Here is a 42905-nt window from a genome sequence, read left to right as displayed (position 1 = left end):
CTGCAATTCCTGTTCGTGCTGTCGGGGTGCGCGGCGCTGATCTACCAGTCCATCTGGACGCATTACCTCGGCCTGACGCTGGGCCATGCGGCCTATGCCCAGACCCTCGTGCTGATGATGTTCATGGGCGGCATGGCGCTGGGCGCCTGGGGCGTCAGCCGCATCACTGCGACGCTGCGCCGGCCCATCGCGCTCTATGCCGGCGCGGAAGCCCTGATCGGCGTTTTCGGCCTGGTCTTCCACACCATCTTCGTCGCCTACAGCGCCTACAGCCAGGACCGCGTGCTGCCCGCCCTGTCCAGCGCCGGCGCGGCCACGGCCTGGCAATGGCTGAGCGCGGCCGCGCTGATCGCGCCGCAGACGGTGCTGCTGGGGGCCACCTTCCCGCTGCTGGCCGTCGGTGTGCTGCGCCTGCCCGGCAGCCAGCAGGGGCAGACTCTGGGCGGCCTGTATTTCACCAACGGCATCGGTGCTGCCGCCGGTGCTCTCATCGCCACCTTCTGGCTGCTGCCCGCCGTCGGCATGCCGGGCGCGTTGCAGGCCGCGGCCTGGCTCAACCTCGCCGTGGCCGCAGCGAGCCTGGTCCTGAGCAAGGCCTGCCGCGAAGGCGGCGCCGTCATCGTGGCTGAAGCTGCTGACGACGCGAAACCGGCGGGCGCAGGCCGTCTGCTGCCCGCCCTGCTGGTCGCCACCTTCCTGTCCAGCGCCGCCTCCTTCGCCTACGAGCTGGGCTGGGTGCGCATGCTCAACCAGGCGCTGGGCAGCAGCCTGCACAGCTTCGAGCTGATGCTGGCCGCCTTCATTGCCGGCCTCGCGCTGGGCGGCCTGTGGGTCAGGCGCGTGGGCGACCGCATCGCCGACCTGGTGCGCTACGCCGGCTTCGTGCAGGTGGCGATGGGCCTGTGCGCGATCGCGTCCGTGGGCCTGCTGGGCAGCGCCTACAACTGGGTACCCTGGCTGCTGCAGGCACTGGCGCGCAGCGGTGCCGGCTACACCCTCTACAACGTGGCCACGGCCGGCATTGCCATCCTCATCATGGTGCCGGCGGCCTTCTTCGCCGGCATGACGCTGCCGCTGTTCACGGCCGCATTGCTGCGCCGCGGCGCCGGCGAGCGTGCCATCGGCCAGGTCTACGCGGCCAACACGCTGGGTGCCATCCTGGGCGTGCTGGTGGCGGCGCACTGGCTGATGCCGGCCCTGGGCGTCGGGTTGATGCTGCTGGTGGCCGCCAGCGCGGATTTCGTCATCGGCCTGTTCCTGCTGCGCGGGCTCAGCCCCGGCCGCTGGACCTTCGCCAACGTCGGCGCCGCGGCCCTCGGCGCCGTCGCGCTGGTCAGCATGCTGCTGTGGGGTCTGCCGGATCCCCTGCTGCAATCCGCCGGCGTCTTCCGCTACGGCAACACCGACACCCGCGGGCGCGAGCTGCTGTTCTACCGGGACGGCGCCACCGCCAGCATCTCGGTCGTGCGCAAGGACCAGCTCTCCATCATCTCGACGAACGGCAAGCCGGATGCGGGCTGGACCGACATCGGCCAGCCGCCCGCTGCCGACGAGATCACCATGCTGATGCTGGGCGCGCTGGCGCTGTCGGCCCATCCCCAGCCCCAGGACATCGCCGTCATCGGCTGGGGCTCCGGGCTCAGCACGCACACGCTGCTGGGCTCGGCTGCGCCGCGTCGCGTCGACAGCATCGAGATCGAACCTGCCATGTGGGAAGGCGCCAAGGCGCTGGGCACGCGCAATGTGCGCGCCTATGCCGATCCCCGCTCGCACGTCCACTTCGAGGATGCGCGGGAATTCTTCGCCCGTGGCCAGCAGCGCTATGACCTCGTCGTCTCCGAGCCCTCCAACCCCTGGGTCAGCGGCGTGGCCAGCCTGTTCACGCAGGAGTTCTACCGCCGCGTGAAGAGCAGCCTCAAACCCGATGGCATGCTGGTGCAGTGGGTCCACGGCTATGAGATTTCCGACGCCCTGCTGGCGGAGATGGTCGCCGCGCTGATCAGCGAATTCCCCGGCAGCGAGCTCTATTTCGTCGACTCCACCGACCTGCTCATCGTCGCCCCGCTGGGCAAGCTGGGGCCGCTCAGCGACCTGCCCTGGCGCTCCAAGATGCTGTCGGCGGAACTCAAGCGCGTGGGCCTGCGCTCGCCGGCGGACCTGCAGGCGCGCCGCGTGGGCGGGCCGGCCGTGCTGCGCAGCTATGTGCGCCTGCAGTCGGCGCGCGCTCATTCGGACTACTTCCCGACCATCTCGCTGAACGCGCCGCAGCAGCGTTTCCAGGGCGCCCAGGCCACCTTGCTGCTGCGCCTGGCCACCGCGGGCCTGCCGGTGCTGCAGGTGCTGGACTGCCACGCGGCGCTGCCCGCCGCGGCCCGCCTCGGCCCTGCCGTCAACCATCCCATCCTGGAGGCGCGCGAGCATGCCGTCGCCGCCTTGCAGCGCTTCGAGGGCAGCAACCCCGGCCCCGACCACAGCGGCGACGGGCTGACGCGCCTCGTCGACGCCTTGCAGGCCCAGCGCAAGGGCGCCACGCCCTTCGACGAGGACAGTCTGCTGATCTATGTCGCCAACCTGGCCTACGCGGTGCTCGGCCATGTCGATGGCGCCGACCAGCAGGCACTGTGGGATGTCGCAGCCTGGCGGCGCGCGCGACCCGAGCTGTCGCCGCGGATGGTCCAGCTGCTGGGCTTGTATGAGTCGGTGGCGCGCCAGGATTGGAAGCTCGTGCAGGACAGCGCCCGGCAGTTGCTGACCAAGCCGCCCGGCCCCATGCCAAGCGCCCTCAATGAACAGGTGCTGGTGCTGGGCATGCTCGCAGGCCTGGCCCAGGGCCAGGCCGATGCGGTGGGCAGCTGGGAAGCGCAGTGGGGCGCACAGATCCCGCCGTCCGCGCTCGCGGACGCGCGGCAATTCCTCAAGGCCTGGGAGAGTGGCGGCGAGCGCGCCTGTGCTGCCACTCCAGCGAGGACTCAGCCATGACGACGAGGTATTCGGGCCAATGCCTTTGCGGCCAGGTGCAGCTGGCGGCGCGCGGCGAACCGCTGCGCGTCGGCATCTGCCATTGCATGGACTGTCGCAAGGAAAGCGGCTCGGCCTTCACCTTCTACGCCGTGTGGCCGGCCGAGCGCTTCGAGCACAGCGGCGACACGGCCGAGTTCCACGGCCAGCGCTTCTGCCCCCACTGTGGGGCGCGGCTGTTCTCGCTGGACGCCCAGGAGGCCGAGATCAAGCTCGGCGCCCTGTCGCAGGCACCCACGGCGCTGACGCCGAGCTATGAACTCTGGGTCAAGCGCCGCGAGGCCTGGCTTCAGCCGGTGCCGGGTGCCGAGCAGTTCGACGAAAACCGGCGCTGAAGGCGGCGCTCAGCTGCCCTGGGTCCAGCCGCCACCCAGCGTCTTGATCAGCTGGGCCGTCGCCGCCCACTGCGCGCCGCGCAACTGCGCCAGGGCACGCTCGGTCGCCAGCGGCGTGCGCTCGGCTTCGGTCACGTCGAGGTAGCTGACGGCGCCCTTGTCGTAGCGGCTCCTGGCCACGGTCAGTGCCTGGCCGCTGGAGGCCAGCGTGCGGTTCTGGGCCTCCACCACCACCGCGCGGCCCTGCAGTTCGGCCAGTGCGTCGTCGACCTCGCGCAGGGCCTGCAGCATGCGGCCGCGGAAGCCCGCCAGCGACTCGTCGACCTGGGCCTTGGCGCCCGCCAGGTTGGCCTTGTTGCGGCCGCCCTCGAAGATCGGCAGCGAGATGCTGGGGCCGATGTTGTACAGCCGCGCCGGCGCAGAGATCAGGTCGCCCAGCTCCTTGCTCTGGTAGCCGAAGCTGCCGGTCAGGCGGATCGCGGGATAGAACGCGGCCTCGGCGATGCCGACCTGAGCCGTCGCGGCGTGCAACTGGGCCAGGCTCTGGGCCAGGTCCGGGCGGCGCTGCAGCAGCTCGGACGGCAGGCCGGCGCGGATCTGCGGTGGTGCAGCCATCGGTGAAGCCTGCAGCTTCAGCTCGGCGGCCGCCTGGCCGGTCAGCGCGGCGATCTGGTTCGCCACCAGGGCCTGGCGGCGCGGCAGGTCGGCCACGTCGGCGTCGGCTGAGGCCAGTTCGGCGCGCACGCGCTCCAGGTCCTGCGTCGTCGAGGAGCCTGCGTCGAAGCGAGTCTGCGCAACCTTGAAGGCATTGGCGCGGCTGTCGCGCAGGCGTTGCAGGGCCGTGGCTTCATCGGCCAGCGCGCGCCATTGCCAGTAGGCGGCTGCAACGTCGGCCGTCAGCGCTACGCGGGCGGCGGCGGCGTCGAGGGTGGAGGCATCCAGCTGCGCCTGGGAGGCTTCGGCCTGGCGCTTGACGCGGCCCCAAAGGTCGATCTCCCAACCGATGGAAGCCTGCACGCCGGTCTGCGTGCCGTCGAAGGTGATGGCCTGGCCGCCCAGCACCGGCGTCGTGACCGACTTGGCGGACGTGCGCAGGTTGGTGACGCTGCCGCCGACATCGACGCGGGGCAGCTCGTCCGCCTTCGTCGCGCCAAACACAGCGCGTGCACGCTCGACACGCGCCGCCGCGGCGGCCAGCGTCGGGCTGGCTTGCAGGGCTTGAGCTTCCAAAGCGTTGAGCTGGGCGTCGCCGAACATCAGCCACCAGTCGCGCTGCAGCTCGGCGCCGGCCACGGGGCTGGCGGCGCGGTAGGCGGCCGGTGCGTTGGCGGCGGGCGCCTGGTAGTTGGGACCGAGCGTCGTGCAGGCAGCGAGCGCTGCGGTGGCGACGAGGGTGAAAACAGTCTTGAGTTGGATCATGTCGATCTCCCGATTCAATGTGCGGCCTCGGCGGCGCCGGCGCCACCGAGCACCTTCTTGCTCATCCAGACGATGAGGACGCAGCTGATGAGGGCGATACCCAGGATCAGGAAGGCGTCGTTGTAGGCCATGACGAAGCTGTCGCGGCGCACCACGTTGTCCAGGGCCTTCATGGCCATGTCCTGCGCGGCGGCGGCGTCGAAACCCTTGCTGGCGAAGTTCTGGGCCAGCGTGTCCAGGCGCGCCTGGGTGGCCGGGTCGTAGAGGCTGACGGCCTCGCCGACGCGGGCGCTGTGCAGATGCTCGCGGTTGGTTAGCAGCGTGGCCAGCGTGGCGATGCCGACCGAGCCGCCGAGGTTGCGCATCATGTTGAACATGCCCGAGGCGCTCGGCAGCAGGTTCGGCGGCACGCCGTTCACCGCGAAGTTGGTCAGCGTGATCATGATCAGCGGCTGGCCCAGGGCGCGGACGATCTGCGCGAACAGCAGCTCAGGCCCGGCCGTGTCAGCGCTCATGTGGGTGTTCATGAAGCACGACGTGGCGAACAGCGCCAGGCCCACGCTCATCATCACGCGGTTGTCCAGCTTGGTGGACAGCTTGGCCGCGAAGGGCATGATGAAGAGCTGGGGCAGGCCCATCCACATGATGACGATGCCGATCTGCATCGGCGTGTAGCTGGCGATCTGGCCCAGGTACAGCGGCAGGATGAAGGCCGAACCGTAAAGGCCCATGCCGGTGGCGAAGGCGATGACGCCGGCGATCAGGAAGCTGGGGCGGCCGAGGATGTGCAGGTCGATGAAGGTGTTCTTGCGCGTCAAGCCACGCCAGGCCCAGCCGTAGATGCCCCCCACCGCCAGCACGGCGGCCGTGATGATGAAGGGGCTCTGGAACCAGTCCTTGGCGTTGCCCTCTTCCAGCATCGCGGTCAGCGAGCCCAGGCCCACGGCCATGAAGACGACGCCCCACCAGTCCACTTCACGCAGCAGCTTGAGATTCATCGGCTCCTTGTCCAGGCCGATGCTGACGCCGAGCATCAGCAGAATGCCGGGGGCCCAGTTGATGTAGAAGATGCTGGGCCAGCCGTAGAGCTCGGTCAGATAGCCGCCGACCGTGGGGCCCAGCGTGGGCGCGAGCGTCGCCGTCATGCCGAACAGCGCCAGGCCGATGGGGCGCTTGTTCAGCGGCAGCTTGCGCGTGACCAGCGTCATCGCCATCGGGATCATGACGCCGCCCGTGAACCCCTGGGCCGCGCGGAAGGCGATCATGGACTCCAGGCTCCAGGCCATCCCGCACAGCGTGCTGAAGATCAGGAACAGCGCGACGTTGACGACGAGGTAGCGGCGCGTGGAGAACACCATCGACAGGAAGCCTGCCAACGGAATGACGACGATCTCGGCGACCAGGTAGGCGCTGGAGATCCAGGAGCCCTCCTCCTGCGTGGCCGACAGCGCGCCCAGGATGTCGCGCAGCGAGGAGTTGGTGATGGCGATGTCCAGCACCGCCATGAAGGCACCCAGCAGGCTGGCCAGCACGGCCAGCCAGGTGCGGCCGCTGACCTTCTGGTCCGGCGGCGGGGGGAGGTAGTTTTCGTTGCCCATGGCAGGCTTACTCGGAAATCTCGACTTCCACCTGCACGGACAGCCCCGGCACGATGCGCGACGCGGCATCGCCCAGGCCCTTCAGGCTCTCAGGCTCGAACACGACCTTGACCGGCACGCGCTGGACGATCTTGGTGAAGTTGCCGGTCGCGTTGTCCGGCGGCAGCAGTGCGAAGCTGGCACCCGAGGCGGGGGCGAAGCTGTCCACATGGGCCAGCAGGTCCTTGCCGGGAAAGGCGTCGACCTTGACATGCACCTTCTGGCCCGGCTTCATCTTGGCGAGCTGGGTCTCCTTGAAGTTGGCGACGATCCAGGTCTCGGGCTCGACGATGGCCGCGAGTTGCTGGCCGGGCTGCACACGCTGGCCGACCTCGACCGTGCGCTTGCCGATGCGGCCATCGCTGGAGGCCTTCAGTTCGACGTAGCCGAGCTGGTTCTGGGCGTCCTTGAGCTGGGCCTGCGTCGCGCTCTTCTGCGCGTTGGCGGACTGGCGCGCGCTTTCTGCGGCGACGACGGCTTCCTTGGCGGCCGAGGCGCCGGCCTTGCGGGCGGCCAGGTCGGCGCGGGCCACGTCACGGGCGGCGAGCGCCGCGTCCAGCTCCTGCTTGGAGGTGGCGCGCAACTCGGCGCCGAACAAGGCCTGGCTGCGCTTGGCGTCCAGCTCGGTGCGGGCCAGCACGGTCTCGGCCTGCGTGACCTGGGAGCCGGTCACGGCGGCCTGGGCCTTGGCCTGGGCGATCTGCGCCGCGCTGGTGGCGATGGCCGCGTCGGACTGGGCAATCTGAGCCTTCAGGCGCTCGATCTGCACGGCCGCGTCGGCCGGGTCCAGGCGCAGCAGCACGTCGCCGGCCTTGACGACGGCGTTGTCCTGCATGCGCATCTCGGTGACGACACCGGCGACGCGCGTCGCGACCGGGTGGATGCGGCCGGCGATGAAGGCGTTGTCCGTCTCCACCAGATGCTGGCTGCGCCACCACATGCGGCCACCCAGGCCGATGCCGCCGATCAGCAGGATCGCGCCGACGATGAGCAGCGGCACGGGCGGGCCACTCTTGGCGGGCTTCGGCGGAACGGCGGCGTTGTTCTCTTGCGGTGCGTTCATGACAGGGTTTCCTTGTTATGGGTGCTTGGGGTTGTTCTTGGGCTGAGGCGGCCCATGCCGCCCGACTGAAAGCGCTGCAGGGCAGCCACGACCTGGCCTTCGTCGCTCATGACGAAGGGGCCGTGACGCACCAGGGGTTCGAGCAGGGGCCGGCCGCAGAAGCAGGCCAGCCGCAGGGCCTCATCGGCCACGATGCGCTCGGCACCACCGACGGGCAGGCTGAGGGCGCGGCCGGTGGACAGCGGCAGCTCCTGCGTGCGGCCGCTGCCCTGGATGACGAGGGCAAAGCCCTGCTCGCCCTCGGGCAGCAGGAAATCGAAGCTGGCGCCGGCATCGATGTCGACCAGCACCAGGGAGGTCGACCAGGGCAGTGCGAGGCCGGTGTCGGCACCAAAGACCTGCTGGGCACGCCAGCCTTCGCCCACGCGGCGCGGCATCTGCTCGGGCGACAGCCGCATGACGGTGGGCGCGCGCAGCTTCTGCTCGGCCGGCAGGTTGACGAAGATCTGCAGGCCATGGGCCTCGCGGCCGGCCTCGATGGGGAACTCGTCGTGCATGACGCCCCGGCCCGCCAGCGTCCAGTGCAGGCCGCCGGGCAGGATTTCATGCTCGCCGCCCAGCGAGTCGCGGCTGACCATGCCGGTGGCCGAGTCGTCGAAGAGATAGGTCACCGCCGAGAAGCCGGCATGGGGGTGCGGCGCGAAGGTCGGCTCGCTCATGCGGAAGTGGTCGACCATGATGAAAGGGTCGAGCAGCGCCATAGGTTCGCGCCAGCCCTCGGCTTGGAAGCCGGCGCCAATGCGGTGCCTTTGGGGCTGGAGAAGACGGGCGGTTGACATGATGGCCGCGACTGTAGAGAGTTCCATTTCCGGCGAATAGCCACAAAACTCAAACTCACCGTTCCGGAAACGAAACGAAATAAAACGAGATATTCACGCCATGAAGATCGATGACCTGCTGTTGCTGGCCCAGGTACACAAGGCCGGATCGCTGTCCGAGGCGGCCCGCCAGCTTGACCTCCCCAAGGCGACGCTGAGCCGGCGCCTGACGGCGCTGGAGACCTCGGTGGGCGCCCGCCTCTTCGTGCCCGGCGCCAGCCGGCTGACGCTGACCGAGCTGGGTGAGCAGCTCGCCGAGCGCGCCGCGCGCCATGACGAGGACATCGCCGAGACGCGCGAATGGCTGGCTTCGCGCGACGCGTCGCCCCAGGGGCGGCTGCGCGTGTCGGTGCCGGCGGAGTTCGCGATGCTGGTGCTGGCCGAGAGCTTTGCGCGCTTCGTGCGCCGCTACCCCAAGGTGGAGCTGGAGGTGGACACCACGCCGCGCCGCGTCGATCTCTTCAACGAACCCTATGACGTGGCCGTGCGCATGGGCCCGGTGGACGAGCCCGACCTCATCGCCCGCGAGTTCATGCTGCTGGAGCGCGGCCTGTACGCCAGCCCCGTCTATCTGCAAGCCCGGCCCGCGCCGGTGGCCGCGGCCGATCTGGCGGGCCATGACTTCGTCGTGCTGACCCAGGCTCGCGCGGTCGGCAAGCGCCGGCTGCAGAACGGCGCGCAGAGCTTCGACGTCGACCTGCGCGGCCCGCTGGAGGCCAACTCCATCGGCCTGGTGCTGGCGCTGACGCGCGCCGGCGGCGGCATCGGCAGCTTTCCCTACGGCATGGTGGCGGCCGACGTCGAGGCCGGCACCCTGGTGCCCGTGCTGCCCGAATGGAGCTACGAGCCCATGCCGGTGACGCTGCTGACCGCCAGCCGCCGGCTGATGCCCGCCAAGACCCGCGCCTTCATCGACCACCTGTTCGAGACCAAGCCGGAGTGGGCCAAGGAGCAGATGCTCAACCCCGTCGAACGCCAGCTCCGCCGCTGACGGGCGGCGCGGCGCAGCGCCGCGGCCGGGTCAGCCCGCTTCCGGCTTCAGCTGCCCGGGCGTGATGTCCAGGATGCGGCGCAAGGAATGGCTGAGGTGGGCCTGGTCGGTATAGCCCAGCTCTGCCGCCACGTCCGCCGGGCGCAGCCCCTGCTGCAGCAGCGTCGCGGCGGCATCGGCACGGATGATCTGCTGCAGCTTCTTCGGGCTCAAGCCCGTCACATGGGCGCTGTGGCGCTGCAGGCTGCGGTCGTCCACGCCCCGCCAGCCGGCCTGCCCGGCGCGCAGCACGAGGCGGTCCACCTCGATCAGGCCGCGGCTCGCCAGCGCCATCACGAAGCGCTCGGCGTTGTCGAACGTCGGCAGCTCCAGCTGCTCGCCATCGATGAGGCAACCCCGCTGGCCCGCCAGCTCATGCACATGGCCCAGGTTGGTCATGCTGGCGCCGGGCCGGCGCGGCATATAGACCTCGGGCCGGAAAGCGATGTTGAAGTAGCGCTCGCCCGCCTCGCCCGGTAGTTGCACGACGCGGTCGGTCTGGCCGGTCTGCAACACCATCAGGCCGTTGCGTCCCTGGCGGAACACCAGGTCCCAGGTGCCATCCGGCCGCGCCACCTCCACCGCCGCGGCGGTGTATTCGACCTGCTCGATGCGAGCGATGAAGCGCGCGGCCGACGGGGAGTCGGCCTCGCGCGTCTCGCGGCGAATGTCGGCGGGCATCCGCCCATGCTAATCGTCAACCTAGGCGAGCAAAGAAGCTGCGGATGTCATCGATCAACAGTCCCGGCGCGTCTGCCGCCGCAAAGTGGCCGCCTTCCGGCATCTCGGTCCATTGCACGATGTTCGTGTGCGAGCGCTCGGCGAAGGCTCGCACGGAGCGGAAGTCGTTCGGGAAGGACGCCACCGCCGTCGGTGCCTTGCTGGGCAGCTCCCGGTAGCCGGCGCCGGTCTGGGCGTTCTCGTAATAGAACTCCGCTGCCTGCCCGCCGGTGGCCGTGAACCAGTACAGCGACACATGCGTCAGGAAGCGCTCGCGGTCCATGCTGCCGGCAGCCTCGCCCTCGAAGCCGAAGAAGAGCTCGGCATTCCAGGCCAGTTGCGCGACCGGCGAATCGACGAGGCCGAAGCCCAGCGTGGCCGGGCGCTTGGACTGGATCTCGGCATAGCCGTTGTACTTCTGGAAGCGCTGCAGGTTGCCCATGCCTTCCATCTCGAAGGGCGACAGCTTTTCCATCTCACCCGGCGCGCCGCTCGGGAAGGCAAAGATCTGCTGCAGGTGCACGCCCACCAGGCCTTGCGGGTTCAGGATGCCCAGTTCGCGGGTCACCAGGGCGCCGGCGTCGCCGCCCTGGGCGCCGTAGCGCTCATAGCCGAGGCGCTTCATCAACACGTCCCAGGCCGCAGCGGTGCGGGCGGCATCCCAGCCGGGGCCGGCCAGCGGCGACGAGAAGGCAAAGCCCGGCAGCGACGGGATCACGAGATGGAAGGCCTGCGCGGGATCGAGGCCATGGGCGCGCGGATCGCTCAGCGGGCCGATGACGTCGAGGAACTCCGCCACTGTGCTGGGCCAGCCGTGGGTGAGCAGCAGGGGCAGCGCATGCGGCTCGGGCGAGCGCACATGCAGGAAATGAATCGTCTGGCCGTCGATGTCGGTCGTGAACTGCGGATGGCGGTTCAGCTCGGCCTCGGCCTGGCGCCAGTCGTAGCCATTCAGCCATTGATGGGCCAGTTCGCGGACAAAGGCGACCGGCTGGCCGCGGCTCCAGTCCTGCGCCGCGGCCTGCGGCCAACGCGTCTGACGCAGGCGCTGCTTGAGGTCGTCGATGGCGGCTTGCGGGATGTCGATGCGGAAGGGGCGGATGGCGGGGTTCATGGTGGGCTCCAGGTGGGGTGGTTGATGGAGCCAGTTTCCGCAGCAGCGGGTTTTGGGTCTTGTAAAAACCCGCCACGAAAAGCCCTCCGCCCTAGCCCGCCAGCAAGGCCCGCAACCCGTCCTCGTCCAGTACCGCCACGCCCAGCGCCTGAGCCTTCTCCAGCTTGCTGCCGGCGTCCTCGCCGGCGATGACGTAGTTCGTCTTCTTGGACACCGAGCCGCTGACCTTGCCGCCGGCCTCCTCGATGAGCGCCTGAGCCTCGTCGCGGCTCAGCACGGGGAATTTTCCGGTCAACACCAGCGTCTTGCCCAGCAGCGGCCGCGGCCGGTCGTCGGCCTGGCCTTCGCTCTCCTTGGGCGCCACACCGRCCGCCAGCAGTTGCTCGACCACCTCGCGGTTGTGCGGCTGGGCGAAGAAGGTGTGGATGCTCGCCGCGACGATGGGGCCGACGTCGGGCACTTCCAGCAACTGCTCGACGCTGGCGTTCATCAGCTTGTCCAGCGTGCCGAAGTGGCGCGCCAGGTCCTTGGCCGTCGTCTCGCCGACCTGGCGGATGCCAAGGGAAAACAGGAAGCGCGCCAGCGTCGGCGTCTTGCTCTTCTCCAGCGCATCGACGATGTTCTGCGCGCTCTTCTCGGCCATGCGGTCCAGGGCCGCGAGCTTGGCGACGCCGAGCTTGTAGAGGCCGGGCAGGCTCAGCACGATGCCGGCGTCGACGAGTTGCTCGACCAGCTTGTCGCCCAGGCCCTCGATGTCCATGGCACGGCGGCCGGCGAAATGCAGCATGGCCTGCTTGCGCTGGGCCGGGCAGAAGACGCCACCGGTGCAGCGGTAGTCCATGCCACCGCGCTCACGCACGGCTTCGCTCTTGCACACCGGGCATTCGCGCGGCAGGCGGAAGTTGGGCACATAGCTGGCCCGCTCGCCGGGCACGCGGCCGACGACTTCGGGGATCACGTCACCGGCGCGGCGGACGATGACCTTGTCGCCCACGCGCACGCCCTTGCGGCGCATCTCGAAGACGTTGTGCAGCGTCGCGTTGGACACCGTCGTGCCGCCGACGAAGACCGGGTCCAGCCGCGCCACCGGGGTCAGCTTGCCGGTGCGGCCCACCTGCACGTCGATGGCCAGCAGCGTCGTCACCTGCTCCTGGGCCGGGTATTTGTGGGCCACGGCCCAGCGCGGCTCGCGGGTCTTGAAGCCGAGCTTCTGCTGCAGTTCGCGCGAGTTGACCTTGTAGACGATGCCGTCGATGTCGAAGGGCAGCGCGTCGCGCTTGGCCGCCATGGCCTGGTGGAACTGCACCAGGCCCTGCGGACCCTGCACCACGGCGCGGTCGGCATTGACCGGCAGGCCAAGGTCCGCGAGCGCATCCAGCATGCCGGCGTGCGTGCCGGGAATGTCCCAGCCCTGCACTTCACCCAGGCCGTAGGCGTAGAAGGACATCGGCCGCTGGCGCACCAGGGCCGGGTCCAGCTGGCGGATGGCGCCCGCCGCGGTGTTGCGCGGGTTGACAAAAGTCTTGTCGCCACGCTCGCGCTGGCGCTCGTTGAGCTTCTCGAAGTCGTCGCGGCGCATATAGACCTCGCCACGCACCTCCAGCACCGCGGGCGCATCGCCCTTGAGGCGCAGCGGGATCTGGCCAATCGTGCGCACGTTCTGCGTCACGTCCTCGCCCGTCTCGCCATCACCGCGCGTGGCAGCCTGCACCAGCACGCCGTGCTCATAGCGCAGGCTCATGGCCAGGCCGTCGAACTTCAGCTCGGCGGCATATTCGACCGGTGGGTCGGCCTCGGTCAGGCCCAGCTCGCGGCGCACGCGGGCATCGAAGGCGATGGCGCCGCCCTCGGTCGTATCGGTCTCGGTCGTGATCGACAGCATGGGCACGACGTGGCGCACCGGCGTGAGGCCGGCCAGCACGGCGCCGATGACGCGCTGGGTCGGCGAATCCGGCGTCAGCAACTCGGGGTGGGCGGCCTCGAGGGCCTGCAATTCCTGGAAAAGCTTGTCGTACTCGGCATCCGGCAGGGCCGGCTGGTCGAGCACGTAGTAGAGGTGGGCGTGATGGTTGAGCTGGGTGCGCAACTCGGCGGCGCGCTGGGTGGGCGTGGCGGTCATGGGGGCATTTTGTCGCGGCCAGACAATCCGCCGCATGAGTTCACGCGTCGACCTCCTGCATGCCGGCCCCGCCGTGGGCTTTGACGAGCCCTTCGAGATGCTCGCCGCCTGCCACGAGCGCGTGCGGCGCAGCCTGGACCTGCTCCAGCGCCTGCAGGCGCATGTGCAGCAGCATGGCGTGGACGAGCAGGCTCGCGATGCCGCCGCCGACGTGCTGCGCTACTTCGACCGCGCCGGCCCCGCCCACCATGAGGACGAGGAGCGCCATGTACTGCCACGGCTGCGTGCGGCGGGTCTGGCCGAGATGGCCGACCGGCTGCATGCCGATCATGTCGAGATGACGTCGCTCTGGGCGCGGCTGCGGGAACCGCTGGCTGCCTGGACGGCAGGAAAAGGCGCCGACCTAGATGCCGCCCTGTTGCAGCGTTATGTCAATCTCTACGAGGCCCATCTGGCCGTCGAGGACGCCCAGGCCTTCACCACCGCCCGAGCTGGCGTCAGCGACGCCGATCTCATCCGCATGGGAGAGGAGATGGCCGCGCGCAGGCGTTGAAAGCGCGATTCAACGCTGTCATCATGGTTCGACCGGCCGCAGGGAGCGGGCGCAGGAGGATGGTGGCGATTGCCATGGCCATCGGCGCGGGCGTGGCCTGGCGCATGACGCGCTCGGTGACGCTGCCGCCGAGCCGCGCGCGCTCGGCCGCCGAGCAGATTGCCGGTGGCGACCTGACCACCGACGTCGACAGCCAGGCCCGCGACGAACTGGGCGACCTGCTGCGCGGCCTGGCGCGCATGCGCGACGCGCTGCACGAGTCCCTGAGCACGGTGAGGTTGAGCGCTGACGCCATCGCCCAGGCCAGCGACGAGGTCTCGGCTGGCAGCCTGGACCTGTCCTCGCGCACCGAGGAGGCCACCGCCAACCTGGAGCAGACGGCCGCGGCCATGCAGCAGATCACCGAGAGCGCCCAGTCCAATGCCAGGGCGGCCGGCGAGGCCAACCACCTGGCCGGTGGCGCGTCGGGCGTGGCGGAGCGTGGTGGCTCGGCGGTGGGCGATGTCATCCGCACCATGCAGGGCATCCAGCAGTCCTCAACCAAGATCGCCGACATCATCGGGGTCATCGACGGCATCGCCTTCCAGACCAACATCCTGGCCTTGAATGCCGCTGTCGAGGCGGCGCGGGCCGGCGAGCAGGGCCGCGGCTTCGCGGTCGTGGCTGCCGAGGTGCGCACGCTGGCCCAGCGCAGCGCGCAGGCGGCGCGCGAGATCAAGACGCTGATCTCCAGCTCGGTCGAGCAGGTCGAGGCCGGTTCGCGCCAGGTGACCCAGGCGGGCGAAACCATCCAGGACGTCGTGCAGGCCGTCGGCCGGGTCACGCAGATGATTGGCCAGATCAGCAGCGGCGTGCAGAACCAGACCCACAGCCTGGGCGAGGTGAACACGGCCGTGGGTCAACTGGACTCGATGACACAGCAGAACGCCGCCCTGGTCGAGGAGTCGGCCGCCGCGTCGGAAGCCCTCAAGCGCCAGGCCGCGACGCTGGCCGAGGTCGTGGCGCGTTTCAGGCTGCGGCGCGCCTGAGCGAGTGGGATCGCCGTTTGCAGGCGGCCTTTCTGATCGCTGCGAAGGTGACGCGGCGCCACCTTCGCAGCGGGCGTGCTCAGCGCGTCAAATACTGGTGACCATCGCGAGCAAACCGATATGCTGGCCCTCTGCGGCCGGTGCGGCGCACCCTGGCTCTGAGGTAGGGCGATGAAGGCCAAGCTTCCCGCGAACGAGTTGCAACGGCTCGATGCCTTGCATCAATGTCAAGTGCTCGACACGCCACCGGAAGGGGCGTTCGACGACATTACCGCGCTGGCTGCAAAGCTGCTGAACGCGCCCATCTCGCTGGTGTCCCTGGTTGACGAGACCCGGCAGTGGTTCAAGTCCCGGCATGGCCTGGAGGTCCCGCACACGCCGAGGGAAATCTCCTTCTGTTCGCACGCGATCCTGGAGGCGGGCTTTTTCGAGATCCCAGATGCCCTCGACGACCCGCGGTTCGTCGACAACCCGCTGGTCACCGGGCAGCCCCACATCCGCTTTTACGCAGGCACGACGCTGCTGACGGCGGATGGCCGAGCGCTGGGAACCTTGAACGTCATCGATACGGTGCCGCGCAAGCTGTCGGAGAGCGAGAGACAGACGCTGACGGTCCTGGGGCGTCAGGTCACGGCTCAACTGGAACTCCGCCGCAAGGCTTTGGAGCTGCGGCAGGAGGTGGCGGAGCGCCAACGCGCCCGTGCGGCCGCCGAAGAAGCCAACCAGGCGAAGAGTCAATTTCTCGCCCGCATGAGCCACGAAATGCGGACGCCTCTCAATGCGATCCTCGGCTTTGCCCAGTTGATGCAGATCGAGAACGCTGCCCGGCCCGATCCGTCCACGGTCAACCGGGCTGGCCAGATCCTGCGGGCGGGCGAGTTGCTGCTGGAGCTGGTCAACGAGACCCTGGACCTCGCACGCATCGAGGCGAGTGCCATCGATCTGCATCCAGAAGATCAGCCACTGGGCCCACTGGTCCGAGCCTGCATCGAATTGCTGAGCGAAGCCGCGCAGCAGTCGCAGATTGAACTGCACAACGCCGTCGAGCTGGACGGTGGCCCTTGCCTGAGAGTCGACGGCAGGCGGTTGAAGCAGATCCTGATCAACCTCCTGTCCAACGCCATCAAGTACAACTCACCCGGCGGCTGCGTCAGCGTCACGGCCACGGCCCACAGGGGCCGGGTGTGCATCGCCGTGAAGGATTCCGGCCCCGGCATCGAAGAGGCCAAGTTGGCTCAGCTCTTCCAGCCTTTCAACCGGCTCGGCGCCGAGCGCACCGCTGTCGTCGGCACGGGTCTCGGTTTGGCCATTGCCAAGCGACTCGCCGAGTTGATGGGCGGAGACCTGGGTGTGCAAAGCGTTGTCGGCAGCGGCACGACATTCACCCTTGCGCTGCCGCTCGACGACGCAGGCGACCGTACCGACTGAGAAAGCGGTGCCTCGTGGCGAAGCTCGCACGCCCGTGACCAAGCCTCTCACAGGAAACGGTTGCAAAGCTACACGAACGATATGCTCGCCCGACCAGTGACGAAGCTATTTCTCCTGGTAACGACTTTTGTTCTAGGGATGAATCCGAAGAATAAGTAGTTTTCCTACGCACTTTGTTGAGTCGACTGTCTAGAGTCGCACCACTTTCCCGAAGCAGGAAAGGCGGCCATGGCTTGTTGTCGATTGGCCGAACCCAGCCGCCCCATGACGAGGGCGGCGGTCGATCAACACCGGAGACAAGACATGCCCCTGCTGCCGCACCCGAGCCGCCGGCTCATCCATGCCCTGACGCTGACCGCCAGCGCCGCCCTGGCCAGCTTCGCGCCCCCTGCCCTGGCGCTGAACCCGAACTCCACCTCGGTGCAGATGTTCGAATGGAGCTGGAACGACATCGCCACCGAATGCACCCAATGGCTGGGGCCCAAGGGCTTCGGCGGCGTGCAGATCTCGCCGCCGGGCGCGTCCAAGAACGCCAACGGCTGGTGGGGTGTCTACCAGCCGGTCAACTACACCAACCTGACCAGCCGCATGGGCACGCCGTCCCAGCTGCAGGCCATGATCAACACCTGCCACATGGCCGGTGTGCGCGTCTATGCCGACATCGTCGTCAACCAGATGGCTGACGGCAGCGGCACGGCCACCGACGGCTCGACCTGGAATGCCGCGACGCTGGCCTACCCCTTCTTCAGCGCCAGCGACTTCCACGCCAACTGCAACATCAACGACGCTGACTACAACACGCCGTCGGGCCGCTGGAATGTGCAGAACTGCCGCCTCGGCGGCTTGCCCGACCTGGCCACCGAGAGCAGCTATGTGCAGGGCCAGATCGTCAACTACCTGAAGGCCCTGCTGGCCCTGGGCGTGGACGGTTTCCGCATCGACGCCTCCAAGCACATGCCGGCCGGCGCCTGGACGTCCATCATGAACGCCGTCAAGGCCGCCTACCCGACGACGCTGAAGGGCGAGCCGATCTGGGTCACGCAGGAAATCATCAACGACGGTGAGGTGGACCGGCCGAGCTACTTCCCGGTCGGCACGCTCAACGAGTTCCAGTTCACGTCGGCGATGCGCGACGTCTTCCGCAACAACAACGGCCTCAACCTCGCCAGCATCCCCAGCGTGATGGGCACCTGGGGCAACTGGGGCGGCAGCTGGGGCTTCATCCAGCCGCAGAACGCCACCATCTTTGTCACCAACTGGGACACCGAGCGCAATGGCGGTTCACTGAACATCAACAACAACGGCGGCGCCGATGCCGGCGGCCAGCGCTACACCCTGGCCCATGTCTTCATGCTGGCGCAAGGGTATGGCGAGGCCCAGCTCTACTCGGGCTTCAAGTTCACCGACACCGGCGCCGACCGCCCGAGCGCCAGCCCCTACAGCGGCGGCACGCCGCAGATCAACGTGGTGTGGGACTTCGCCCACCGCTGGACGCCGCTGGCCAATATGGTGGCCTTTCGCAATGCGTCCATCGGCCAGGCCCAGCAGAACTGGATCGTCGGCAACAACGGCAACCAGGTCGCCTTCAGCCGCGGCAATGTCGGCTTCGTGGCACTGAACAACAGCGGCAGCGCCTGGACGCGCAGCTTCGCCACGGGTCTACCCGCCGGCACCTACTGCAACGTCATCAACGGCACCAAGAACGCCGCCGGCACGGGCTGCACGGCCGACTCGGTGACGGTGGACGCCAGCGGCAATGCCAACATCACCGTGCCGGCCAACAGCGGCAGCCCCACGCCGGCCGTGGCCATCTACACGGGCCAGAAGACCAGCGGTGGCGGTGGCGGCACTTGCTCAGTGACCTTCACCATCGCCAACGCGAACACCGTCAGCGGCCAGAACCTGCGCGTCGTCGGCAACGTGACCGGTCTCGGCGCCTGGGCGCCGGGCTCGGGCTTTGCGCTGACCATCCAGGGCTCGGGCGCCAATGTGCCGTGGACGGGCACGGTCAGCCTGCCCGCCGGCACGGCGATTCAGTACAAATACGTGAAGTGGAACGGCTCGTCAGCCGTCTGGGAAAGCAACCAGGCCACCGGCAGCGGCAACCGCGAGTTCACGAGCTGTGCCAGCGGTTCGCAGGCGCGCAGTGACGGCAACTTCAAGTTCTGACGCGCCGAACAGGGCTGCGGCTCATGCATTCAGCCGCAGCCCCACCTCGCTGGCCAAGGTGTCGAAGACCGTCTTGATGAGCCGGTTGCTGGCTATTTCTCGGTGGGTGTTGAGCCACAGCGGCAAGCGCGGCAGAGGCAGGCCAGGCAGCACGGGCCGCAGCTCGGGGTTTGCAGCGAGCAGATAGCTCGCCGCGAAGCCTATGCCCGCACCTGCCTTGAGTGCGCCCAGATAGGCCGCCTTGTCATCGGTGCGCAGCGCGAATTCACGCTGCCCGAGCGGGACGCCGACCTGCTTGAACCACTGCGTCATGGTGTCCAGCTTGTCGTTGCCCAGCAGGCGGTGCCGCGCCAGATCCTCGACGGCCAGCGGTTCGCCGTGCTGTTCCAGATAGCCCTGGCTGGCACAGGCCACGATGCGGAACTCGCCCAGCTTGCGGCTGACGATGTCCAGTTGCTTGGGCGGGCTGATCCAGAAACCGATGTCGGCGTCCCGGCTCAAGAGGTCGGGCAAGGTGTCGCTGGCGAGCAGTTCGATCTCCAGGCCCGGGTAGGCCTGCAGCAGCCCCGTCAGCAAATCCGGCAGCAGCGTCGTGGCGATCATCTGCGTGGCGTAGACCCGCACCGTGCCGGTCAACGCCTCGCCGCGACTGGCCAGGCCCAGGCAGAGCTGGTGGGCGGCCTCCTCCATGGCCTGGGCATGGACGAGGATCTGCTGAGCCGCGGCGGTGGGATGCAGGCCGCGGCTGCTGCGCTCGAACAACTGCGCGCCGAGCTGAGATTCCAACTCGATCAGATGGCGGCTCAGCGTCGGCTGTTGCAGTGACTGCTGGCGGGCCGCCGCAGCCAGGCTGCCGGCGCGGTAGATGGCTAGAAAGCTGCGCAGCAGGACCCAGTCGAATTCCTGGGGATCCAGCCGCGCTATGCGCATTTGCATAGGCAGGTATCCGTGATGGCGGGTGGCGGCTTGTACGGTAAGCCAATAGCCTCCCGGCTCCAAATCCTGCCCGCTGGCCGTGTCCATGTCCGCCTCGAATCCGGCTCAGCCGAGCCTTGTTGCTGCCCGCTTGCAGCAGCGCCCGCTGTTGCGCCTCTTGCTCGCCGTCTTCGTCATCGGCCTGCCTTTTGTGCTGATCGCCAAGACCCTGGCGCTGGCCTTGCCCGATCCAGGCCTGCGTGGTCTGGGCAACGTGTTGCGGGGCCTGCTGATGGTGGCGCTGTACGCCGGCTATGTGCGCTGGATCGAGCAACGGCGCGTGAGCGAGGTGGCAGGGCCGGCGGCGTTCAAGGAATTTGCGCTCGGCGCGGGCCTGGCCATGGCGCTGATCGTCGCCCACGTCGCCCTGCTGGCCGCGGCGGGCCACTATGTCGTGACGGGATGGTCGGACTGGCGGACCGCCGTCACCGGCGTGCTGCCGGCCATGCTGGTCGTGGCCGTCTGCGAGGAAATCCTGCTGCGTGGGCTGCTTTTCAGGCTGTTGGAGCAAGCCTGGGGCAGCTGGGTGGCGCTGGCTGTCTCGTCGCTGATCTTCGGACTGATGCACTTTTTCAATCCGAACGCCACGCTCGCCACTTCGGTGGCGCTGGCTTTGGGGCTGGGGCTGATGTTTGCCGCGGCCTACATGCTGACGCGCCGGCTCTGGCTGGCCATCGGCCTGCATTTCGGCTGGAACTATGCCCAGGCCGGCCTCTTCGACGTGCCCATGTCAGGCATCGAGGCCAAAGCCGTGATGCACGCCCATATCACCGGGCCTGACTGGCTCAGCGGCGGAAGCTTCGGGGCCGAAGCAGCCCTTCCAAGCCTGGCGCTTTGCCTGCTCATCAGCGCCTGGATGCTGCGCCGAGCCTGGCAGCTTGGCCAGTTCCGCCGCTGAACCACTAGCCCCCAACCCGAGTCTGTCCATGCCGTTGATCGCCTTCTGGGCCCGCCTTCTTTTGCTGGCCGCTTTCTGTCACGTCGCCCAGGCGGCCGATTCCGTCCAGGGCTATGTACTGGCCAGCCTGCCGGGTGCCGAACCCGCGGACACGCTGGTGCTCGAGTCTGTAAACGACAAGGCCAAGTACCGTCTCGCCAAGCTGGCCAGCCGCGGTGGCCACACCCTGGGCATGGCGTTGCCGGCGGGTGACTACAGGCTGCACAAATGGCGCGATGGCTTCATGCCGCCCTACCCGACGATCACCGTCATGGCGGGCCGGCTGACCGACATGGGCAGCCTGGTGCCAGTGCCCGTTGGCAACAACGACATGGTCCTGCTGCCGCTGCACAACGCCGAGACGGCGCGCAATGCACAAGCCGCCGCCGCGGAACTGCAGTCGCTGCAGTCCAGGGACCCCCTGCCCTGGCGCGTCGAGCGCGTGCCGGCCCCCTCGCAAGTCGTGCTCGACCCGGGCCAACGTTTCGGCCTCATTCCCTATCTGCTGAAGTACTACGAAGCCCGCACCAACGCGGCCCCGATCGGCAAGCGGCTGCGCGAGGCGGTGTCCGTGGACGAGTTCGCTGCCCTGGCCAAGCTCGCCACGCCGCCGCTGACCCAGAAGCTCGTCATGGATGCGCAGGGGCGCAGCTATTTCGGCGCCGCCCTCGGCCAGATCCGGGTGCGCGACGCCAACGGCACCTGGAGCGCGCTGGACACCGGCAGCCTGCACACCATCACCGCTGTCGCGGCGTCGGCAGGCCAGCTGCTGGCCGGCTTCGAGAACGGCATGGTGCGCAGCAGTTCGGACGGCGGCGCCACCTGGAAGGCGGCTGCCGCGTTGGATCCAAGTGTTGCCGTGGTCGATATCTCGCGCCTGGGCGATCAATGGCTGACCACGACCGCCCGGGGCATCGTGCTGCGCAGCGGCCTGCGCAGCGTGGATCAGATGGTTGTTCATGCGGCCCGTGCCGCAGACCTGAGCGACCTCGCCAAGCTTCGCGAGTTCCCGGTGGAGACCGAGCCCCTGGTCCGCCCGGGCGCCGCGTCATTCGGGAACTACTTCTACGTCAACGCTTACCCCAAGCTGTGGCGCCTGGACCTCGCTACGCAGCAGTGGCAGTCCGTCGGGCCCGACACCGATGTGTCGGGGTTTCAGGTCGCGCCAGGCAACGGCACCCTGGCCGCCTACCGCATCAGGGGCGCCTTCTCCAAGCTCTATGTGTCCACCGACCATGGCGGCAGCTGGCGCAAGGCCGACAACCCGCCCTACGTCATCATGGACATTAGATTCACCGACGCCGACAACGGCCAGGCCGTGCGCTGGAACACGGGAGCCTTCTCGGGCGTGATCGAACTGCTGCAATACGACCGCACGAAGGACAGCTGGACCAAGGCGGTCGACGCGCCGGTGGGCTGCGTGGCGGCGCTTCCCGATGCCTCACACCGGGCCAGGTTCTGCGTCGCGCGCGGCGGCAACATCCTGAGCCTTGCCGACGGCAAATGGACGGCCGAATTCGCGGTGGATTGACTAGTTTCTGGCGGCCGGCGCCACGGCCGTGATCATGACCTGGTCGACGCGGTAGCTGTCCACGTCGACGACCTCGAAGCGCCAGCCTTCCCATTCGACGACATCGGTGCGTCGCGGGATGCGGCGCAGCATGACCATCAGGAAGCCGGCCAGCGTGTCGTAGGTGCCGGCATGCGGCCAGCCCTCGATGCCGAGCGAACGCTCAACATCGGGGATGGGCGTGATGCCGTCGGCCAGGAAGGAGCCATCCTCGCGGCGCACGATCTGCTCTTCATCGTGCGGCGCCACGAGGCTGCCCATCACCGTGTTCATGACGTCGTTCAGCGTGATGACGCCCACCACGCGGCTGTACTCGTTGACGACGACGGCGAAGTCCTCGTGGGCCTCGCGGAAATGCGTCAGCATCTCGGACAGCGTCAGCCGGTCCGGCACGATGAGCACCTTCTTGACGAGCACACCGCCATCCTCGCGCAGCGACAGCTGCTCGTCGCGCAGCACGCGCTGGAACAAATCGGTCGCGTCCACATAGCCGACGACCTGGTCGACATCGCCGTCGCAGACCAGATAGGTCGAGTGCGGTGTGTCGGCGATGCGGTTGCGGATCAGCACGTCGTCATCGTCTCTTGAGAAGAAGACGATGCGCTCGCGCTCCGTCATCACGGTCTCGACGGTGCGCGTGTCCAGCTCGAACACGTTGGCGATGACCTGCTGCTCCTCGTCCGCGACGACACCGGCCTGGTAGCCGGCCTCGGTCAGCGCCAGGATGTCGCGGTAGCTGATGGTCTCGTCGCGCTTGGCCGGCAGGCCGAGCAGGCGGATCAAGCCTTCGGTGATGCCGCTGAACAACCAGGCCAGCGGTTTCAGCACGCGGCACAGCGTCAGCATGGGCCCGACCAGGGCCATGGCGACGCGCTCGGGCTCGTTCATCGACAGGCGCTTGGGCACCAGGTCGGCCATGACGATGAAGAGCGAAGTGATGCTGATGAAGGAGGCCGCAAAGCCCAGCGTCGCGGCGAGCTCGGGCGCGACGACGAGACGCAGCGCGCTCTCGAAATGAGGCGTGAAGGCGCCCTCGCCCACGATGCCGGCCAGGATGGCCACGGTGTTGACGCCGATCTGCACGACGGTGAAATAGTCGCCTGGGTGCTCCTGCACGGCCAACACCTTGGCAGCGCGGGCATCGCCTGAATCGGCACGCTGCTRCAGATTGAGCCGGCGCGAGGCCGCCAGCGACAGCTCGGCCATCGAGAAGAAGGCGCTGGCGGCGATGAGGAGGGCAATCAGCAGCAGGCTGGTGGTCAAACGCCGATACCGAGATCTGGACAGATGGGCAGTTTATGCCGCGGTTTCGGCCGCCCGGCTGCACTTCTCCATGAAGGCCGTCGCGTCGGCCACCGGCACCGGGCGCGCATAGCCAAAGCCCTGCATGACATCGCATTGCCAGCCGCGCAGGCAGGCTTCCTGGCTGGCATCCTCGACGCCCTCGGCCACAACCGTCAGTCCCAAGCTGTGCGACAACTGGATCATGGCCTGCACGATGGCCGCCCCGCCCTCGTGATGGCCGAGATCGCGCACGAAGGCGCGGTCGATCTTCAGGCGGTTGATGGGAAAGCGCTTCAGGTAAGCCAGGCTGGAATAGCCCGTGCCGAAGTCGTCGATGGCCAGATGCAGGCCGAGTGCCCGCAACTCGGCCATCTTGGCGATGGTGGACTCGGCGTCGTCCATCATGGCACCCTCGGTGATCTCCAGCTCGATGAAGCGTGGGTTCATGCCGGTGCTGTCCAGCGCCTCGTGCACCGTGGCCATGAACTCAGGATGCTGGAACTGCCGCGGCGAGATGTTGACGGCCACGATGGGTCTGCCCAAGCCGCTGTCATGCCAGGCCTTGGCCTGGCGGCAGGCCTGCAGCAGCACCCAGCGCCCGATGGGCACGATGAGGCCGGATTCCTCGGCCAGCGGGATGAAGCGGTCCGGCGGGATCAGGCCATCGGGGCTGCGCCAGCGCAGCAGGGCCTCGAAGCCAGAGAGCTTGCGCGTGCGCAGATCGCACTGCGCCTGGTAGAAGAGTTCGAGCTCGCCACGCTCCAGGGCCTGCGACAGGCGGGCCTCCAGCTGCAGCCGGTCCTGCTGGTTGTCCAGCAGGCCTTGGGTGAAGACCACCGCACTGTTGCCGGGCTGGCCCTGCGCCTGCCGCATGGCGAGCTGGATGGCCTTGGCGATGTCGGCCGTCTGCGCACCGTCACGCGGGTATTCGGCGGCGCCTATGCTCAGCGTCACGGCGAGCTGCTGGCGCTGCACTTCAAACACGGGCTGCATCACCTCCAGCAACTGGTCCAGCAGGCCGCGCAAGGCGGCGTCGCCACCCAGGACAGGCACGATGGCGCCAAAGGACAGGCCGTCCATGCGGTAGAGGCGGCCGCCTGCGGCCTCGATGACAGCCTTCAGCCGTGCTGCCACCTGGCACAGCAATTCGTCGCCCGCCGCATGGCCCAGGCTGCCCATGATGCGGCCGAAGCGGTTGATGGCGATGCCCAGGCCGATGAAGCTCTGGTTGCCAAGCTCCCGGGCCCGCTGCTCCAGCGCACGCCGGTTGGGCAGGCCGGTCACGCGGTCGTGCAGGCCGACATGGGCCAGCTCGGCGTTGTGGGCCTGCAGCGCACGGTTGGCCTTGCGGGCGCGGCGGTACAAGGCCACCGTCAGCAGCACGACGACGAGCATGGCCAGGCCCAGGCCCAGGTTCAAGCGCCTTTCGCTGCTGTGGCGCTCGAGCTGGCTGGCCTGCAGTTCGTTGTCATGCCTGAGGGCCTCCAGGGCGCGCTGGTTCTGCTCGAAGCTGGAGCGGCGCTGCAGTTCCAGCACGGTGCTGACGCGGTCATTGCGTAGCAACTCGGTCTCCAGCGCCAAGGCCTTGCGCGACTGGCGCACGGCGCCGGCCACATCGCCCAGGGCTTCCAACAGGTCGGCATGGCGGTTCAGTTGCTCCATCAGGCGCTGCTTGCGGCCCTGCTTCTCCAGCGCTGCCAGGCCCTGGCTCACCAAGGGTTCGCCGGCGGCCTTCTGGCGCAGGCCGAGCCGCGCCAGCCCGGAGCTGATGGTGGCCACGGCCACGGCCTCGTCGTCGCCTTCCTGCCGGGCCAGCTTCAGCGCACGCTCGGCATAGCCCTGGGCAAGGCCGAAGTTGTGCGCGCTCAGATGCAGGTCGGCAAGCTCCTGCACCACCTCCGCCTGGGTGCTGAACCACGTCGCTCCGCCCGAGGCCGGACTCGCGCTGGCCGCACTCGCTGCCGCCAAGGACTCGATGCTGGCGGCCAATCGGCGCGCCTGCTGCTGGGCCTGATCACGAGCCGGGCCGCGACCCGCCTCTTCTTCGACCAGGGACTCGATCAGTTTGGCGGCCAGCTGCGACGACAGGCTGCCAGCGGCCTCGGCCATGTGGAAGGCCTGCTGCGCGTCAGCACGGGCACCATCGACATCGTGCAGGGCCAGGCGGATGGGCGCCATCGCGTTGTGGGCCTGTGCCCCGCGCCGTGGGTTGGACTGGGCCTGCGCCGACCGGCTCGCCGCTGCGTAGGCGCGCAGGCCCTCCGGCAAATGCCCGGACGCGAGGCTCAGATTGCCCGCCGTCATGAAAACCCAGTAGCGCAGGGGCTCGTCCTGCGTCTTCTCCACCCAGGGCAGGGCTTCGTTCACCCAGCCGTAGGCGGCGTTCAAACGTCCCGAGGAGAACAACACGGTCGCGCGCAGCGCATAGGCCGAGGCCATGGCCGCGGCATTGCCTTCACGTTCGCCCAGGTCGATGAGCTCGGTCGTCGCCGCATCGACGACGGTGAATTGGTCCATCAGGCCATGGGCATAGCCCCAGGCGGCGAGGAAGACGCGCAGGTTGTCACCACCCAGGGCCCGGGCCTGCGCTTCCAGCGGCCGCAGGCGCGCCACCACCTCGGGCGGCTCGCTGCCATGCCTCGCTTCGATGGCCTCGATCTGCTGGGCAAGCGTCGGGGCGGGGGCGGCATGGCAGGGCCCGCCCAGTAGCGCCAGCGCCAACAGCCCTCCCAGCACCCGCAAGCGGGCGGCTGAAAAACAGGAGTGACTGAAAACTGGGGGGAAGCCGCTGCGCATCGGGCTTGTCGAGCCGTGGGACGCACAGACTTTAGAAGCTTCGCCTTTCGGATGGTCAGCTAGACCACGCAGTTTGCGCGGCCAAAGTCACGCGATCAGCTGAACAGGCGCCGCGCGGCGGGCGAGCCGGCGGCCAGGTCGCGCTCGGCCAAGGCCAGATAGAGCTTCTTCAGCTCCACGTCGATGGACGCGAAGGCATGCAGGCCCAGCACCTGGCCGCGGTCGTCGCAGACTTCGGCCTCGAGGTCGCGGGCCAGCGAGCGGGCGGCCTCCTGCCAGGCGGCGAAGGGCTCCTGTTCGGCCGCGGTCTGCGGCACATCCAGCGCCAACGTCAGCTCGCGCAGCGACAGCGCCTCGGGGTCCTCGGCCAGGGCGGCCTGGGCGTCGAACTGCAACGTCAACACCGGGGGCGCGCCCTCCTCGATCGACGGCATGACGAGGCGGCCCGGCAGTGCGCCGGCGACAAAGCCATGGCGTCCCGCGGCCTGCTGCACGAAACCCGGCGTCCAGGCCGCGGCCTTGGCACGCAGCAGCAGCGCGAGCTGGGCATCGTGGCTGGCGGCGAACTGGTCCAGCTCGCGGGCACGGGCGACGACGTCCAGCATGTCGGGGAACTGCACGAAGCCGCCCACGCCATCGGCAAAGGCCTGGATCTTCTGCACGAACTCGGAATATTCGATCTCGTTGAGGGCGCCACTGCGGTTGGCCATCTTCAGCCCGGCCTGGAACTCGCTGTAGCGCTGGCCGGGGGCGGGCAGCTCCCAGTCGCCGGTCTCGGCGTTCAGGCCTTCGATCTGCAGCGGCTTGGTGCCGGCGCGGCGGCTGCCGGGCTGGTGCTGCAGGGCCATCTCGCCAGAGACGGGGCCCTCGACGGTGATGGTGGCGATGGCGTCGATCAGCGCGTCGATGCGGGCGGACGGACGGCGCAGCGTGCGTGCCACGGCCGGCAGCGTCGCCTCCAGCGCCTCGGCCTCGGCGGCCGCCTCCGCCGTCACGGGCGGCGCATCGAAGTGCGGCTCTTCCAACGGCGGCACGGCGCGCTTGGGGCCGGCCTTGCGCGCCTGCCAGGCACCGTGGGCCACGACGCCGGCGAGTACCGCGCCGCCAGCGATGGCGAGGAGTTCAGTGAGGGTCAAGCTCATCATGCTGCTTCGGCCATGGCCAGCGCCTTGTCCATGTCGACCGCGACGATGCGCGACACGCCCTGCTCCTGCATGGTCACGCCAATCAGTTGTTCAGCCATTTCCATCGCGATCTTGTTGTGCGAGATGAAGAGGAATTGCGTGCCGGCGCTCATCTTGGTGACCAGGCGCGCATAACGCTCGGTGTTGGCGTCATCCAGCGGCGCGTCGACCTCGTCCAGCAGGCAGAAAGGCGCCGGGTTGAGCTGGAAGATGGCGAACACGAGGGCGATCGCCGTCAGCGCCTTTTCGCCACCCGACAGCAGGTGGATGGTGCTGTTCTTCTTGCCCGGCGGCTGGGCCATGACCTGCACGCCGGCATCCAGGATCTCGTCGCCGGTCATGACGAGACGCGCCTCGCCGCCGCCGAAGAGCTCGGGGAACATGCGGCCGAAGTGGTCGTTGACCTGGTTGAAGGTCGAGCCCAGCAGGTCGCGGGTTTCGAGGTCGATCTTGTGGATGGCGTCTTCCAGCGTCTTGATGGCCGAGTTCAGGTCGGCGCACTGGGAGTCGAGGAAGGTCTTGCGTTCGCGCGCGGCGGTCAGCTCGTCCAGCGCGGCGAGGTTGACGGCACCCAGAGCGGCGATCTCGCGGTTGATGCGGTCGATCTCGCCCTGCAGGCCGTAGAGCTTGACGGCGCCGTCCTCGATGGACTTGGCCAGCGCCTCCAGGTCGACGGCGGCCGCTTCGAGCTGCTCGCGGTACTGGGCGCCGCCGAGCTGGGCGGCCTGCTCCTCGAGTTGCAGCTTGGTGATGGCCTCGCGCAGCGGGTCCAGGCTGCGCTCGAAGGTCATGCGCTGCTCATCGGCCTTGCGCAGGCGCAAGCTGAGGTCGTCGTAGTTGGCGCGCACGGCGGCCAGGGCCTGCTCGCGCTCGACCTTGATGGCCAGCGCGTCCTGCAAGCCGGCCTGGGCGGCGGCATCGTTCAGCGTGTCCAGCTCGCCCTGCAGGCTGGCGGCCGACGTGGCCACGGTGGCGATCTGCGCCTCGGCGGTCTCGATGCCGCGCTGCAGTTCGCCGCGGCGCGCGGCCAGCGTCTGCGTGGCGAAGCGGGCTTCCTGCGAGCGACGCTCCAGCGCGCGCAGCTGCTCGCGGGCGTCGGCCAGCTTGCGCTCGGCGGCGATGGTGCCGTCTTCGAGTTCGGCATGGCGCTGCTGGGCGTCGCCGAGCTGGATGTCCAGCTCCTCGAAGCGGGCCTCGCCGACGGCGCGGCGCTCCTGCAACGCCTCTTGCTGGCCGGCGATCTCGGCCAGCTCGGCGTCCAGCGCACTGCGGCGCTGCTGGCTGGCTTCGGCTTGGCTGGTCAGGCGCAGCAGCTCGACATGGATCTGGTGCGCCTGGGTCTGCGCCTCGCTGGCCTCGCGGCGCAGCGTCGTCAGGCGGCCGTTCGCGTCGTTGAACTGGTGCTCGATGCGGCTCAGCGACAGGCGCGCCTCGTCGGCGATCAGGTTCTGGGCGCGCTGGGCCGTGGTCAGCTGCTCGATCTCCTGGGCCCGGGCCAGCAGGCCGGCCTGCTCGGAGTCGGGCGCGTAGAAGGTGACCGAGAACTGGCCGACGGCGTGGCCTGCCGGCGTCAGGATCAGCTCGCCGTGAGTGAGCTTGCCGCGTGCGGCCAGCGCCTCATCCAGCGTCGGCGCGGTGTAGACGCCTTCCAGCCAGTCGTTCAGCAATGCGCTCAAGCCGGCGTCGTTGAGGCGCAGCAACTCGCTGAGCTTGGGCAGGGTCTCGTGCGTGTTGGCGATCGCGCCGGGCGGCGTCGAATAGAAGGCCAGGCGGGCCGGCGGTGCGTCGGCCTCGAAGGCGCGCACCGTGTCCAGCCGGCCGACGCTCAAGGCGCCCATGCGCTCGCGCAGCGCGGACTCCAGCGCGTTCTCCCAGCCTTGAGCGATGTGCAGCTGGGTCCACAGGCCCTGCAGCCCATCGAGGCCATGCTTGGCCAGCCAGGGCTTGAGCTTGCCCTCGGTCTGGACCTTTTCCTGCAGCGCCTTCAGCGCTTCCAGCCGCGCGGTGAGTTCGGACTGCCTGGCAAGCTGGGCATTGGTGTCCTGCTGGGCGTTGCGGCGCTGCTCTTCGAGCTGGGGCAGCTGCTCGGCCAGTTCCTGCAGGCGCGCATCCGACAGGTCGCGCGCCTCGTCGGCCGCGGCGCTGCGTTCGCGCAGGGCTTGCAGCGCCTCGTGGTCGGGCGCGCCCAGGGCACGCGACTCGGCCGTCAGCTTGTCCTCGCGCTGGCGCAGCGCCTTGACCTGCTCGTCCACGCTGCGGCTTTCGGCGGCCAGCACCTGGATCTGCTGCTGCACCTGGGCGACCAGGGCACGCTGCTCGTTGGCCCGCACCTGGGCCGCGCGCACGGCGTCCTCGCTCTGGGGCAGCTGGGCCTGCTGCTCCTCGGCCTGGGCGGCCAGGATCTCGCTCTGTTCGTCAGCGCCGGCGATCTGCTCGGCGATGCCTTCCAGCTCGGCCTTGGCCTGCTCGACGCGCTCGCGCCACTGGCCGTCCTGCGTGTGCAGCTCGGCCAGGCGGGCTTGCGCGCGGTTGCGGCTTTCGACGACGAAGCGGATGCGCTCCTCCAGCCGGCTCACCTCGAGCTGGGCGTCGGCAAAGCGGCCCTGTGAGGCATGCAGTTCGTCGCCGGCCGCGTAGTGCGACTGGCGCACCTCTTCCAGCGTGGCCTCGACGGCGCGCAGCTCGGCCGTGCGTGACTCCAGCGCGGTCAGCGCTTCAGCGTGCGCCGCCTTCACGCGCGTCGCCTCGTTGCCGGCGTCGCGCAGTTTCAGGAACCACAGCTGGTGCAGCTTCAGCGTGCCGCTGTCCTGCAGATTGCGATAGCTGGCCGCAACTTCGGCCTGGCGCTCGAGCTTCTCGAGGTTGGCATTCAGCTCGCGCAGGATGTCGTCGACGCGGGTCAGGTTCTCGCGCGTGTCCTTGAGCCGGTTCTCGGTCTCGCGGCGGCGTTCCTTGTACTTGGACACGCCGGCCGCTTCTTCGAGGAAGAGGCGCAGCTCTTCGGGCTTGCTCTCGATGATGCGCGAGATGGTGCCCTGGCCGATGATGGCGTAGGCGCGTGGCCCCAGGCCGGTGCCCAGGAACACGTCCTGCACGTCACGGCGGCGCACTGGTTGGTTGTTGATGAAGTAGCTGCTGGTGCCGTCACGCGTCAGCACGCGCTTGACGGCGATCTCGCTGAACTGGTTCCACGGCCCACCGGCACGCGCCGATTGGTTGTCGAACACCAGTTCGACGCTGGAGCGACCCGCCGGCTTGCGGTTGCCCGAGCCGTTGAAGATGACGTCCTGCATGGACTCGCCACGCAGCTCGCTGGCCTTGCTCTCGCCCAGCACCCAGCGCACCGCGTCCATGATGTTGGACTTGCCGCAGCCGTTGGGACCCACGACGCCGACGAGTTGCCCGGGCAACTGGAAGGTCGTGGGTTCAGCGAAGGATTTGAAGCCGGCCAGCTTGATCGAATTCAGCCGCATGTAGCTCGGACGTAAGCCCTTGATTTGGCTAAAGAAAAGCGCCTTCAATGGGCGCTTCGACGGGGTCGGATGATAGCATTCGCACCCTCTCCGATTGACCCTGCATCATGGCTACCAAGAAGTCCGCCTCCGCCCCCGCCGCCAAGAAGAACAAGCCCAAGATGCGCGAGGTGCCCAAGAACCCGCCGACCAAGCCCAGCAAGGACATCCTGGTCTTTCCGAACCCCAACCCGGAGCGCGACTACGTCATCCAGTTCCAGGTGCCCGAATTCACCTGCCACTGCCCGCTGACCGGCCAGCCCGACTTCGCCCACTTCACGATCGACATGATTGCGGACGAGCTCTGCGTGGAGCTCAAGAGCCTGAAGATGTATTTCTGGAGCTACCGCAACGAGGGCGCCTTCCACGAGAAGGTCACCAACACCATCCTCGACGACATCGTCAAGGTCACCGACCCGCGCTTCATCCGCATCACGGCCAAGTGGTATGTGCGCGGCGGCATCTACACGAATGTCGTGGCCGAGCACCGCAAGCCGGGCTGGACCCCGGCGCCGCGCGTGGACCTGCCGGCCCACGGCTTCGAGTCGGGCATGCTGGGTTGATCAGCGTTTCATGACGGGGTTGCGCCGCCAGGCGTCCTGGTTGTCGTCAACGATGCGCCCCGCGTTCAGCGTCGACAGATAGCGCTTGAGCATGGCGTCGAATTCCTGCAGCCGCCCCAGGCAGGCGCTGCGCCGTGACCAGCCCACATAGTTCAGCGCCTCAGCCACATGAGGCTTGAGCGCAACGAATTTGCCCTCGTTGCCGCTGATGATCAGATGCGACAGCGCCGGGTAGTGAGGCGAGATGAAGTAGTCGATGCGGCCGGCATCGAGCTTCAGGAAGTTCTCCTTGATGCCCGGCCCCATCTCGACATTGAGATTGGCCTCGATGTACTCGTCCAGCCCATCACCGAAGCGCGTGCCATGGGTGACACCGCCGCGCAGCCCGCGCAGGTCTTCGCGTTTGGTGAACTTCAGGTTTTGCCCGGCGCGCACGAACACCGACGAAGGGTTGGTGAAGATGGGCGTGTCGGCGAAGGCCAGGTATTGCTCGCGCTCGGCATTGCGCTTGAGCTCGGTGACGATGTCCACTTCGCCGATGCGGGCGTTCTGCAGCACGCGCACGAAGGGCCCGACATAGCGCAGCTCATAGGGCAGCTTGATGGCCTGCAGCACCGCCAGCACGACGTCGACACTGGCGCCGCGCAGCGTCTGTCCGTCATGCCAGGCATAGGGTGGGTACTCGGGGTCGGCCGTCACGACGACCTTCTGGCAGGTCGCCTGACCCAGGGCTGCGCCATTTGCGGCAAGCAGCGCACACACCAGCCAACAGCGCTTCATCTTCATGCCTCCCCAGGCTGCAGATCACGGGCCGCGCCCTATCATGCCTGCATGAGTTTCCCCGTCAATCCGCGGCTCGACCGGCTGCACCCCTACCCTTTCGAGCGCCTGCGCGAATTGACCGCCGGCATCACACCCAATCCCGATCTCGCGCCTATTTCTCTGGGCATCGGAGAGCCGCGCCACGCGGCACCGGCCCTGATTGCCGAGGCCATCAATGCCTCGATGAAGAGCCTGGCGGCCTATCCGGCCACCGCCGGTACGCCAGCGCTTCGCGAGGCCATCGCCGGCTGGATTTCGCGCCGCTACGGCCTGACACTGGACCCAGCCACGCAGGTGCTGCCCGTCAACGGCTCGCGCGAGGCCCTGTTCGCCATCGCGCAGACCGTCATCGACTCCAGCCGCCCCGGCGCGACCGTCGTCTGCCCCAATCCCTTCTATCAAATCTACGAAGGCGCCGCCCTGCTGGCCGGTGCCGAAGTGGCTTACGCCAACGCCGACCCGGCGCGTAACTTCGCCGTCGACTGGAACCAGATCGACGAGGCGACCTGGGCGCGCACCCAACTGCTCTACGTTTGCTCCCCAGGCAACCCCAGCGGCGCCGTGATGCCACTGTCCGAATGGCAGGCCCTGTTCGAGCTGAGCGACCGCCATGGCTTCGTCATCGCATCGGACGAGTGCTATTCGGAGATCTATTTCCGTGACGAGGCGCCCCTCGGTGGCCTGGAAGCGGCGGCCAAGCTGGGCCGCAGCGACTTCAAGAACCTGATCACCTTCACGTCGCTGTCCAAGCGCTCCAACGTGCCGGGCCTGCGCTCGGGCTTTGTGGCCGGCGACGCGGCCCTGCTGAAGAAGTTCCTGCTCTACCGCACCTATCACGGCAGCGCCATGAGCCCCATCGTGCAGGCCGCCAGCATCGCCGCCTTGGGTGACGAGGCCCATGTCGTCGAGAACCGGGCCCGCTACCGCCGCAAATTCGCCGAGGTCACGCCGCCGCTGGCCGGCGTGCTGGACGTCGCCCTGCCCGATGCCGGCTTCTACCTCTGGGCGGCTGTTCCAGGCGGTAACGACGTGCGCTTCGCCCAGGAGCTGCTCGCTCAATACAATCTCGCCGTTCTGCCGGGCAGCCTGCTGGCTCGCGAGGCTCATGGCAGCAATCCCGGCGCCGGGCGCATCCGCCTGGCGCTCGTGGCCGACGAGGCCGAATGCCTTGAAGCCGCCCGCCGCATCGTCTCCTTCACGAAATCTCTCCCATGAACACCGCTGAACTGCAAAGCCTGATCGACCTCGCCTGGGACAACCGCGCGGCGCTGGACCCCACCAACGCGCCCGAGCTGCGCCAGGCCGTCGAGCATGTCATCGCCGAGCTGGATGCCGGTCGCCTGCGCGTGGCCACCCGCGAGAGCGTCGGCCAGTGGACGGTGCACCAGTGGGTCAAGAAGGCCGTGCTGCTGTCCTTCCGCCTGAACGACAACCGCATCATGGGCGACAAGGAACTGACCTTCTTCGACAAGGTGCCCACCAAGTACGCCGGCTGGAGTGACGAACAGCTGCGCGCCAGCGGCGTGCGCATCGTGCCCCCGGCCGTCGCGCGCCGCGGCAGCTTCCAGGCCAAGAACGTCGTGCTGATGCCCAGCTACGTGAACATCGGCGCCTATGTCGACGAAGGCGCCATGGTCGACACCTGGGCCACCGTCGGCTCCTGCGCGCAGATCGGCAAGAACGTGCATCTCTCCGGCGGCGTCGGCATCGGCGGCGTGCTGGAACCGCTGCAGGCCAACCCCACCATCATCGAAGACAACTGCTTCATCGGCGCCCGCTCCGAGGTCGTCGAAGGCGTCATCGTCGAGGAGAACTCGGTCATCTCGATGGGCGTCTACATCGGCCAGAGCACGCCGATCTACGACCGCGCCACCGACACCGTCAGCTACGGCCGCATCCCGGCCGGCTCCGTCGTCATCTCGGGCAGCCTGCCCAAGGACGGCGGCCGCTACTCGCTGTACGCGGCCATCATCGTGAAGCGCGTCGACGCCCAGACGCGCTCCAAGACCAGCATCAACGAACTGCTGCGGGCCTGATCATGACGGGACCCAGCGCCGGCAACATGGAACGCATCCTTCGGCTGATGGCCGACAAGGGTGCGTCGGACTGTTATCTGTCTGCCAACATGCCGGTGCTGATCCGCATCAACGGCCAGACCGTGCAGCTGTCGGACCAGCTGCTGACGCCACCGCAACCGCGCCAGCTCATCGCCGAGGTCATCGACCCGACGTCGCTGGCCGAGCTGGACAACACCGGCGAGCTGAACATGGCGGTGTCGGTGCGCGGCGTGGGCAGCTTCCGGCTGTCGGGCTTCCGCCAACGCGGCTCGATTGCCGGCGTGTTCCGCCACATCCCGCATGACATCCCGACGCTGGACAGCCTGCAGCTGCCCGACGTGCTCGGCACGATGATCAAGGAGAAGCGCGGCCTCATCCTGATGGTGGGCGCCACCGGCACCGGCAAGAGCACCACGCTCGCGTCCATGCTGGAGATGCGCAACCAGACGATGACGGGGCATATCCTCACCATCGAGGACCCGATCGAATACCTGTTCAGCAACAAGCGCTCGGTCGTCAACCAGCGCGAGATCGGCCGTGACACGGCCACGCTGCAGATCGCGCTGAAGAACGCCCTGCGCCAGGCACCGGACTGCATCCTGATCGGCGAAATCCGCGACCGCGACACCATGACGGCGGCCATCAGCTATGCACTGTCCGGCCACCTGGTGCTGGCCACGCTGCACGGCAACAACACCTATCACGCGCTGAACCGCATCCTGTCCTTCTACACGCCGGAGTCCCGCCCGGCGCTGCTGAACGACCTGGCGGCCGGCCTCAAGGCCATCGTGTCGCAACGCCTCGTGCGCGCCACGGCCGGCGGCCGCGTGCCCGTCGTCGAGATCCTGTTCAACACCAAGCTGACGTCCGAGCTCATCGAGCAGGGCGACTTCGCCGGCGTGAAGGAGGCCATGGAGAAGTCCATCGCCGAGGGCTCGCAGACCTACGAAGAGCACTTCGCCAAGCTCATCACCGACGGCACCATCACCCGCGAGGAAGGCCTGGCCTTTGCCGACTCGCCGACCAACCTGCTGTGGCGGCTGCAGAACGAAGCACCGGGCCAGCGCCTGGCCACCGCGCCGCGCAAGGAAGAGAAAGCGGGCGACGAGGCCAGCTTCACCGAAATCACATTGGACGTCCGCGGCTCTTGAAACTGATCGACTGCATCGAATCCCAAGCCGCCCGCCTCACCCAGGCGGGCTTGTTTTTTGGCCATGGCACGACGAACGCGTTCGACGAGGCCATGTGGCTGGCGCTGTGGCGCCTGGGCCTGCCGCTGGACGCGCTGGACGAGCATGAGGAGCGCGAGCTGACCGTGGCCGAGTTGGCTTCGGTCGTGGTGCTCATCGACGAGCGCATTGCCACCCGCAAGCCCGCCGCCTATCTGACCGGCGAGGCGTGGCTGCAGGGCGTGCCCTTCACCATCGACGAACGCGCCATCGTGCCGCGCAGCTTCATCGCCGAGCTGATCGCCGACGCCAGCATCGACCCCTGGCTGCACCCCGACAGCCGCCGCGTGCTGGACCTGTGCACCGGCAACGGCAGCCTGGCCGTGCTGGCGGCGATGGCCTGGCCGGATGTCGAGGTCGATGCACTGGACATCGACACCGACGCGCTGGCCGTCGCGAAACTGAACATCGAGCGCCACAACCTGGCGCTGCGCATCCGCATGCTGCAAGGCGACGGCCTGGCCGGCGCCCAAGGACCCTACGACTTGATTCTCTGCAACCCGCCCTACGTCAACAGCCAGAGCATGGCCGCCCTGCCCGCCGAGTACCTGGCCGAGCCCGAGCTGGCCCTGGCCGGCGGCAGCGACGGCATGGACTTCATCCGCGAGCTGCTGCGCGCCGCGCCCGCCGCTCTGAACGACGACGGCGTGCTCGTGCTGGAGATCGGCAACGAACGCCCCTTCTTCGAGGCCGCCTTCCCCCAGCTGGAAGTCGTCTGGATGGAAACTTCCTCGGGCGCCGACCAAGTCCTCCTGGTCACGAAGGAGGCCCTGCAATGATCACGCTGCGCGACATCACGCTGCGCCGCGGCGTCAAGGTGGTGCTGGACAACGCCTCCGCCACGCTGCAACCCGGCGAGAAGATCGGCCTCGTCGGCCGCAACGGCGCCGGCAAATCGAGCCTGTTCGCGCTGCTGACGCACCGCCTGGGCAATGACAAGGGCGAGGTCGAGGTGCCCAAGCACTGGCGGCGCTCCGAAGTCGCCCAGAACATGCCCGAGACCGAGGACGGTGCGACCGACTATGTGCTCGAGGGCGACCTGCCCCTGATGGCCGCCCGCGCCGCGCTGGAGGCCGCCGAAGCGGCCAACGACGGCCACGCGATGGCCGATGCGCACGCGCTGCTGGCCGACGTCGGCGCCTTCGACGCCCGCTCGCGCGCCCAGGCGCTGCTGATGGGCCTGGGCTTCAAGACCGAGCAGCTCGATGCCCCCGTCAACAGCTTCTCCGGCGGCTGGCGCATGCGCCTGCAGCTGGCCCGCGCGCTGATGTGCCCGGCCGAGCTGATGCTGCTGGACGAACCGACCAACCACTTGGACCTGGACGCCCTGGTCTGGCTGGAAGCCTGGCTGCAGCGCTATGACGGCACGCTGATCATCATCAGCCATGACCGCGAATTCCTCGACGCCATCACCAAGGTCACCCTGCATCTGGATGAAGGCAAGCTGGTGCGCTACGGCGGCAACTACACCAGCTTCGAGACCCAGCGCGCCGAGCGCATGGTGCTGCAGCAGGCGGCCTTCGCCAAGCAGCAGGACCGCGTCGCTCACCTGCAGAAATTCATCGACCGCTTCAAGGCCAAGGCCAGCAAGGCCAAGCAGGCGCAGAGCCGCGTGAAGGCGCTGGAGCGTATGGAGCGGCTGGCGCCGGTGTTGGCATCCGCCGACTTCAACTTCGAGTTCCGCGAGCCGCTGAACCTGCCCAACCCGATGCTGATGTTCGACGAGATGTCGGCCGGTTACGGCACGACCACCATCGTCCGCAACGTCGACCGCTCGGTGCTGGCTGGCCAGCGCATCGGCATCCTCGGCGCCAACGGCCAGGGCAAATCGACGCTGGTGAAGACCATCGCCGGCACCCAGCCCGCGCTGGCCGGCAAGCTGACGCAGGGCAAGGGCCTGTCCATCGGCTACTTCGCCCAGCAGGAGCTGGACGTGCTGCGCCTGGACGAAGGCCCGCTGGAGCACATGGTGCGACTGGCCCGCGAGGTGGGCCCGGCCGGACGCGAGCAGGAGCTGCGCGACTTCCTCGGCCAGTTCCGCTTCACCGGCGACATGGTCAACCAGCAGGTCGGCAGCCTGTCCGGCGGCGAAAAGGCGCGACTCGTGCTGGCCATGCTGGTGTGGCAGCGCCCCAACCTGCTGCTGCTGGACGAGCCGACCAACCACCTGGACCTGAACACCCGCGAGGCGCTGTCGATGGCGCTCAACGAGTTCGAGGGCACGGTCATGCTGGTCAGCCACGACCGCGCGCTGCTGCGCGAGGTCTGCGACGAGTTCTGGCTGGTGGCCGATGGCGTCGTCAAGCCCTTCGACGGCGACCTGGACGACTACCAGAAATGGCTGCTCGACCAGAGCAAGGAAGCCGCCCGTGCGGCCAAGAAGGGGGCCGCCGCCCCTGCGCCCGCCAAGGCGGTGGTGGCTGCTCCCGCTCCGGCTCCTGCGCCGCGCGAGGACCGCAAGGCTTCAGGCCAGGCTCGCTCCAAGCTGGCCGAGCAGACGCGCCCGCTGCGCAAGGAGATGGAGCAGATCGACAAGCGCATGCACGCCCTCGCTACCGAGCGCACCGAGATCGAGGCTCAACTCGCCGAGGGCGCCGCTGCCTCGGCCATCGCCGAGATGGGCAAGCGGCTGAAGGCGATCAGCGACCAGCTCGAAGCCGACGAAATGCGTTGGCTGGAGCTGGGCGAGCAGATCGAAGCGCTGAGTTGAGTCTCAGCTGAACAGGACGGCTGCCAGCGCCAACGCGCCCGGCAACGCCTGCACGTAGAGAATCTTCTTGGACGCCGTGGCCGCGCCGAACACGCCGGCCACGACGACGCAGCCCAGGAAGAACACCAGCCAGGGCTTGCCCGCACCCGCGGCGCCCAGCATCAGCCCGTAGACGAGGCCCGCCACCAGGAAGCCGTTGTAGAGGCCCTGGTTGGCCGCCAGCGCCTTGCTGCGCTCGGCAAAGTCCTTGTCCAGCCCGAAGGCCTTGCGGCCCAGCGGCTTGGTCCAGAAGAACATTTCCAGCACCAGGAAGTACAGGTGCAGCAGCGCCACCAGCGCCGCCAGCACGATTGCGACCATCTGCATCGTCTCTCTCCTCGTTCTTTGATAGGGGTGGCGCATCGTCTCAGATCACCCTAGCGTCCGGTGTCGCTCAAAAGACCATTTAACTTGTGTGCAATTGAATTGCGAACTACATTAATGGCCATGGCACGCAGCAAGACCCCCTCCCCCACCGCCRATCCCCGCGGTGAATGGCTGCAGCTGGACCGCCAGCTGTGCTTCGCGCTGTACAGCAGCTCGCTAGCCATGACCCGCATCTACAAGCCCCTGCTGGCCCCGCTCGGCCTGACCTATCCGCAATACCTCGTCATGCTGGTGTTGTGGGAGGTCGAGGGCCCAAGCGTGTCGCAACTGGGCCAGCGGCTGTCGCTGGACTCGGGCACGCTGACGCCGCTGCTCAAGCGCCTGGAAGCCCTGGGCCATATCGAACGCCGCCGCGCCAGCGACGACGAGCGCCGCGTCGACATCTTCCTCACACCCCAGGGCCGCAAGCTGCGCGAGCTCGCCCTGGACATCCCCAGCCACCTCGCCTGCGCCAGCGCCTGCGAGCTGGACGAGGTCATCGCGCTGACGCAGCGGCTCACGCAGCTGCGCCAGCAACTCAACCGGGCTGCCGACGCGGCCGCCTGATTTCTTCCCCACCCCACCACCCCACCACCCCAAAGGAGCCCACCATGGCCATCGAAAAAGCCCTCTACACCGCCACCGCCACTGCCACCGGTGGCCGCGCCGGCACCGCCAAGTCGTCTGACGGCGCCATCGACGTCACGCTGTCCACGCCCAAGGAACTGGGCGGCGCCGGCGGCCCGGGCACCAACCCCGAGCAGCTGTTCGCGGCCGGCTATTCCGCCTGCTTCATCGGCGCCATGAAGGCCGTTGCCGGCAAGCAGAAGATCGCCCTGCCCGCCGAGGTCTCGATCACCAGCGACGTCGCCATCGGCCCGCACGCCAACAAGCCGGGCGCCTTCGGCATCCAGGTCGACATGAAGATCTCCGTGCCCGGCATGGACCGCGCCGCGCTGGAAGCCCTGGTGGCCACGGCCCACGAGGTCTGCCCCTACTCGAACGCCACGCGCGGCAACGTCGACGTCTCGCTGACCATCGTCTAAGACGGACGTCACGCCGGCGTCACACGCGCCGGCCAGCATCGCGGGTTTTCCAAACACTCCGGAGACCCGCGATGCGCCCCAGCCTCATTCCCACCGTGCTCGCCAGCGCCCTGCTGGCCCTCGCCGCCCCATCCCGTGCGGCCGAGCCGGTGCTGATCGGCATGGGCTCGCTGAGCAGCTCCGTGAGCGACCTGTCCGGCCTGAACTATTCGCTGGAAAGCGGCCTCGCGGCGAACCAGCTTGGTGGCGTCGGCTCCGCTCTCGCCTGGGCCGGTGGCAATACCTTCCTGGCCCTGCCCGACCGCGGCCCCAACGCCGCCGCCTGGCTCACCGACACCGCGTTCGGTGCCACGGTCGACAACACCACTTCCTTCATCAGCCGCTTCCACACGCTGCAGCTCAACCTGGTCGCCACGCCCAGCGGCCCCCTGCCCTACACCCTGCAGACGACGCTGAAAGCCACCACGCTGCTGTCCAGCCCGACGGCCCTGAGCTATGGCGCCACGGCACCGACGCTGACCGGCCTGGTCAACAGCAACACGCTGGCGTCGGGCAGCACCCAATATTTCTCCGGCCGCTCCGACAACTTCGCCACCGGCCTGTCCACCAACCCGAACAACGCCCGCCTCGACCCTGAAGGCATGCGCGTCTCCAACGACGGCAAGAGCGTTTTTGTCTCTGACGAATACGGCCCCTACGTCTACCAGTTCGACCGCGCGACCGGCGCGCGCATCCGCACCTTCAGCCTGCCCAACAGCTTCGCCATCTCCAACCAGACACCGTCCGTCAACACCGAGATCTCCGGCAACACCTCCGGCCGCGTCACCAACAAGGGCATGGAAGGCCTGGCCATCTCGCCGGACGGCAAGACGCTGTTCGGCTTCATGCAAAGCCCGCTGATCCAGGACGGCGGCGACGGCGGCCGCTACAACCGCATCGTCAAGATCGACATCGCCACGGGCAACGTCAGCCAGTTCGCCTTCGACAACCAGATCAACGGCAAGGCTTACAACAGCAGCGAACTGCTGGCACTGAACGACCACGAACTCGTCGTGCTCGAGCGCGATGGCAAGGGCCTGGGCGACGGCTCGCCCGGCTCCAAGGCCGTGGTCAAGCAGCTCATCAAGATCGACCTGACCGGCGCGACCGACGTCAGCGGCATCGCCGACCTGCGCACCCAGCCCGGCACGGCCATCGTCGGCACCCGCTTCCTCGACATCAAGGCCGCGATGAACGCCGCGGGCCTCTCCGATGCCATGGTGCCGTCCAAGCTCGAAGGCATCGCTTTCGGCGAAGACGTCATGGTCAATGGCAAGTCGATGCACACGCTGTACCTGTCCAACGACAACGACTTCCTGGGCAACGTGTTGCCCAACGGCAGCGCCACGCCGGTGGCCTACGGCAACCAGTTCTACGTCTTCGCCTTCCAGGGCAATCTGGTCAACCAGACCATCGCCGCCGTGCCGGAGCCCAGCCAGGTCGCGATGCTGCTCGCCGGCCTCGGCGCCATAGGCTTCATCGCCCGCCGCCGCCGCGGCTGATCAGCCTTCGCCAAGCAGGGCCAGGATCATCTCTATCCTGGCCTTGACCGGACTGAGCGCACCCGCGCTGGGCAGCAGGCCGGGCAGATCCATGACCGGGCCGGCATCGCAGCGCGTGCTGCGCCACACCTTGACGCCCCCCGCCTGAGCTTCGCGCAGGGCCGCATCCAGGCCGCGACTCAAGGTGCCGTTGCCGGTGCCCGCGGCGATCAAGCCGTCGACGCCGCTCGCCCACAGGGCACGCACGACAGTGCCGTCGGCGCCCGCATGGTTCATGACGATCTCGACGCGCGGCCAGCGCTCGGCAGGCGCTGCGATACGCGCCAGGCCCTGGGCCTCGCACACCGGCCAGCGGCCCAGCTGGCGCACGCTGCCCTCCTCCACCCGCGCCACCACGGCCCCATCGACCGATTCGAAGGTGTCGACGCGATAGCTGTGCGTCTTGCGCACCTGGACCGCGTCATGCACACGGCCGGCGAAGGCCACGACGACACCGCGGGCATCCGGCGTCGCGGCCACCTGCACGGCGTCGAAAAGATTCTGCGGGCCGTCCGGTGCCAGCGCCGTGGCCGGACGCATCGCTGCCGTCAGCACGACGGGCTTGGCGGGTGACAGCACACGGTGCAGGAAATAGGCCGTCTCCTCCAGCGTGTCGGTGCCGTGGGTGATGACGATGCCGGCGACCTCGGGCCGGTCGAGCTGTTGCTGCACGGCCGTTGCCAGCCGCTGCCAGGTCGCGAAATCCATGTCCTTGCTGTCCAGTTGGGCCAGTTGCTGCGCTTCCAGCTTCTGCCCCGACAGCGCCGGAACTGCCGCCAGCAAATCCTCGACGCTCAGTTGCGCGGCCGTGTAGCCGACCCCGTCGCTGGCGGTTTTCGCAGTGCCGGCAATCGTGCCGCCGGTGCCCAGAATGACGATCAGACGATCAAGGGTTTGCAATTTCTTGGATTCCTGGATGAAAATACAGGTGCTGGACAAATTTCCAGCCACTCAAAAGGCCGCCCGTGCAAGACCGTCCCAAGCTTACCGCCCGACAGCAGCAGATCTTCGACCTGGTGCGCAACGCGATCGAAAGCACCGGCTCGCCGCCCACCCGCGCGGAGATCGCCGCCGAACTGGGTTTCAAGTCCGCCAACGCGGCCGAGGAACATCTGCAGGCCCTGGCCCGCAAGGGCATGCTGGAACTCATCGGCGGCACCTCGCGCGGCATCCGCTTGAAATCGGACATCCTCAACGCCGTCAACCGCGCCCGCCAGTTCAGCCTGCCCATCCCCAGTCTCGCTCAGCTGACACTGCCCCTGATCGGCCGTGTGGCTGCCGGCGCACCCATCCTCGCGCAGGAGCATGTCGAGCAGACCTACACCGTCGAGCCCGGCCTGTTCGCCAGGAAGCCCGACTACCTGCTCAAGGTCAAGGGCATGAGCATGAAGGACATCGGCATCCTCGACGGCGACCTGCTCGCCGTGCAGTCGGCCAAGGAAGCCCGCAACGGCCAGATCGTCGTGGCACGAGTGGGCGAAGAGGTCACGGTCAAGCGCTTCAAGCGCGGGCCTGAGGGCATCCAGTTGCTGCCCGAGAACGCCGATTTCGAGCCCATCCTCGTCAACGAACACAGCGAGAGCTTCAGCATCGAAGGCCTGGCCGTTGGCCTGATCCGAGGACAAGGCTTCAACTGATTTCAAACGGGGGTTCAATTCCCCCCGGCGCGCTCGAAATGAAAAAGGCCCGTGTCACCGACACGGGCCTTTTTGCTTGGATGGTGG

Annotated in this window: 34 protein-coding genes; 19 read left to right on the top strand and 15 right to left on the bottom strand. The window is 68.2% G+C overall.

Annotation, left to right across the window (positions count from 1 at the left end; all coding sequences use genetic code 11):
- Positions 1–2979, top strand: a 2979-nt coding sequence (locus AC1D2H_RS28660; protein WP_478013241.1) for a fused MFS/spermidine synthase, incomplete at its 5' end; no start/stop codon positions are given.
- Complete coding sequence (locus tag AC1D2H_RS28655) at positions 2976–3353, top strand: GFA family protein (RefSeq protein WP_478013240.1); 378 nt, start codon at positions 2976–2978, stop codon at positions 3351–3353. The genes AC1D2H_RS28660 and AC1D2H_RS28655, both read left to right, overlap by 4 nt.
- 9 nt (positions 3354–3362) lie before the next feature.
- On the opposite strand, the gene AC1D2H_RS28650 is transcribed toward AC1D2H_RS28655, so the two are convergent.
- The 4 genes from AC1D2H_RS28650 to AC1D2H_RS28635 are packed head-to-tail and all read right to left on the bottom strand — an operon-like array spanning position 3363 to position 8233.
- Positions 3363–4772: an efflux transporter outer membrane subunit gene (locus tag AC1D2H_RS28650; protein WP_478013239.1), complete on the bottom strand. Its 1410-nt coding sequence runs from the start codon at positions 4770–4772 to the stop codon at positions 3363–3365.
- 14 nt (positions 4773–4786) lie between these two features.
- Positions 4787–6370: a DHA2 family efflux MFS transporter permease subunit gene (locus AC1D2H_RS28645; protein WP_478013238.1), complete on the bottom strand. Its 1584-nt coding sequence runs from the start codon at positions 6368–6370 to the stop codon at positions 4787–4789.
- Between the two features lie 7 nt (positions 6371–6377).
- The gene (locus AC1D2H_RS28640) at positions 6378–7472 is read right to left on the bottom strand and encodes an HlyD family secretion protein (RefSeq protein WP_478013237.1); all 1095 of its coding nucleotides are present in this window, start codon (positions 7470–7472) and stop codon (positions 6378–6380) included.
- Positions 7469–8233 (bottom strand): pirin family protein, encoded by a 765-nt coding sequence (locus AC1D2H_RS28635; RefSeq protein ID WP_478013236.1) that lies wholly within the window; start codon positions 8231–8233, stop codon positions 7469–7471. Before AC1D2H_RS28635 ends, AC1D2H_RS28640 begins: the two co-directional genes overlap by 4 nt.
- Before the next feature lie 178 nt (positions 8234–8411).
- Here AC1D2H_RS28635 and AC1D2H_RS28630 point away from each other — a divergent pair, with 178 nt between their 5' ends.
- On the top strand, positions 8412–9341 hold the full coding sequence (locus tag AC1D2H_RS28630) for a LysR family transcriptional regulator (protein WP_478013235.1): 930 nt from the start codon (positions 8412–8414) through the stop codon (positions 9339–9341).
- Positions 9342–9371: 30 nt separating this feature from the next.
- Here the strand turns inward: AC1D2H_RS28630 and AC1D2H_RS28625 are convergent, their stop codons facing one another.
- From AC1D2H_RS28625 to ligA, 3 genes are all read right to left on the bottom strand, one after another.
- Positions 9372–10061: an AraC family transcriptional regulator gene (locus tag AC1D2H_RS28625; protein WP_478013234.1), complete on the bottom strand. Its 690-nt coding sequence runs from the start codon at positions 10059–10061 to the stop codon at positions 9372–9374.
- A 16-nt stretch (positions 10062–10077) separates the two neighbouring features.
- The gene (locus AC1D2H_RS28620; protein ID WP_478013233.1) at positions 10078–11214 is read right to left on the bottom strand and encodes an epoxide hydrolase family protein; all 1137 of its coding nucleotides are present in this window, start codon (positions 11212–11214) and stop codon (positions 10078–10080) included.
- Positions 11215–11305: 91 nt separating this feature from the next.
- Positions 11306–13333 (bottom strand): NAD-dependent DNA ligase LigA, encoded by a 2028-nt coding sequence (gene ligA, locus AC1D2H_RS28615; RefSeq protein WP_478013232.1) that lies wholly within the window; start codon positions 13331–13333, stop codon positions 11306–11308.
- 34 nt (positions 13334–13367) lie between these two features.
- On the opposite strand from ligA, the gene AC1D2H_RS28610 reads away from it, so the two are divergent.
- The 4 genes from AC1D2H_RS28610 to AC1D2H_RS28595 all read left to right on the top strand — a co-directional run bounded on the left by AC1D2H_RS28610 (position 13368) and on the right by AC1D2H_RS28595 (position 18511).
- On the top strand, positions 13368–13886 hold the full coding sequence (locus AC1D2H_RS28610) for a hemerythrin domain-containing protein (RefSeq protein ID WP_478013231.1): 519 nt from the start codon (positions 13368–13370) through the stop codon (positions 13884–13886).
- Between the two features lie 74 nt (positions 13887–13960).
- Positions 13961–14914 (top strand): methyl-accepting chemotaxis protein, encoded by a 954-nt coding sequence (locus AC1D2H_RS28605; protein ID WP_478013230.1) that lies wholly within the window; start codon positions 13961–13963, stop codon positions 14912–14914.
- Between the two features lie 171 nt (positions 14915–15085).
- Positions 15086–16342, top strand: a complete 1257-nt coding sequence (locus AC1D2H_RS28600) for a GAF domain-containing sensor histidine kinase (RefSeq protein ID WP_478013229.1) — start codon at positions 15086–15088, stop codon at positions 16340–16342.
- A 303-nt stretch (positions 16343–16645) separates the two neighbouring features.
- Complete coding sequence (locus tag AC1D2H_RS28595) at positions 16646–18511, top strand: carbohydrate-binding module family 20 domain-containing protein (protein WP_478013228.1); 1866 nt, start codon at positions 16646–16648, stop codon at positions 18509–18511.
- Positions 18512–18532: 21 nt separating this feature from the next.
- Here AC1D2H_RS28595 and AC1D2H_RS28590 read toward each other — a convergent pair whose 3' ends face one another.
- Positions 18533–19447, bottom strand: a complete 915-nt coding sequence (locus AC1D2H_RS28590) for a LysR family transcriptional regulator (protein ID WP_478013227.1) — start codon at positions 19445–19447, stop codon at positions 18533–18535.
- A 148-nt stretch (positions 19448–19595) separates the two neighbouring features.
- Between AC1D2H_RS28590 and AC1D2H_RS28585 the strand changes: the two genes are divergently transcribed.
- Together AC1D2H_RS28585 and AC1D2H_RS28580 are read left to right on the top strand one after the other, a co-directional pair.
- Positions 19596–20384, top strand: a complete 789-nt coding sequence (locus tag AC1D2H_RS28585) for a lysostaphin resistance A-like protein (RefSeq protein ID WP_478013226.1) — start codon at positions 19596–19598, stop codon at positions 20382–20384.
- A 28-nt stretch (positions 20385–20412) separates the two neighbouring features.
- Positions 20413–21954 carry a beta propeller repeat protein gene (locus AC1D2H_RS28580; RefSeq protein ID WP_478013225.1) on the top strand — a complete coding sequence of 514 codons (1542 nt, stop codon included), beginning with the start codon at positions 20413–20415 and terminating at the stop codon, positions 21952–21954.
- Here AC1D2H_RS28580 and paeA read toward each other — a convergent pair whose 3' ends face one another.
- From paeA to smc, 4 genes are all read right to left on the bottom strand, one after another.
- Positions 21955–23256 (bottom strand): polyamine export protein PaeA, encoded by a 1302-nt coding sequence (paeA, locus tag AC1D2H_RS28575; RefSeq protein WP_478013224.1) that lies wholly within the window; start codon positions 23254–23256, stop codon positions 21955–21957.
- A 33-nt stretch (positions 23257–23289) separates the two neighbouring features.
- Positions 23290–25998 (bottom strand): putative bifunctional diguanylate cyclase/phosphodiesterase, encoded by a 2709-nt coding sequence (locus AC1D2H_RS28570; protein WP_477929740.1) that lies wholly within the window; start codon positions 25996–25998, stop codon positions 23290–23292.
- A gap of 170 nt (positions 25999–26168) precedes the next feature.
- Positions 26169–27218 carry a cell division protein ZipA C-terminal FtsZ-binding domain-containing protein gene (locus AC1D2H_RS28565; RefSeq protein WP_478013223.1) on the bottom strand — a complete coding sequence of 350 codons (1050 nt, stop codon included), beginning with the start codon at positions 27216–27218 and terminating at the stop codon, positions 26169–26171.
- Positions 27215–30730, bottom strand: a complete 3516-nt coding sequence (gene smc / locus AC1D2H_RS28560; protein WP_478013222.1) for a chromosome segregation protein SMC — start codon at positions 30728–30730, stop codon at positions 27215–27217. The genes AC1D2H_RS28565 and smc overlap by 4 nt, the downstream gene beginning before the upstream one ends.
- 161 nt (positions 30731–30891) lie before the next feature.
- Between smc and queF the strand changes: the two genes are divergently transcribed.
- The gene (queF, locus tag AC1D2H_RS28555) at positions 30892–31332 is read left to right on the top strand and encodes a preQ(1) synthase (RefSeq protein ID WP_477929942.1); all 441 of its coding nucleotides are present in this window, start codon (positions 30892–30894) and stop codon (positions 31330–31332) included.
- Here queF and AC1D2H_RS28550 read toward each other — a convergent pair whose 3' ends face one another.
- Positions 31333–32112: a substrate-binding periplasmic protein gene (locus AC1D2H_RS28550; protein WP_478013221.1), complete on the bottom strand. Its 780-nt coding sequence runs from the start codon at positions 32110–32112 to the stop codon at positions 31333–31335.
- 51 nt (positions 32113–32163) lie between these two features.
- Between AC1D2H_RS28550 and dapC the strand changes: the two genes are divergently transcribed.
- From dapC to AC1D2H_RS28525, 5 genes are read left to right on the top strand one after another with little or no spacing between them, the layout of a single operon-like run.
- Positions 32164–33369, top strand: a complete 1206-nt coding sequence (dapC, locus tag AC1D2H_RS28545; RefSeq protein ID WP_478013220.1) for a succinyldiaminopimelate transaminase — start codon at positions 32164–32166, stop codon at positions 33367–33369.
- Positions 33366–34190 (top strand): 2,3,4,5-tetrahydropyridine-2,6-dicarboxylate N-succinyltransferase, encoded by an 825-nt coding sequence (gene dapD, locus AC1D2H_RS28540; RefSeq protein WP_457394597.1) that lies wholly within the window; start codon positions 33366–33368, stop codon positions 34188–34190. Before dapC ends, dapD begins: the two co-directional genes overlap by 4 nt.
- A gap of 2 nt (positions 34191–34192) precedes the next feature.
- The gene (locus tag AC1D2H_RS28535) at positions 34193–35362 is read left to right on the top strand and encodes a PilT/PilU family type 4a pilus ATPase (protein ID WP_477929750.1); all 1170 of its coding nucleotides are present in this window, start codon (positions 34193–34195) and stop codon (positions 35360–35362) included.
- Entirely contained in the window at positions 35359–36219 is an 861-nt protein-coding gene (gene prmB, locus AC1D2H_RS28530) for a 50S ribosomal protein L3 N(5)-glutamine methyltransferase (protein WP_478013219.1), read from the top strand. The genes AC1D2H_RS28535 and prmB overlap by 4 nt, the downstream gene beginning before the upstream one ends.
- Positions 36216–38150, top strand: a complete 1935-nt coding sequence (locus AC1D2H_RS28525; protein ID WP_477929754.1) for an ABC-F family ATP-binding cassette domain-containing protein — start codon at positions 36216–36218, stop codon at positions 38148–38150. The genes prmB and AC1D2H_RS28525 overlap by 4 nt, the downstream gene beginning before the upstream one ends.
- 3 nt (positions 38151–38153) lie before the next feature.
- Here AC1D2H_RS28525 and AC1D2H_RS28520 read toward each other — a convergent pair whose 3' ends face one another.
- Positions 38154–38516 (bottom strand): DUF1304 domain-containing protein, encoded by a 363-nt coding sequence (locus tag AC1D2H_RS28520; RefSeq protein WP_478013218.1) that lies wholly within the window; start codon positions 38514–38516, stop codon positions 38154–38156.
- 120 nt (positions 38517–38636) lie between these two features.
- Here AC1D2H_RS28520 and AC1D2H_RS28515 point away from each other — a divergent pair, with 120 nt between their 5' ends.
- From AC1D2H_RS28515 to AC1D2H_RS28505, 3 genes are all read left to right on the top strand, one after another.
- Positions 38637–39122: a MarR family winged helix-turn-helix transcriptional regulator gene (locus AC1D2H_RS28515; RefSeq protein WP_478013217.1), complete on the top strand. Its 486-nt coding sequence runs from the start codon at positions 38637–38639 to the stop codon at positions 39120–39122.
- Between the two features lie 44 nt (positions 39123–39166).
- Positions 39167–39601, top strand: coding sequence for an organic hydroperoxide resistance protein (locus AC1D2H_RS28510; RefSeq protein ID WP_477929760.1), 435 nt, complete (start codon positions 39167–39169; stop codon positions 39599–39601).
- Positions 39602–39672: 71 nt separating this feature from the next.
- Entirely contained in the window at positions 39673–41142 is a 1470-nt protein-coding gene (locus AC1D2H_RS28505; protein ID WP_478013216.1) for an esterase-like activity of phytase family protein, read from the top strand.
- On the opposite strand, the gene AC1D2H_RS28500 is transcribed toward AC1D2H_RS28505, so the two are convergent.
- Complete coding sequence (locus AC1D2H_RS28500) at positions 41143–42081, bottom strand: asparaginase (protein WP_478013215.1); 939 nt, start codon at positions 42079–42081, stop codon at positions 41143–41145.
- Positions 42082–42146: 65 nt separating this feature from the next.
- Between AC1D2H_RS28500 and lexA the strand changes: the two genes are divergently transcribed.
- Positions 42147–42818 carry a transcriptional repressor LexA gene (gene lexA, locus AC1D2H_RS28495; protein ID WP_477929766.1) on the top strand — a complete coding sequence of 224 codons (672 nt, stop codon included), beginning with the start codon at positions 42147–42149 and terminating at the stop codon, positions 42816–42818.
- The last annotated feature ends 87 nt before the right edge of the window (positions 42819–42905 follow it).

This window comes from Roseateles sp. P1_C1_2, assembly GCF_056406535.1.
This window is presented reverse-complemented; position numbering and strand designations above follow the sequence as displayed.

Excerpts from the sequence above, each read along its gene's own strand:
- AC1D2H_RS28605 (WP_478013230.1), top strand. The coding sequence starts at position 13,961 with ATGGCCATCGGCGCGGGCGTGGCCTGGCGCATGACGCGCTCGGTGACG.
- AC1D2H_RS28520 (WP_478013218.1), bottom strand. The coding sequence starts at position 38,516 with ATGCAGATGGTCGCAATCGTGCTGGCGGCGCTGGTGGCGCTGCTGCAC.
- AC1D2H_RS28590 (WP_478013227.1), bottom strand. The coding sequence starts at position 19,447 with ATGCAAATGCGCATAGCGCGGCTGGATCCCCAGGAATTCGACTGGGTC.
- AC1D2H_RS28510 (WP_477929760.1), top strand. The coding sequence starts at position 39,167 with ATGGCCATCGAAAAAGCCCTCTACACCGCCACCGCCACTGCCACCGGT.
- AC1D2H_RS28595 (WP_478013228.1), top strand. The coding sequence starts at position 16,646 with ATGCCCCTGCTGCCGCACCCGAGCCGCCGGCTCATCCATGCCCTGACG.
- AC1D2H_RS28620 (WP_478013233.1), bottom strand. The coding sequence starts at position 11,214 with ATGAACCCCGCCATCCGCCCCTTCCGCATCGACATCCCGCAAGCCGCC.
- AC1D2H_RS28580 (WP_478013225.1), top strand. The coding sequence starts at position 20,413 with ATGCCGTTGATCGCCTTCTGGGCCCGCCTTCTTTTGCTGGCCGCTTTC.
- AC1D2H_RS28630 (WP_478013235.1), top strand. The coding sequence starts at position 8,412 with ATGAAGATCGATGACCTGCTGTTGCTGGCCCAGGTACACAAGGCCGGA.
- queF (WP_477929942.1), top strand. The coding sequence starts at position 30,892 with ATGCGCGAGGTGCCCAAGAACCCGCCGACCAAGCCCAGCAAGGACATC.
- dapD (WP_457394597.1), top strand. The coding sequence starts at position 33,366 with ATGAACACCGCTGAACTGCAAAGCCTGATCGACCTCGCCTGGGACAAC.
- smc (WP_478013222.1), bottom strand. The coding sequence starts at position 30,730 with ATGCGGCTGAATTCGATCAAGCTGGCCGGCTTCAAATCCTTCGCTGAA.
- AC1D2H_RS28565 (WP_478013223.1), bottom strand. The coding sequence starts at position 27,218 with ATGATGAGCTTGACCCTCACTGAACTCCTCGCCATCGCTGGCGGCGCG.
- AC1D2H_RS28640 (WP_478013237.1), bottom strand. The coding sequence starts at position 7,472 with ATGAACGCACCGCAAGAGAACAACGCCGCCGTTCCGCCGAAGCCCGCC.
- AC1D2H_RS28600 (WP_478013229.1), top strand. The coding sequence starts at position 15,086 with ATGAAGGCCAAGCTTCCCGCGAACGAGTTGCAACGGCTCGATGCCTTG.
- AC1D2H_RS28550 (WP_478013221.1), bottom strand. The coding sequence starts at position 32,112 with ATGAAGCGCTGTTGGCTGGTGTGTGCGCTGCTTGCCGCAAATGGCGCA.
- AC1D2H_RS28535 (WP_477929750.1), top strand. The coding sequence starts at position 34,193 with ATGACGGGACCCAGCGCCGGCAACATGGAACGCATCCTTCGGCTGATG.
- AC1D2H_RS28505 (WP_478013216.1), top strand. The coding sequence starts at position 39,673 with ATGCGCCCCAGCCTCATTCCCACCGTGCTCGCCAGCGCCCTGCTGGCC.
- AC1D2H_RS28635 (WP_478013236.1), bottom strand. The coding sequence starts at position 8,233 with ATGGCGCTGCTCGACCCTTTCATCATGGTCGACCACTTCCGCATGAGC.
- AC1D2H_RS28525 (WP_477929754.1), top strand. The coding sequence starts at position 36,216 with ATGATCACGCTGCGCGACATCACGCTGCGCCGCGGCGTCAAGGTGGTG.
- dapC (WP_478013220.1), top strand. The coding sequence starts at position 32,164 with ATGAGTTTCCCCGTCAATCCGCGGCTCGACCGGCTGCACCCCTACCCT.
- AC1D2H_RS28650 (WP_478013239.1), bottom strand. The coding sequence starts at position 4,772 with ATGATCCAACTCAAGACTGTTTTCACCCTCGTCGCCACCGCAGCGCTC.
- AC1D2H_RS28645 (WP_478013238.1), bottom strand. The coding sequence starts at position 6,370 with ATGGGCAACGAAAACTACCTCCCCCCGCCGCCGGACCAGAAGGTCAGC.
- AC1D2H_RS28655 (WP_478013240.1), top strand. The coding sequence starts at position 2,976 with ATGACGACGAGGTATTCGGGCCAATGCCTTTGCGGCCAGGTGCAGCTG.
- AC1D2H_RS28610 (WP_478013231.1), top strand. The coding sequence starts at position 13,368 with ATGAGTTCACGCGTCGACCTCCTGCATGCCGGCCCCGCCGTGGGCTTT.
- AC1D2H_RS28625 (WP_478013234.1), bottom strand. The coding sequence starts at position 10,061 with ATGCCCGCCGACATTCGCCGCGAGACGCGCGAGGCCGACTCCCCGTCG.